Source organism: Bradyrhizobium sp. NBAIM18 (genome assembly GCF_020193825.1).
Classification (GTDB): Bacteria; Pseudomonadota; Alphaproteobacteria; order Rhizobiales; family Xanthobacteraceae; genus Bradyrhizobium; species Bradyrhizobium yuanmingense.
Genome location: NZ_JADYVO010000002.1, coordinates 499529 through 556223 on the forward strand (window position 1 = coordinate 499529; position 56695 = coordinate 556223).

At 64.8% G+C, this 56695-nt stretch carries 53 protein-coding genes (2 of these 53 cut by a window edge); 22 read left to right on the forward strand and 31 right to left on the reverse strand.

Features of this window, described 5'->3' with window-relative positions:
* The 7 genes from I6F17_RS06485 to I6F17_RS06515 form a co-directional block, all read right to left on the reverse strand.
* Positions 1-670 carry the 5' portion of an ABC transporter ATP-binding protein gene (locus I6F17_RS06485; protein ID WP_057028850.1) on the reverse strand. 35 nt of this gene lie to the left of the window's left edge, so 670 of the gene's 705 nt are visible here — the first part of the coding sequence; its start codon is at positions 668-670; its stop codon lies off the left edge, out of view.
* Positions 667-1458, reverse strand: a complete 792-nt coding sequence (locus I6F17_RS06490; RefSeq protein ID WP_109144118.1) for an ABC transporter ATP-binding protein — start codon at positions 1456-1458, stop codon at positions 667-669. Before I6F17_RS06490 ends, I6F17_RS06485 begins: the two co-directional genes overlap by 4 nt.
* Complete coding sequence (locus tag I6F17_RS06495; RefSeq protein WP_225124294.1) at positions 1455-3344, reverse strand: ABC transporter permease; 1890 nt, start codon at positions 3342-3344, stop codon at positions 1455-1457. Before I6F17_RS06495 ends, I6F17_RS06490 begins: the two co-directional genes overlap by 4 nt.
* Before the next feature lie 165 nt (positions 3345-3509).
* Positions 3510-4712, reverse strand: a complete 1203-nt coding sequence (locus I6F17_RS06500) for an ABC transporter substrate-binding protein (RefSeq protein WP_225124295.1) — start codon at positions 4710-4712, stop codon at positions 3510-3512.
* Positions 4713-4748: 36 nt separating this feature from the next.
* Complete coding sequence (locus tag I6F17_RS06505; protein WP_025035619.1) at positions 4749-5333, reverse strand: amino acid synthesis family protein; 585 nt, start codon at positions 5331-5333, stop codon at positions 4749-4751.
* A 15-nt stretch (positions 5334-5348) separates the two neighbouring features.
* Positions 5349-6245: a UPF0280 family protein gene (locus I6F17_RS06510; protein WP_225124296.1), complete on the reverse strand. Its 897-nt coding sequence runs from the start codon at positions 6243-6245 to the stop codon at positions 5349-5351.
* Entirely contained in the window at positions 6242-7699 is a 1458-nt protein-coding gene (locus tag I6F17_RS06515) for a 6-hydroxynicotinate reductase (protein WP_225124306.1), read from the reverse strand. Before I6F17_RS06515 ends, I6F17_RS06510 begins: the two co-directional genes overlap by 4 nt.
* Positions 7700-7964: 265 nt before the next feature.
* Here I6F17_RS06515 and I6F17_RS06520 point away from each other — a divergent pair, with 265 nt between their 5' ends.
* Both I6F17_RS06520 and I6F17_RS06525 read left to right on the forward strand, forming a co-directional pair.
* A complete protein-coding gene (locus I6F17_RS06520; RefSeq protein ID WP_225124297.1) occupies positions 7965-8447 on the forward strand; it encodes a (2Fe-2S)-binding protein in 483 nt (160 codons plus the stop codon).
* On the forward strand, positions 8447-11974 hold the full coding sequence (locus I6F17_RS06525) for a molybdopterin cofactor-binding domain-containing protein (RefSeq protein WP_225124298.1): 3528 nt from the start codon (positions 8447-8449) through the stop codon (positions 11972-11974). Before I6F17_RS06520 ends, I6F17_RS06525 begins: the two co-directional genes overlap by 1 nt.
* A 140-nt stretch (positions 11975-12114) precedes the next feature.
* Here the strand turns inward: I6F17_RS06525 and I6F17_RS06530 are convergent, their stop codons facing one another.
* Positions 12115-13083, reverse strand: coding sequence for a catechol 2,3-dioxygenase (locus I6F17_RS06530; protein ID WP_225124299.1), 969 nt, complete (start codon positions 13081-13083; stop codon positions 12115-12117).
* A gap of 365 nt (positions 13084-13448) precedes the next feature.
* Between I6F17_RS06530 and I6F17_RS06535 the strand changes: the two genes are divergently transcribed.
* From I6F17_RS06535 to I6F17_RS06545, 3 genes are all read left to right on the forward strand, one after another.
* Positions 13449-15188: a DUF87 domain-containing protein gene (locus I6F17_RS06535; protein ID WP_225124300.1), complete on the forward strand. Its 1740-nt coding sequence runs from the start codon at positions 13449-13451 to the stop codon at positions 15186-15188.
* Between the two features lie 105 nt (positions 15189-15293).
* Positions 15294-15875, forward strand: coding sequence for a peroxidase-related enzyme (locus I6F17_RS06540; protein WP_036001422.1), 582 nt, complete (start codon positions 15294-15296; stop codon positions 15873-15875).
* 10 nt (positions 15876-15885) lie between these two features.
* Positions 15886-16389 (forward strand): MgtC/SapB family protein, encoded by a 504-nt coding sequence (locus I6F17_RS06545; RefSeq protein ID WP_036001373.1) that lies wholly within the window; start codon positions 15886-15888, stop codon positions 16387-16389.
* Here I6F17_RS06545 and I6F17_RS06550 read toward each other — a convergent pair.
* The 3 genes from I6F17_RS06550 to I6F17_RS06560 all read right to left on the reverse strand — a co-directional run bounded on the left by I6F17_RS06550 (position 16386) and on the right by I6F17_RS06560 (position 19487).
* Positions 16386-18938, reverse strand: a complete 2553-nt coding sequence (locus I6F17_RS06550) for a cation-translocating P-type ATPase (protein WP_225129703.1) — start codon at positions 18936-18938, stop codon at positions 16386-16388. The genes I6F17_RS06545 and I6F17_RS06550 overlap by 4 nt on opposite strands.
* On the reverse strand, positions 18935-19102 hold the full coding sequence (locus I6F17_RS06555; RefSeq protein WP_167361653.1) for a hypothetical protein: 168 nt from the start codon (positions 19100-19102) through the stop codon (positions 18935-18937). Before I6F17_RS06555 ends, I6F17_RS06550 begins: the two co-directional genes overlap by 4 nt.
* 241 nt (positions 19103-19343) lie before the next feature.
* Positions 19344-19487 carry a hypothetical protein gene (locus I6F17_RS06560; RefSeq protein WP_193375040.1) on the reverse strand — a complete coding sequence of 48 codons (144 nt, stop codon included), beginning with the start codon at positions 19485-19487 and terminating at the stop codon, positions 19344-19346.
* 231 nt (positions 19488-19718) lie between these two features.
* On the opposite strand from I6F17_RS06560, the gene I6F17_RS06565 reads away from it, so the two are divergent.
* A complete protein-coding gene (locus tag I6F17_RS06565) occupies positions 19719-19874 on the forward strand; it encodes a hypothetical protein (RefSeq protein ID WP_165637160.1) in 156 nt (51 codons plus the stop codon).
* 11 nt (positions 19875-19885) lie between these two features.
* On the opposite strand, the gene I6F17_RS06570 is transcribed toward I6F17_RS06565, so the two are convergent.
* Positions 19886-20515: a ParB-like protein gene (locus I6F17_RS06570; protein WP_225129701.1), complete on the reverse strand. Its 630-nt coding sequence runs from the start codon at positions 20513-20515 to the stop codon at positions 19886-19888.
* A 322-nt stretch (positions 20516-20837) separates the two neighbouring features.
* On the opposite strand from I6F17_RS06570, the gene I6F17_RS06575 reads away from it, so the two are divergent.
* The 6 genes from I6F17_RS06575 to I6F17_RS06600 all read left to right on the forward strand — a co-directional run bounded on the left by I6F17_RS06575 (position 20838) and on the right by I6F17_RS06600 (position 25624).
* Positions 20838-21179 carry a hypothetical protein gene (locus I6F17_RS06575; protein ID WP_225129699.1) on the forward strand — a complete coding sequence of 114 codons (342 nt, stop codon included), beginning with the start codon at positions 20838-20840 and terminating at the stop codon, positions 21177-21179.
* Between the two features lie 234 nt (positions 21180-21413).
* Positions 21414-21701, forward strand: coding sequence for an acyl carrier protein (locus I6F17_RS06580; RefSeq protein WP_007592476.1), 288 nt, complete (start codon positions 21414-21416; stop codon positions 21699-21701).
* A gap of 10 nt (positions 21702-21711) precedes the next feature.
* A complete protein-coding gene (locus tag I6F17_RS06585; protein WP_036001387.1) occupies positions 21712-22182 on the forward strand; it encodes a 3-hydroxyacyl-ACP dehydratase FabZ family protein in 471 nt (156 codons plus the stop codon).
* Positions 22179-23384 (forward strand): beta-ketoacyl-ACP synthase, encoded by a 1206-nt coding sequence (locus I6F17_RS06590; RefSeq protein WP_036034420.1) that lies wholly within the window; start codon positions 22179-22181, stop codon positions 23382-23384. Before I6F17_RS06585 ends, I6F17_RS06590 begins: the two co-directional genes overlap by 4 nt.
* Before the next feature lie 21 nt (positions 23385-23405).
* Positions 23406-24683: a beta-ketoacyl-ACP synthase gene (locus I6F17_RS06595; protein WP_225129697.1), complete on the forward strand. Its 1278-nt coding sequence runs from the start codon at positions 23406-23408 to the stop codon at positions 24681-24683.
* An 8-nt stretch (positions 24684-24691) separates the two neighbouring features.
* Complete coding sequence (locus I6F17_RS06600; RefSeq protein ID WP_225129695.1) at positions 24692-25624, forward strand: lipid A biosynthesis lauroyl acyltransferase; 933 nt, start codon at positions 24692-24694, stop codon at positions 25622-25624.
* Between the two features lie 99 nt (positions 25625-25723).
* Here the strand turns inward: I6F17_RS06600 and I6F17_RS06605 are convergent, their stop codons facing one another.
* The 7 genes from I6F17_RS06605 to I6F17_RS06635 form a co-directional block, all read right to left on the reverse strand.
* On the reverse strand, positions 25724-26830 hold the full coding sequence (locus I6F17_RS06605; protein ID WP_225129693.1) for a polyamine ABC transporter substrate-binding protein: 1107 nt from the start codon (positions 26828-26830) through the stop codon (positions 25724-25726).
* A 6-nt stretch (positions 26831-26836) separates the two neighbouring features.
* A complete protein-coding gene (locus I6F17_RS06610; protein ID WP_225129691.1) occupies positions 26837-28018 on the reverse strand; it encodes an aminotransferase in 1182 nt (393 codons plus the stop codon).
* A gap of 7 nt (positions 28019-28025) precedes the next feature.
* Positions 28026-28352 carry a rhodanese-like domain-containing protein gene (locus I6F17_RS06615; RefSeq protein ID WP_225129689.1) on the reverse strand — a complete coding sequence of 109 codons (327 nt, stop codon included), beginning with the start codon at positions 28350-28352 and terminating at the stop codon, positions 28026-28028.
* Between the two features lie 173 nt (positions 28353-28525).
* Positions 28526-30460: a potassium transporter Kup gene (locus tag I6F17_RS06620; RefSeq protein WP_225129687.1), complete on the reverse strand. Its 1935-nt coding sequence runs from the start codon at positions 30458-30460 to the stop codon at positions 28526-28528.
* A 140-nt stretch (positions 30461-30600) separates the two neighbouring features.
* Positions 30601-32499, reverse strand: coding sequence for a potassium transporter Kup (locus I6F17_RS06625; RefSeq protein WP_036034443.1), 1899 nt, complete (start codon positions 32497-32499; stop codon positions 30601-30603).
* Between the two features lie 173 nt (positions 32500-32672).
* A complete protein-coding gene (locus I6F17_RS06630) occupies positions 32673-33503 on the reverse strand; it encodes a flagellar motor protein MotB (protein ID WP_036034445.1) in 831 nt (276 codons plus the stop codon).
* Between the two features lie 23 nt (positions 33504-33526).
* Positions 33527-34300, reverse strand: coding sequence for a MotA/TolQ/ExbB proton channel family protein (locus I6F17_RS06635; protein ID WP_036001447.1), 774 nt, complete (start codon positions 34298-34300; stop codon positions 33527-33529).
* A 301-nt stretch (positions 34301-34601) separates the two neighbouring features.
* Here I6F17_RS06635 and I6F17_RS06640 point away from each other — a divergent pair, with 301 nt between their 5' ends.
* The gene (locus I6F17_RS06640; RefSeq protein WP_036001448.1) at positions 34602-34895 is read left to right on the forward strand and encodes a hypothetical protein; all 294 of its coding nucleotides are present in this window, start codon (positions 34602-34604) and stop codon (positions 34893-34895) included.
* Between the two features lie 116 nt (positions 34896-35011).
* On the opposite strand, the gene I6F17_RS06645 is transcribed toward I6F17_RS06640, so the two are convergent.
* The 4 genes from I6F17_RS06645 to I6F17_RS06660 all read right to left on the reverse strand — a co-directional run bounded on the left by I6F17_RS06645 (position 35012) and on the right by I6F17_RS06660 (position 39591).
* Positions 35012-35731 (reverse strand): RraA family protein, encoded by a 720-nt coding sequence (locus tag I6F17_RS06645; protein ID WP_036001451.1) that lies wholly within the window; start codon positions 35729-35731, stop codon positions 35012-35014.
* Positions 35732-35855: 124 nt separating this feature from the next.
* On the reverse strand, positions 35856-36737 hold the full coding sequence (locus tag I6F17_RS06650; protein ID WP_036001453.1) for a phosphatidylcholine/phosphatidylserine synthase: 882 nt from the start codon (positions 36735-36737) through the stop codon (positions 35856-35858).
* Positions 36738-36823: 86 nt separating this feature from the next.
* Positions 36824-37546, reverse strand: a complete 723-nt coding sequence (locus tag I6F17_RS06655; RefSeq protein WP_225112817.1) for a phosphatidylserine decarboxylase — start codon at positions 37544-37546, stop codon at positions 36824-36826.
* A gap of 86 nt (positions 37547-37632) precedes the next feature.
* The gene (locus I6F17_RS06660; protein WP_225129685.1) at positions 37633-39591 is read right to left on the reverse strand and encodes an ABC transporter ATP-binding protein/permease; all 1959 of its coding nucleotides are present in this window, start codon (positions 39589-39591) and stop codon (positions 37633-37635) included.
* A gap of 201 nt (positions 39592-39792) precedes the next feature.
* Here I6F17_RS06660 and I6F17_RS06665 point away from each other — a divergent pair, with 201 nt between their 5' ends.
* Positions 39793-40398, forward strand: coding sequence for a TIGR00730 family Rossman fold protein (locus I6F17_RS06665; RefSeq protein ID WP_036001463.1), 606 nt, complete (start codon positions 39793-39795; stop codon positions 40396-40398).
* Between the two features lie 109 nt (positions 40399-40507).
* On the opposite strand, the gene I6F17_RS06670 is transcribed toward I6F17_RS06665, so the two are convergent.
* The 4 genes from I6F17_RS06670 to cysS all read right to left on the reverse strand — a co-directional run bounded on the left by I6F17_RS06670 (position 40508) and on the right by cysS (position 44610).
* Entirely contained in the window at positions 40508-40885 is a 378-nt protein-coding gene (locus I6F17_RS06670; protein WP_225129683.1) for a VOC family protein, read from the reverse strand.
* 140 nt (positions 40886-41025) lie between these two features.
* The gene (cimA, locus tag I6F17_RS06675; RefSeq protein WP_225129682.1) at positions 41026-42624 is read right to left on the reverse strand and encodes a citramalate synthase; all 1599 of its coding nucleotides are present in this window, start codon (positions 42622-42624) and stop codon (positions 41026-41028) included.
* Entirely contained in the window at positions 42621-43112 is a 492-nt protein-coding gene (locus I6F17_RS06680; RefSeq protein ID WP_225129680.1) for a GNAT family N-acetyltransferase, read from the reverse strand. The genes cimA and I6F17_RS06680 overlap by 4 nt, the downstream gene beginning before the upstream one ends.
* Positions 43113-43227: 115 nt before the next feature.
* Positions 43228-44610 carry a cysteine--tRNA ligase gene (gene cysS / locus I6F17_RS06685; protein WP_225129678.1) on the reverse strand — a complete coding sequence of 461 codons (1383 nt, stop codon included), beginning with the start codon at positions 44608-44610 and terminating at the stop codon, positions 43228-43230.
* Positions 44611-44898: 288 nt separating this feature from the next.
* Between cysS and I6F17_RS06690 the strand changes: the two genes are divergently transcribed.
* Together I6F17_RS06690 and I6F17_RS06695 are read left to right on the forward strand one after the other, a co-directional pair.
* Positions 44899-45192, forward strand: a complete 294-nt coding sequence (locus I6F17_RS06690; RefSeq protein WP_225129676.1) for a hypothetical protein — start codon at positions 44899-44901, stop codon at positions 45190-45192.
* Between the two features lie 140 nt (positions 45193-45332).
* Positions 45333-46502, forward strand: coding sequence for a DUF2865 domain-containing protein (locus I6F17_RS06695; RefSeq protein WP_225129674.1), 1170 nt, complete (start codon positions 45333-45335; stop codon positions 46500-46502).
* Positions 46503-46554: 52 nt separating this feature from the next.
* Here the strand turns inward: I6F17_RS06695 and I6F17_RS06700 are convergent, their stop codons facing one another.
* Positions 46555-47460, reverse strand: coding sequence for a DUF2189 domain-containing protein (locus tag I6F17_RS06700; protein ID WP_036034464.1), 906 nt, complete (start codon positions 47458-47460; stop codon positions 46555-46557).
* A 525-nt stretch (positions 47461-47985) separates the two neighbouring features.
* Between I6F17_RS06700 and I6F17_RS06705 the strand changes: the two genes are divergently transcribed.
* The 5 genes from I6F17_RS06705 (at position 47986) to I6F17_RS06725 (ending at position 52511) form a co-directional block, all read left to right on the forward strand.
* The gene (locus I6F17_RS06705; protein ID WP_225129672.1) at positions 47986-48819 is read left to right on the forward strand and encodes a cytochrome c oxidase subunit II; all 834 of its coding nucleotides are present in this window, start codon (positions 47986-47988) and stop codon (positions 48817-48819) included.
* A gap of 73 nt (positions 48820-48892) precedes the next feature.
* Complete coding sequence (locus I6F17_RS06710; RefSeq protein WP_036034468.1) at positions 48893-50671, forward strand: cbb3-type cytochrome c oxidase subunit I; 1779 nt, start codon at positions 48893-48895, stop codon at positions 50669-50671.
* Positions 50668-51372: a cytochrome c oxidase subunit 3 gene (locus tag I6F17_RS06715; RefSeq protein WP_225129670.1), complete on the forward strand. Its 705-nt coding sequence runs from the start codon at positions 50668-50670 to the stop codon at positions 51370-51372. The genes I6F17_RS06710 and I6F17_RS06715 overlap by 4 nt, the downstream gene beginning before the upstream one ends.
* A 14-nt stretch (positions 51373-51386) precedes the next feature.
* The gene (locus tag I6F17_RS06720; protein ID WP_225129668.1) at positions 51387-52109 is read left to right on the forward strand and encodes a heme-copper oxidase subunit III family protein; all 723 of its coding nucleotides are present in this window, start codon (positions 51387-51389) and stop codon (positions 52107-52109) included.
* 9 nt (positions 52110-52118) lie between these two features.
* On the forward strand, positions 52119-52511 hold the full coding sequence (locus I6F17_RS06725; protein ID WP_225129666.1) for a cytochrome C oxidase subunit IV family protein: 393 nt from the start codon (positions 52119-52121) through the stop codon (positions 52509-52511).
* A gap of 25 nt (positions 52512-52536) precedes the next feature.
* On the opposite strand, the gene I6F17_RS06730 is transcribed toward I6F17_RS06725, so the two are convergent.
* The 3 genes from I6F17_RS06730 to I6F17_RS06740 all read right to left on the reverse strand — a co-directional run bounded on the left by I6F17_RS06730 (position 52537) and on the right by I6F17_RS06740 (position 56255).
* A complete protein-coding gene (locus I6F17_RS06730) occupies positions 52537-54294 on the reverse strand; it encodes an NAD+ synthase (protein ID WP_036034476.1) in 1758 nt (585 codons plus the stop codon).
* 214 nt (positions 54295-54508) lie between these two features.
* Positions 54509-54862 carry a diacylglycerol kinase gene (locus I6F17_RS06735; protein ID WP_036001513.1) on the reverse strand — a complete coding sequence of 118 codons (354 nt, stop codon included), beginning with the start codon at positions 54860-54862 and terminating at the stop codon, positions 54509-54511.
* A 4-nt stretch (positions 54863-54866) separates the two neighbouring features.
* Positions 54867-56255, reverse strand: coding sequence for a 3-deoxy-7-phosphoheptulonate synthase class II (locus I6F17_RS06740; RefSeq protein ID WP_036001515.1), 1389 nt, complete (start codon positions 56253-56255; stop codon positions 54867-54869).
* 181 nt (positions 56256-56436) lie between these two features.
* Between I6F17_RS06740 and I6F17_RS06745 the strand changes: the two genes are divergently transcribed.
* Positions 56437-56695: the start of an alpha/beta fold hydrolase gene (locus tag I6F17_RS06745; RefSeq protein WP_036034477.1), read on the forward strand. 638 nt of this gene lie beyond the right edge of the window; the window shows 259 of its 897 coding nt (coding positions 1-259); its start codon is at positions 56437-56439; its stop codon lies beyond the right edge, outside the window.

A 56695-nucleotide genomic window follows, 5' to 3' on the forward strand; every position in this document is an offset into this window, starting at 1 on the left:
GCGCGTCGAGCTCGGCCATGGTGCCGCCGAAGCAGATGCGGCCGCGCTCGATGATGTAGGCGCGATCCGAAATCAGCCGCGCGAAATGCAGATTTTGTTCGGAGACGACGATGCTGACGCCTTCCTTCTTCATGGTCAGGATGGCATCGACCATCTGCTCCACGATCTTCGGCGACAGGCCCTCCGACGGCTCGTCCAGCAGCACCAGCGAGGGATTGCCCATCAGCGTGCGCGCGATGGTGAGCATCTGCTGCTCGCCGCCGCTCATTCGTCCGCCCGGGCGGTTCTTCATCTCGCCCAGGTTTGGAAACAGCGCGAACAGCTTTTCGCGCGTCCAGTGCGGCGCGTTCGGACGCTTCGGCTGGCGGCCGACTTCGAGGTTTTCCTCGACGGTCAGGTCCGTGAAGATGCGCCGCTCCTCCGGCACGTAGCCAAGGCCCTCGCGCACGATCTCGTGTGTCGGTTTCGTCGAGACGTCCTTGCCCTCGAACGTGATGCGGCCGGAGCGCTGCGCGACGAGGCCGACGATCGAGCGGAACGTCGTCGACTTGCCGGCGCCGTTGCGTCCCAGCAGTGCCACGACCTCGCCCTCGCCGACCTCGAAGCCGATGTCGAACAGGATATGCGCCGGACCATAATGGCTGTTGAGGTCCTGCACCGTGAGCTTCATGTGGAGGCTCCCTCGCGGTGGCGGGAATCGTAGACCAGGCCCTCGCCGAGATAGACCGCCTGCACCTGGGGATTGCCGCGCACTTCCGCCGGCGAGCCCTCCGCGATCAACGTCCCGCGGTTGAGCACGAGGATGCGGTCGGCATGCTCGAACACCACGTCCATGTCGTGCTCGGTGAAGAGCACGCCGATGGATTTTTCCCGGGCAATGCGCGCGGTCAGCCGCATCAATTCGACGCGCTCGCGCGGTGCCATTCCGGCCGTCGGCTCATCCATCAGCAGCAGTTTGGGCTGGTTGGCGAGCGCAACCGCAAGCTCGAGCCGCTTGAGATCGCCATAGGCAAGCTCGCCGCAGGGCCGGTCCGCATAGCCGCCCATGCCGACCAGCTCGAGCAGGCGGCCGGCCTCGTCGCGATCGAACTTCGGCGCCGAGCCGAACAGATTGAACAGCTGCTTGCCGTGCGAGATCAGCGCGACCTGCACGTTCTCGCGCACGGTCATGGTGGCGAAGGTCGCGGTGATCTGGAATGTGCGGCCGACGCCGAGCCGCCAGACCTCACGCGGCTTCCGGCCGGTGATCTCCTCGCCGAGCAGGCGGACGTGGCCGCTATCAGGCATGTTCTGGCCGTTGAGCATGTCGAAGCAGGTGCTCTTTCCCGCGCCGTTCGGTCCGATCAGCGCCAGGATCTCGCCGGCCCGCAGCGAGAACGAGACGCCGCGCACGGCATGGATGCCGCCATAGGATTTGGTCAGGCCTTCGACCGCGAGAAGTGGAGGTGCGACGCTCATTCGGCAGACTCGATCGGCTTGGCGAGCAAAGGTGATCCCGGCGGCGATGCTTTCTTGCGGCGCTGCGCCAGCATCTCCAGCGTGCCGACGATGCCCTTGGGGAAGACGACGACGATCAGCATGATGAAGCCGCCGAGCACGAGCTTCGACAGATCGGTCTGGCTCACCAGCCAGATGTTCAAAGCCTTGTAGACGATGGCGCCGATCACCGCGCCCGACACCGTCTCGACGCCGCCGAGCAGCACCATGACCAGCGCGTCGACCGAGAGCGAGATGCCGAGATTGTCGGGGAACACGCTGCCCTTCAGGTAGGCGAACAGCGCACCGCCGATGCCGGCGGTCGTGCCGGCGATCACGAAGGCGGTCCACTGGATGCGCTTGGCATCGATGCCGATGGCTTCGCTGCGCAGAACCGAGTCGCGCGTGGCACGAAGCGCGTAGCCGAACGGCGAGAACACCATGGCCCGCAGCGCGACAGTCACCAGCGCCGCGACGCCGAGCGAAAGCCAATAGAAGCGCGACGGACTTGCCGCCCAGCTCGATGGCCAGAGGCCGAGAATGCCGTTGTCGCCGCCGGTCACGTCCACCCACTGGAACGCGATCGACCAGACGATCTGCGCGAAGGCGAGCGTCAGCATTGCAAAATAGACGCCGGAGAGCTGCACCGCGAAGAAGCCGAACACGGCCGCACCCATGCAGCCGAGCAGCGGCCCGAGCAGCAGGCAAACGATCATCGGCAGTCCCGCCATCTTGGCGAGGAAGGCGATGCCATAGGCGCCCAGGCCGAAATAGGCGGCGTGCCCGAACGATGCCAGGCCGCCGACCGACATCAGGAAGTGCAGACTGACGGCGAAGATCACGAAGATCGCGATCTCCGAGCCCACGGTCAGCAGATAGTTGCCGGCGAACAGCGGCAGCATGGCCGCGACGATCAGCGCCGCAAGCGCCATCAGCCGCTCGTTCGAGGTCAGCGGCCGCCAGGGATTGACGGTGAGACCCGGCGTCTTGCGCGCGGCCGCCTCCGGCTTGCCGAACAGGCCCCAGGGACGCACGATCAGCACCACGGCCATCACCAGGAATACAAGGATGATGGAGATCTTCGGGAAGATCAGGATGCCGAAGGCATTCAGCTCGGAGACCAGCACTGCCGCGACGAAGGCGCCGACGATGCTGCCGAGGCCGCCGATCACGACCACGACGAAGACCTCGACGATGATCCGCAGGTCCATGGCGTGGTGCACGGCATCGCGCGGGATCTGAAGCGCGCCGCCGAGCGCTGCGAGGAAGACGCCGACGGCGAACACTGATGTGAACAGCCACTTTTGGTTGACGCCAAGCGCAGCCACCATGTCGCGGTCCTGCGTCGCCGCGCGCACCAAGACGCCCCAGCGCGTGCGCTGGAACAGCAGCCAGAGAATGCCGAGCACGACCGGTCCGAGCACGATCAGGAACAGATCGTAGCTCGGAATGTTCTGGCCGAAAAAGTCGATCGCGCCCCTGAAGCCCGGTGCGCGGCGGCCGACGAGATCGTCGGGCCCCCAGATCAGCACGACGAGATCCTCGACCATCAAGGTCAGGCCGAAGGTCGCGAGCAGCTGGAATAGTTCGGGGGCATGATAAATGCGGCGGAGCAGGACCATCTCGACGATGACGCCGATGACGGCCACTGCGAGCGCCGCCAGCACGATGCCGCCCCAGAATCCGAACGCGCCGGACAGTCGCTCTGTGAGCGTGAAGGCGATGTAGGCGCCGATCATGTAGAAGGCGCCATGCGCGAAATTGACGATCCGGGTCACGCCGAAGATGATCGACAGGCCCGAGGCCACCAGGAACAGCGACGCTGCGCTGGCGAGACCGGTCAGAAACTGTACGACATAAAAGGCCATCGGCGATCCGGGTTAGGTTTGAAGTCACCTCTCCCCGCTCTTGCGGGGAGAGGTCGAATTGCGGAGCAATTCGGGTGAGGGGCTCTCTCCACCAGCGCGGGGGCGTGGAGAGAGCCCCTCACCCCAACCCTCTCCCGCGAAGAGCGGGGCGAGGGAGAAACAAACTCAATCCTTCGGGCGCAGCTTGGCGACTTCGGCGTCGCTCGGCAGATAGTCCGCGCCCTTCTTGTAGGACGAGTCCACCATCACGCCCTTGCCGTCCTTCAGCGCGGTCTTGCCGACGAACGCCCCCAGCGTCGACTGGTGATCGATCTTGCGGAAGGTGATCTCGCCGAACGGCGATGGCATCGACAGCCCCTCCGCCGCGGCAATCAGCTTCTCCGGATCGGTCGAGCCTGCCTTCGTCAGGATCGCGGCGGCCGACTTGATGGTCTGGTAGCCGACGATCGAGCCGAGACGCGGATAGTCGTTGTACTTGGCCTGGTACGCCTTCAGGAACGCATCATGCTCTGGCGTCTTGATCGAGTACCAGGGATAGCCGGTGACGATCCAGCCCTCCGGCGTCTCGTCCTTGAGCGGGTCGAGATATTCGGGCTCGCCGGTGAGGAAGGAGACGACCTCGCGCCCCTTGAACAGGCCGCGGGTGTTGCCTTCGCGCACGAGTTTGACGAGATCCGCGCCGAACGTGACGTTGAGGATCGCTTCCGGGTTGGCGGCGGCAACCGCCTGCACCACCGGGCCGGCGTCGATCTTGCCCTGCGGCGGCCATTGCTCGTCGACCCACTGGATGTCGGGGCGCTTCTCCGACATCAGCTTCTTGAACACCGCGACCGCCGACTGGCCGTATTCGTAGTTCGGCGCGATCGTCGCCCAGCGTTTCGCCGGCAGCTTGCTGGCAGCTTCCACCAGCATCGCCGCCTGCATGTAGTTGGAGGGACGCAGGCGGAAGGTGTATTTGTTGCCCTTGGACCAGGTGATGGCGTCCGTGAGCGGCTCGGCGGCCAGGAAGAACACCTTCTTCTGGTTGGCGAAGTCAGAGACCGCAAGACCGATGTTCGACAAGAACGTGCCGGCGAGCATCGCGACGCCCTCGCTCGAGACGAGCTCGTTGGCCGCGGTCTGCGCATCGGCCGGCTTGCCGCCGTCGTCCTTGGAGATGACGACGAGCTTCTTGCCGTTGATGCCGCCGGCCGCGTTGACTTCCTCGACCGCAAGCTGCCAGCCCTTGCGATAGGGCTCGGTGAACGCCGGCAGCAGCGAATAGCTGTTGATCTCGCCGATCTTGATGTCCTGCGCCAGGGCCGAATGGGCCATGCCGCCTGCCAGAAGCGCGAAGGCCGCGCCGACGATAGTATTTCTTGCTCGCATCCCAACCTCCAATTTGAACTCGCCTACGACTTCTATCTATCTCAGACCGTCTTCGCCCTTGATCTCCGCAACCGTCAGCCCGCCGACGCGCGGCAGCGGACGGCCGCTGTCGGTGACGGCGACCGCGACCATGATCTCGTTGGCGCGCGGCGCATCGTTGATCTGTACCTCCATCCCGTCGAAATGGCTGCGGACGAAGGCTGCGTCCTTGTGCCCCAGCGGAATGTCCAGGGTCGTGCCGGGGCCGCTGCGCTTCTTCGAGGACGGGATCAGCGCCGCGCCCTTGCCCAGAACTTTACGCACCGGCGCGCCCATCTTGGGGTGGAGGATGGCGGCGGCGTGCTCCAGCTCGCCGTTCTCGCCGACGGCCGCGGCCTTGCCGTAGCTGTGCGCCTTGGCGCCATCGATGCCGAGCGCCGCCACCGCGCGCTTCGACAATAGTTCGCCCAGCTCCTCGCCGATCGCGATCAGCGGCGAAAGATCCTCGACATATTTTCCGGCGAAAGGATTTTCGATCACAGCGATCGCGGCGGCGCGCCGGGTCGGCGGCGATACCTGGCGTCCCATCTCCATCTGCGTCTCTTCGACGACGGTGACGATCTTGCGGATGATCGCGCTCATGTTTCGCTTCCCTGTTCAGGCATGGACCGCGTTCTCCAGCACACGCGGGCGCGATCGTTGCTCTTCTATATCCTTTGTTCCGATGACAAGCATATCACCACAAAGCCGCAGCACGGCACCTTCGATCAGTCCGCGATCGAACAATTGCCGTGCACATTCCGCGCCAGATTCAAGCGCGGCTGCGATCTCATCGTGAGACAGCTCGCCGACACCGCGCGTCACAAGGCGAGCGCCGAGATCGCTGTCGGGCTGAAGCTCCTTCGCAGGCTGTCGGATGATTGCGGGATGCCCGGGCAGATCGACGGCATTGGCGATCACGGTCGCGGCCGCATCCGCCTGCGAAGCGGTTGCGGCCAGCACGGTCACGGCATCGGCGATCCCGAGCGAAAAGCTGCGGCCGTGCCGGCCGCTGGTCGCGACGCCCCGCACCGGATCCTCCGCATCGATCCGCATCGTCCGCATCACGCCGTCACGGTCGGGCCGATCCATCAGGCCGGCCGAAAAATGCTCACCCTTGCCGAGATGCAGCGCAATGTCGCCGCCATTGTTGACGTAAGCCCGATCAAGCGTCGCAGCGCGCAGCATCGCAGCCAGAATCTCCTCCGCGACACTACCGGCAACGGCCGCCATCGGCGTGATGAAGCAATCCGCGGCATAGGGCGCGACAGCAGCGTGCATGCGGCGGGCGACAACGCCCTTCAGCGAGGTCTTCTCCTCGACCGCCGTACGCAGCCCTGGCAATTCCGCGCAAAGCTCGTCGAGCAATCCAGTGAACCGCAGCGCCGCAGCCTCATAGGCGACCCGCACCGCATCCGCACGTCCCCTCGCCTCCACGATCAGATCGATCGGTCCATCCTGCAAATGCAGCCGCCGGCCATCAGACAGCAATGCGATTTGCGGGCGCCTGGTCATGTGCGAGGCCCCGGAATCGGGTTCTGCCAGGGCAATTGGCGGACATCGTCGCCGCTCTGCACCTCGGAGAGCGGCTTCACATAATCCATGTGGCCACCGAGCGCGGCATAGTCGGACAGCTTCATGGTGAATTCGATCGGCGCGACCAGGGCCGGTGTCGGCACATAGCCGAACGCGCCTGATGGCATCTGCGTCACGTCGACCATGTAGGTGATGCCGCCGCCGGGCCAGACATAGACCGGCGCGCCGCCGCTGGTAACACGCGTCAGCGCATCTTTCACCGAGCGCGTCAGCCGCACCGGATTGTCGGTGACGCCGGCGCGCAAGGAGCCGCCCGCGCCCGCCATGAACAGCACGGTGCACAGCGCGGGCTCGCAATTCTCCTGGATGCGCTCAACCGAAAACTTCAGGTCATCAGGCATCTCGGTCTCGACCGGCTTCAAGGCCTGGTCGAGCACGTAATAGGACGAATGCTCTCCGGTGGTGGAGACCATCAGCATGGTCAGACCGGGCTTTGCTTCCTTGGGATCGAACGGGCCAAGGATCGACAGGGGATCTGAGATGTTGGTGCCGCCCCAGCCCGTGCCTGGATCGGCCACCTGGAAATAGCGGCCGGGCGTCGAGCGACGGCCCTTCATCTTGATGCCGGTGTCGGCGATGTCGAGCAGCTTGCCGGCCTGATGCTCCGAGAGCACGCCGGTGATGTGGTCGTCGACCACGACGACTTCGTCCACCTTGCCGTGCCATTGCTTGGCGAACATGCCGATCGTCGCCGAGCCGCAGCCGACGCGCATGCGCTCTTCCTTCACGCCGTTGACGATCGGCGGCTGGCCGGCCTGAACCACCACCGTGGCGCCGCCGTCGATGGTGAGCTCCACCGCCTTGCAATTGGCGAGCTCCATCAGCGTATCGCAGGTGACACGGCCCTCCTTCTTGGAGCCGCCGGTGAGATGATGCACGCCGCCGAGCGACAGCATCTGCGAGCCGTATTCGCTGGTCGTGACATGGCCGACCGCCTCGCCCTGCGCGCGCACGGTCGCGGTCTCCGGGCCGAGATAGCGGTCGGTGTCGATCTTCACCTTGATGCCGCAATAGGAGAAGATGCCCTCGGTGACGACGGTCACCATGTCGACGCCGTCGACCTCCGCAGAGACGATGAACGGCGCCGGCTTGTAGTCGGGATAGGTCGTGCCTGCCCCGATCGCCGTCACGAAAGTCGAGGGCTCATGGACGATCTTGCCGTCCCAGTCCTCGGTGCGGCTGAACGGGACGAGCTTGCCGCCATGAGAGACGGTGCGCTCCAGGATGACGTGCGGATCGACGCGGACGAGCTTGCCGTCGTGATTGGCATAGCGATCGCAGGCCCCGGCTGCGCCGGGCTTGATGTAGCACATCACCGGACAAGCATCGCAGCGGATCTTGTCGATGACGGCGCTCGTCGTTTCTGTCACCATGTCGGAGCCGGCGGACACCGCTGTTATCATTCGTATACGAACGATGTTGCGCGCGCTGCCCCGGGGCTGTCAAGCGGCGGTGCAGCGCAAAAGATGCCACTGCCGCATAAAACCTCATTTGCCTATCCGCCCTGTCCACAAAGAAGGCACCCGCGCTGCAGTGCGGCATGCACGGCTTGCACGTTTGTGTACAAACGGTATCGTCGCGGCGTCCGATTTTCGCGATTGCATGATCTTGGATATCGTCTTGGGCTTGGGAACGAGGATGACGCAGACACCGATCCGCCTCACCGTGAACGGCAGGATCCACGAGGTCACGGCAGCGCGCGACACGCCGCTGCTCTACGTGCTGCGCAATGATCTCGCGCTGAACGGCCCGAAATACGGCTGCGGCTTGGGCGAATGCGGCACCTGTACTGTCCTGATCGACGGACTGGCGGCACGCTCCTGCGTGATTCCGGTGAGCGGCTGCGCCGGGCGCGACATCGTGACGCTCGAAGGCCTCGGCACAAGCGACAAGCCCGACGTCGTGCAGCAGGCCTTCATCGACGAGCAGGCCGCACAATGCGGCTATTGTCTCAACGGCATGATCATGACCACCAAGGCGCTGCTCGCGATCAATCCGCGACCGACCGAACAGGAGGCGCTTTCGGCCTTGCGCTACAATCTCTGCCGCTGCGGGACGCATGTCGAGATCCTCCGCGCGGTGATGCGCGCATCGGGTCAGCTCACCGAGGCCGCAGATTGATGGCCTCTTCTGCTTCGAACGGAGCTGAGCGTGCGGGTTCGCTCATCGTCGCGCGCAGCGTGGACGAAGTCACATCGGAGACCTTCGTCCGCATCACCGCGGATGGTTCGGTCACGGCCTATAACGGCCATGTCGATCTCGGCACCGGCATCCGCACTGCGCTGGGCCAGATCGTCGCCGAAGAGCTCGATGTTTCCTTTGCCCGCGTCGTCGTCGTGCTCGGCGACACGGCATTGGTGCCGAACCAGGGCGCGACGATTGCGAGCGAAACCATCCAGATCACGGCCGTGCCACTGCGGAAGGCCGCGGCGCAGGCGCGGCACTTCCTGATCGCGCGCGCGGCGGAACGCCTGGACTTGCCCGAAGCCGAGCTCAGGATCGAGGACGGACTCGTTCGCGGCCACGACAACCGAAGCATCAGCTATGGCGAGCTCATCGGCGACGAGGCAATCCGCCTCGAGCTGGCCGATGACGCCATGCTCAAGCCTGTCGGCGATTACGCGATCGTCGGCCAGTCGGTGCCGCGCGTCGATCTACCCGCCAAAGCCACGGGCGAGCTGACTTTCGTGCACGACATCCGCGTGCCCGGGATGGTGCATGGCCGCGTGGTGCGGCCGCCCTATGCTGGCGTCGATGCCGGACCGTTCGTCGGCACCAGCCTCATTGCGGTCGACGAATCCTCCGTGCGCGACATTCCCGGCCTTATCGCCGTCGTGCGGATCGGCGATTTCGTCGGCGTCGTCGCCGAGCGCGAGGAGAATGCGATCCGTGCGGCAGAGCAGCTCAATGTGAGCTGGAAGCCGACGCCGACGCTTACCGATCTTGGCGATGTCGAGACGGCCCTGCGTGCCAATCCATCGACGCCGCGCACGCTGATCGACAAGGGCGAGGTCGACAAGGCGATATCAGCCGCGGCCAAGCCGATGCAGCGCACTTACGTCTGGCCGTATCAGATGCACGCCTCGATCGGCCCTTCCTGCGCCGTCGCCGACTTCCAGGACGGCAACATCCGCGTCTGGTCGGGCACGCAGAACCCGCACGTGCTGCGCGGCGACCTGGCGCTGCTGATCGAGCGTCCCGAGAGCGAGATCGAGGTGATCCGGCTGGAGGCCGCCGGCTGCTACGGTCGCAACTGCGCCGACGACGTCTCCGCCGATGCGCTCCTGCTGTCGCGCGCCGTCGGCCGTCCTGTCCGCGTGCAGCTGACACGTGAGCAGGAACACGCCTGGGAGCCCAAAGGCACCGCGCAGCTCATCGACGTCAATGGCGGCCTCGACGCCGACGGCAGCATCGCTGCTTACGACCTTGCTACGCGCTATCCCTCGAATGCCGCGCCGACGCTTGCGCTGCTGCTGACGGGCCGCCTCTCGCCCGAGCCCGCGGTGCTCCAAATGGGCGACCGCACCGCGATCCCGCCCTATGATTACGAGCACATGCGCGTCGTTGCCCACGACACGCCGCCGATCGTGCGGGCCTCCTGGTTCCGCGGCGTCTCGGCATTGCCGAACACCTTTGCGCATGAATCTTATATCGACGAAGCCGCAACCGAGGCCGGCGTCGATCCGATCGAATATCGTCTGCGCTACCTGAAGGATCAGCGCGCTGTCGATCTCGTCAATGCTGTGGCCGAGCGCGCGGGCTGGACGCCCCGCCCCGTTCGCGAGGAGAAGGACGGCGAGGTCGTGCACGGCCGCGGCTTTGCCTACGCGCTCTACGTCCACAGCAAGTTTCCGGGCTATGGCGCGGCGTGGTCGGCCTGGGTTGCCGACGTCGCGGTGAACAAGACGACCGGCGACGTCAGCGTGACGCGCGTCGTCGCGGGACAGGATTCCGGGTTGATGATCAACCCGGACGGCGTGCGCCACCAGATCCAGGGCAACGTCATCCAATCCACCAGCCGCGCGCTGATGGAAGAGGTGTCGTTCGAGCGCGGCACGGTGGCCGCGCGCGAATGGGGCGCCTACCCCATCATCCCCTTCCCCGACGTGCCCAAGATCGACGTGCTGATGCTGCCGCGGCAGAATCAGCCGCCGCTCGGCGTCGGCGAGTCCGCCTCGGTGCCGAGCGCGGCGGCGATCGCGAACGCCATCTTCGATGCCACCGGCGTGCGCTTCCGCGAGCCGCCGTTCACGCCTGAGCGAATCCTAAAGGGATTGCACGGCGAAGCACCGGCGACACCGCAGTCCCTGCCTGCGCCGGCAGCCCCGCCTCCATCGCGTATCTGGGAAAATCCGTTCGCCAGCCGCGCCGGCATCTTTGCAACGATCGCAGCCGTCTGCACCGCCGCGATCGGTATCGGCGCGGCGCTCCTTCCCGGCCGCGCCATCGCGCCGATCACCCGGCCGGATGCATCGGTCTATTCCGCAGCGACAATCGCCCGCGGCGCGCAGCTCGCCGCGCTCGGCAATTGCGCGGAGTGCCACACCGCCGTCGGCGGCGCTCCCAACGCCGGCGGACGCGCCTTGGAAACGCCGTTCGGCACGATCTACGCGACCAACATCACGCCCGACGTCGAGACCGGCATCGGCGCCTGGTCCTACCCCGCGTTCGAGCGCGCCATGCGCGATGGCCTGCATCGCGACGGACGCCAGCTCTATCCGGCCTTCCCCTACACGCATTTTGCAAAGACCAGCGACGCCGATCTGCAGGCGCTCTACGCTTATCTGATGGCGCAGCCTGCGGTGCGCGCGACGACGCCGGCGAATGCGCTCGCCTTCCCGTTCAATCTGCGCCCGCTGCTCGCGGGCTGGAACGCGCTGTTCCACCGAACCCACGAATTCAAGCCGGACCCGTCAAAGTCCGAGCTTTGGAATCGCGGCGCTTATCTGATCGAGAGTCTCGGCCATTGCAGCGGCTGTCATTCGCCCCGCAACGCCCTCGGCGCCGAGCAGCGCAACGCCTATCTCGCCGGCGGCTTCGCCGAGGGGTGGGAAGCGCCGGCGCTGACCTCGCTCTCGCACGCGCCGATTCCGTGGAACGAGGAGGAGCTCTACGCCTATTTGCGCACCGGCCATTCGCGTTACCACGGCGTCGCGGCCGGCCCGATGGCGCCTGTTATCCGCGACCTCAAGGCTCTGCCCGACCAGGACATCCGTGCGATGGCGGTCTACCTCAACTCGTTCAATGACACGGCGATCGACCAACAGGCGCAGGATGCGCTCGCCACCAAGCTCGAAAGCACAACGGCAGTGACCGTCGCCTCCTCCGCGGGCGCGCGCCTCTATCAAGGCGCCTGCGCGGTCTGCCACGAGGTCGGCGGCCTGCCGCTGTTCGGCACGCGGCCCTCGCTCGCACTCAACAGCAACCTGCACAGCGCCACGTCGGACAATCTGGTGCAAGTGATCCTGCATGGCATCGCTGAGCCCGTCTCGAGTGATCTCGGCTACATGCCCGCGTTTGGGAATAGCATGAGCGACGCGCAGATCGAGGAGCTCGTCAGCTTCCTGCGCCGGCAGTTCGCACCTAGCAAGCCGGCCTGGACCGGCGTGCGCGAGACGATCGCAAAGGTGCGGGCGTCAACGCACTAGACAATTCATTCCGTCATTCCGGGGCCCGAGCGCAGCGAGGGAGCCCGGTATCCAAAACCACCAGCCGGGGTTATGGATTCCGGGCTCGCCGCTTCGCGTCGCCCCGGAATGACACCGCGTGAAGCGTCAGGGATACAGAACTACGCGTGCTTCTTCACCTCCACCGGCGGCGTGCCGTGGGTGTGGAAGGACTCGATCGTCTTCAATCCCCAGGCCTGGCCCTTCTTGCGCTCCTCCTCGGTCCACACGATCGGCTTCCAGTCGGGCGCGAGAATGAGACGCGCGCCGGCATTGGCGACTTCGACGCGGTTGCCGCCGGGCTCATAGACATAGAGGAAGAAGGTCTGCTGGATCGCGTGCTTGTGCGGCCCGGTCTCGATGTGCACGCCGTTCTCTAGAAAAATGTCGGCGGCGCGCAGAATCTCCTCGCGGCTGTCGAGCGCGTAGGTGACGTGGTGGAAGCGGCCCGGCACGCCCGAGTGATCGAGCGAATAGGCGAAGTCGTAGCTCTTGTTCGACATCGTCAGCCACATCGCGGCCTCACGGCCGTCGTTGAGTACGATCTGCTCGGTGAGGCGGCAGCCGAGGTAATTCTCGAAGAACTCGCGGTTGGCCTTGATGTCGACGGCGAGGCAATTGAGATGATCGAGCCGGCGGACGTTGGCGCCGCGCGCCGGAAAGCGCTGCGCCTGGTTCTTTAGTGCGGGCTTGAGCTCCGGCGGCGCCTGATACCATTCGGTCTCGTAATAGAGCTCGACGATGTGGCCATCGGGGTCGCGGCAGCGGAAGGTCGGCCCCTGCCCCATGTCGCCGTCGATCCAGCCGATGTCGAAGCCGGATCCCTTCAGCGCGGCGACGCGCCGCTCCAGCGCCTGCTGGCTGCGCGCACGGAGCGCCATGTGGCCCATGCCCGAGGTCTTCGACGCCGTGAGCTTGAGCGAATAGCGCTCGTAATCGTCCCAGCCGCGCAAATAGACCGACTCGCCCTTCTGTCCGCTGACGGTCATGCCCATGACATCGACGAAGAACTTCAGGCTCTCGTCGGGCTTCGGCGTCAGCAGCTCCATGTGGCCGAGGTGGGCAAGGTCGAGGATCGGTTCGGGCTGCATGGCTTCCTCCTGGAGCAGCGCCGGGCTGCGCGGCGCCTCATTTGTACTAATGTACAAATCATTAGGTCCAGTCAACAAAGCAACCGATGTCCCTGCTGCGATCAGCGCCTGACCGCCATCCACCGGACCAAGCGGGCAGCCTGCCCGAATGGTAAACTCTTCCTTAAGGACCATCTCACCTGAAAGGTCCGGAAAATGCAGCATTTTCCCGGCGATTTTGCCAATAAGCAGGCATTGGCGGCGAGGCTCCGGACCGAATTACCGCGGATTTAACGGAGCCGGCGCGTCCGGCGTTTAACCGTTTGTGCAGCGACGGCCACGCATAGTCCAGGCAACTCCCCTTGCTCTTGCCAGGTTCATTCATCGTGACATCCTTTGGACGCGTGATTTCGGTTCGCGGGTCGCTCGCCCGGGTTGGGCTTCTGGCGGAAAGCCGGATGCCGATCTCGGAGGTGCGGGCCACCGTCGGCCGGTTCGTCAGCATTCGCTGCGCCAGCTCGGTCATCGTTGCGATGATCACGGAGGTCTCCTGCGAAAATCTGTCGAGCTCCGACAATTACATTGCCATCGCCTCGGTCGACCTGCTCGGCGAGATCCTCAATGCCGCGGACAAGGCCAAGTTTCAGCGCGGCGTCACCAACTATCCGACCATCGGCGATGCCGTCGACCTGATCACGAGCCAGGAGCTGCGCACGATCTACGCGCCGACCGGCTCGGACCAGATCAATGTCGGCTTCCTGCAGCAGGACCGCTCGGTCATCGCCTATGTCGACGTCGAGGAAATGCTGTCCAAGCATTTTGCCGTGCTGGGATCGACCGGCGTCGGTAAATCGACCGGCGTCTCGCTGCTGCTCAACGAGATCCTGAAGGCGCGGCCGAACCTGCGCATCTTCCTGCTCGACGTGCACAACGAATATGGCCGCTGCTTCGGCGACCGCGCGCTGGTGCTCAACCCGCGGAACCTGAAGCTGCCGTTCTGGCTGTTCAACTTCGAGGAAATCGTCGACGTGCTGTTCGGCGGCCGCGCCGGCGTGCCGGAAGAGCTCGACATCCTCGCCGAGGTGATCCCGCTCGCCAAAGGCGTCTACACCCAGTACCAGAACGCCGACCGCATCGGCCTCAAGCGCATCGATCCCAAGCAGATCGGCTATACCGTCGATACGCCGGTGCCCTATCGCCTGGTCGACCTGTTGTCGCTGATCGACGAGCGGATGGGCAAGCTCGAGAACCGCTCCTCGCGCATCATCTATCACAAGCTGATCTCACGCATCGAGGCCGTGCGCAACGACCCGCGCTACGCCTTCATGTTCGACAACGCCAATGTCGGCGGCGACACCATGGCCGAGGTGATCAGCCATCTGTTCCGCCTGCCCGCCAACGGCAAGCCGATGACGGTGATGCAGCTCGCCGGCTTCCCGGCCGAGGTGATCGATTCCGTCGTCTCCGTGCTCTGCCGCATGGCCTTTGACTTCGGGCTGTGGAGCGACGGCGTCTCGCCGCTGCTGTTCGTCTGCGAAGAGGCGCACCGCTACGCCTCCGCCGACCGCAACATCGGCTTCGGCCCGACCCGCAAGGCGGTATCGCGCATCGCCAAGGAAGGCCGCAAATACGGCGTCTATCTCGGCCTCATCACCCAGCGCCCCGCCGAGCTCGACGCCACCATCATCTCCCAGTGCAACACGCTGTTCACGATGCGCCTCGCCAACGACCGCGACCAGGCGCTGCTGCGCGCCGCCGTGTCGGACGCCGCCGCGAACTTGCTCTCCTTCGTGCCGTCGCTCGGCACCCGCGAAGTGCTGGCGTTCGGCGAAGGCGTGGCGCTGCCGACCCGCTTGCGCTTCAAGGAGGTGCCGCCGCACCAATTGCCGCGCGGCGAGGCCACCATCTCGAGCGTGCCCTCCGTCACCTCCGGCCACGACATGCATTTCGTCAGCGCCGTGCTCGAACGCTGGCGCGGCGCCACCTCGCAGCGCGACGTGCCGAACGACCCCGTGTTCTCGGCACCGCCCGCGAAGACGATGTCCAGCCTAGAAGCCCCGATGCTACAGCCCTCGATGGGCCTCGATCCGGACCGCTTCTCGCTGCTGAAGAAGCCGCTGCGGTAAGGCTTCGCTCCATCCACATCCTTCGTCGCGGCCACTTCGGACCGGCAGATTGAGCCCGCCTTCCGCATCGACTATGGTTCCCGCCCCAAGCCGGAATCCATGCCCATGACAAAGACCGCCGCGCAACGCTTTCCCGCCCCCGCCCTCGACACCCTGCCCGACGACATCCGTAAGCGCCTCCTTGCCGTGCAGGAGAAGAGCGGCTTCGTCCCGAACGTGTTCCTGACGCTGGCCTATCGCCCCGACGAGTTCCGCGCCTTCTTCGCCTATCACGACGCGCTGATGGAGAAGGACGGCGGCCTCACCAAGGCCGAGCGCGAGATGATCGTGGTGGCGACGTCGGCGGCCAACCAGTGCCAATATTGCGTGATCGCCCATGGCGCGATCCTGCGCATCCGCGCCAAGAACCCTGTGATCGCCGACCAGGTCGCGATCAACTACCGCAAGGCCGATATCACGCCGCGGCAGAAGGCGATGCTCGATTTCGCCATGAAGGTCTCGGCAGACGCGCAGCGGATTTCCGAGGATGATTTCGTAGCGCTCGCGCCCCACGGCTTCAGCGACGACGACATCTGGGACATCGCCGCGATCTCCGCCTTCTTCGCGCTGTCGAACCGGCTGGCGAATTTCACGGGCATGCGGCCGAACGAGGAGTTCTATCTGATGGGCCGCCTGCCGAAGACGTAGTCGAGGCGCCATGACCGAGCTCGATTGGCCCGAAATCCTGCTACGCCTCGGCACGGCCACGCTTGCCGGCGGCGCGATCGGCCTCAACCGCGACCTGCACGGCAAGCCGATCGGGCTGAAGACGCTCGGCATCGTCGGGCTCTCCACCGCGAGCGTGGTTCTGCTCGCATTGCAGCTCGCCGAACCGGCCAGGGTCGTCGACGCCGCCAGCCGTGTCATCCAGGGCATCCTCACCGGTATCGGCTTTCTCGGCGCCGGCGTCATCGTGCACCAAAGCACCGGGTTTCGGGTTCGGGGCCTCACCAGCGCCGCCTGCACCTTCCTTGCCGCCTGCCTCGGCATCGTCTGCGGCGCCGGACAATGGAAGATCGTCGTCGTCGCCCTGGCGCTGGCCTTCGTGCTGCTGACGATTGGCCGCCGCCTCGAGCGCCGGCTGCATCGCATGCTTGGCGGCAAGGAAGATCCTCAGCGGACGGAGACCTCGCCGAGCTCGGGTCAGCGGGAGAGCGATTAGAATCGCAACCGTCGGCCCCAAAACGGCTTCAGCAGTTCGAGCACCGTGAGCACCAATAGTCCGGCGCCGAGTGTGATCATCAGATCGTCAACATGCAGCGGACCGAAGCGAAACAGGCCGGAGGCCGGCGGCCAGAACAAGGCTGTGGCGAGAACGAGCGCAATCAAGAGGAAGATCCAGAGCAATGCCGCGTTCGGACGGAAGAAGGCAGACAAGAACGATGCGCTGAAGGATCGATTGACCAGCACCAGCGCGAGGACGCAGACGACGAGCGCGATGAATGCGAGGGTGCGAGCCTCCTCGGGCGGAAGGCCGGAACGAAGCGCTGCGACGAAGATCACGGCGATCAAGGCGAAGGCCATCGTGCCTTGCAGAACGCTCCAGGCGATCAGGGGCCACGAGAACAGCTCCGCATCGGCACGCCGCGGCGGACGCTTCATGACGTCGCGCTCCTCCCGCTCGGCCTCGAACACCAGCGAGCAGACGGGATCGATGATCAGCTCCAGAAAGGCGATGTGTACCGGGCCGAGCACCAGCGGCAGCCCGAACACCAGGGGAAGCAGCGCAAGACCCGCGATCGGCACGTGGACGGCAAAGATAAAGGCCATGGCCTTGCGCAGATTGTCGTAGATCCGGCGACCGAGGCGGATGGATGCGACGATGGAGCTGAAGTCGTCATCGAGCAGGACGATCGAGGATGCCTCGCGAGCGACGTCGGTGCCGCGGCCACCCATCGCGATTCCGATATGGGCGGCCTTCAGCGACGGCGCGTCGTTGACGCCGTCGCCCGTCATCGCGACGATCTCGCCGCTGCGCTTCAGCGCCTGGACGATCCGTAGCTTCTGCTCCGGCAGAACCCGCGCGAAGACGTTCACCTTCCTGACGCGTGCCTCGAGCTCGCGGTCGTCAGCGAGCTTGACCTGCTCCCCGGTCGCGACCTCATCGACGTCGAGCCCGGCTTGCGCGGCGATCGCCATGGCGGTCGCCGGATAGTCGCCCGTGATCATGACGACGCGGATGCCGGCCGAACGGCATTCGCGAACCGCCTCCGGAACATGAGGCCGCAACGGATCGGCAAGCCCGACCAGGCCGACGAAGCGAAATACAAAAGCCTCCTGGGATGCCGGCAGGGAAGCCTCATCGCAAACGGCAACCGCCATCCCCAGCACCCGGAGCCCGTCCTTCGCCATTGCCCCGACGGCAGCTTGCACGGCCTCCCGATCGGCCTCGTTCAGCCTGCACAGGCGCGCAATTGCTTCCGGCGCGCCCTTGGCGCATGCGACGAGGTCCGCCCCTCCGGCTGTCCGCCAAACCTGGGTCATGGCCAGCAGCTCGGGGCGCAGACCATAGGTGCGCACCAGCGTCCGCTCGCCATCCATCGCGTCGCCGTCCCGCAGGACACCACGCGCGAACGAATGCAGCGCCTTCTCCATCGGATCGAACGGCTCCGGAGAGCTTGCCAGTGCCCCGCAGCGCGCCAGCTCTGCGAATTCGCGCCCGACCTGATCGGGTCCGGACGCCTCCGCGCGCAGGCGCGCGCCGTCCAGCAGGCGCAGCTCGGCGACCGACATCTGATTCTGCGTCAGCGTTCCGGTCTTGTCGGTGCACAGGATTGTTGCTGAGCCGAGGACCTCGATGGCGGCGGCGCGCCGCGTCAGGACGCGGGCCTGCGAAATCCGCCACGCACCCATTGCCATGAACACCGTGAGCACGACGCCGAATTCTTCCGGAAGCATCGACATACCGATGGCGACGCCTGCCAGCAGCGCCTGCAGCCAGTCGCCGCGCGAGACGCCGTAGAGCACAATCGCGGCCAGGCTGATGATGGTGCCGCCGAGGAAGCAGAGCCGCACCAGCCTTGCGGTCTGTTGCTGAAGCCGCGGCGGCTCGGCCTGCAAGCCGCGAAGCGACAGCCCGATTTTCCCGATCTCGCTGCGCGGCCCGGTGGCCTCGACCAGCGCCAGCCCCTCGCCGCGCACGACGAGCGAACCGGAATACACGAATGGCTGATCCTCGCCGCCGGGCCGGTGAGCGGCCGCCGTGACCTTGTCGGCGGTCTTCTTGCGGACGGGCACCGACTCGCCGGTCAGCAGGGACTCGTCGATCTGCAAGTCCCGCGCTTCGACGAGCGCGGCGTCGGCGGGAACGCGATCGCCTTCACCGAGGACGAGAAGGTCGCCCTGCACGACCTCGCGGCCGGCAATTCGCCGGCGCGCACCGTCACGCACCACCAGCGCTCGCGGGCTGGTCAGGTCGCGCAAGGCTTCCAGCACGCGCTCGGTCCGGGTTTCCTGCACCACCGTGATCACGATGGACATCGCCCCGAACGCCAGCAGGATCACCGCCTCCTTGAGATCGCCGAGCACGAGGTAGATCAGCCCGCCGCAGAGCAGCAGCAGGAGCATCGGCTCGCGCAGCACTTCCACCACGATGCGCAGCGGGCTGCGTCGTTCCGGCCGAGGAAGTTCGTTGGGGCCGTCTGCCGCGAGCCTCGCCCGCGCCTCGGTCTCACTCAGACCGGCCGCACCTCCGCGTTGCACCTCGCTCACGGTTTCCGCCGCAGGCTCCAGAAGCTGCCGGCACCGACGATTGCGGTGGCGAGCAGGACGGCGACGAAGGTCTGTATGATGGTGAAGTTCAGCGCGTCGCGCGCGACGAACAGCGCCGTGATCGCGCCGGCGAGGACAAAGAGGATGCGAAAGATGACGCTCATGGCCGTGCCTCCAAGATCTGCATGACAAGATCTGCATGACTTGGAGCCCGGGGCCCTCCCATCGGGGCACAACGCTGTCTCTGCAACCATGCAGGCAGACCTTAGCCGGTCAGGGCGAGGCAAGTTTGCGACAGGTCAAGCCTGACCCGGCCATCATCTGTCGACGACCGCGACGTGATGTCCACCCAGCAGCCAACAGTCAACAGCCGCTGCATCGCTCGCGGCTGCGAGGCGTATGCAGCTAGCGCTTTGCCAGCAGCTCGAGCGCCGGAGCAAAGCGCTCCGCGAACGTCAACGTCTTGGCGTGGTGGACTGCGGCAAAGGATGCAGAGATTCCCGCCGAAGCGACCGCGAGCAAGGCAACTACGAAAGCCAGACGGCGCATGTTCGCCTCCTGTATGAGCTCGACTACCCCATAGAGATGGGGCCGCTCTGTTTCAGGACGGTTTCGTGGGCGGGGAAATTGATTTCGCTCAAGCGGCTGTGATGAGATCCCGCTTATCTGGGTACATTGAGTAACCAACTAACTGGGGTCGACGTGTTTTGGAGCGGCGGCCGTGCTTGGAATTACGCGCAGCAGCATTCGCCGGAATGGGAGTCATCGAGGACTACGCAAATGAAGATCGTGATCCAGAAGCTCAATGGCCTGTGGCACCTCATCGTCGGATCGAGCCAGATCCGAACGCCGTTCCTGGACACCCAGGACCGCGCGCTGGTGGTCACTTACGCCCGCCGCGCCTATCCCGGCGCCAGGATCTTCCAGCGCGACTGACGTGAATACCCTCAGTCGTCGTCCGCCGGGCCGCACCAGCCGGGCAGATAGATCGCATTCTTGCTTCTGGCCGCGACCATCGCCTTCTCGAGCGCCTTGTCGAAATCGGCCTCCACCGCCTTGCGCGAGACCTGCCGGCGCAGGAAGTCGGCCCACAGGAATTCGGAGAACGGCGTGGTGTCCTTGGCGAAGCCGCCCATGCGGCGCAATTCGCCGGCAAGACTGCGGAACGGATCGTCCTTGAGGTCGGCCACCGATTTCGGCAGGTCGCGGAACGAGCGCCGCTCGCCCTTGGCGTCGTAAGGATAGACCCAGCGCTTGTTGTCCATGACGCCCCAGAACGCCTCGCGCTCCACCATCCCGAGATCGCCGACGACGGTCACCAGCACCTCCTTGACGCCTTCATCGTGCAGTGCGCGGCCGAGGTGATGATGATCGATCACGTAGTAGCGCGCGTCGGGACCGTAAACGACGGGGATCATGTGCTTGCCGAGCAGATCCGCCTGCTTCTTCTTGCTGTGCTCGCGCCAGCGCCTGCGCTTCTCCTTGACCTCGCGCATGCCGACCGTCATCTGCGTCGGCCGGAGCGACAGGATCGGAACCGGATGCACTCTCGGCTCGCGCGCGTTGGTCGTGGTCATGGTCGAAGGCCCTGGCATGCAACGAACGGTTCGGGTTCCCGCGACTATGCCACGGGTCCCGCGGTGGCAAAATCCGTTCGGAAGACGGGCAGATCACAAGTCGATGCCGGCCGGTAAAAAAGACGTCCTCAATGGCTGTCGCTATGCGCGCGTTGCAGCGCAACGCTCGGGACGGACACGACGGCCCGTTGCTGGATCGCGGCACACCGGTCCATGCGCAAATAGTACGAACGCACAAATGCATCCTGGAATTGCAAAGATTTACTGCAACGCGTGCCTCACCTATGCTATCTAGATCGCTGCTTCGGAGTGATCCCCGACCATGAACAACCAGCGGCCCATAAGCTCTGATGAGGAGCACCGGGTGCTCCAGTTCAGGCCGCGCACCCCGCCTGCCCCAAGGGTCCAGCGCGGTAATGGCTCCGTGCAACCGCTTCGCCTCACGCCCGAACGGCTGGACCTGTCGCGCTACGAGCAGCCGCGTGCCGAGTCCGACAATTACCGGCAGCGCATGCTTGCCAACATCGCAGCACTCGCCTTCACCATCGCGCTGACGGCGATCGGGATCTGGCTCGCGGTCAGCATCGCCGACCTGCGCCGGACCCAGGATTGCGTGCTGATGGGTCGCCGCGACTGCGTCAAGATCACGACGCCGCATATTTAGGGACCGGCCCGGCACGGACCTCGCGGCGGACGGACCCAGCCGGCATCCCCAGCCACGTCCGATGCTGTCCCCTGAGGCCTGCCCGGCTCCATTGAACTCAAGGCGGCGCTCCGATATACGGGCTTTCGACCCGGCCAGAGGGGGGTTTGAGGGCGTCATCAGGGGCGCGATGCCCAGCCACCGTGCCACTCTGGACAATCTGACAAATACCTACAATATATCAAAGGCTTAGTGATGTCATCCACATTCGATCAGGTCGCCACGATCATCGCTGAAACCTGCGACATCCCGCGCGACACGATCACGCCAGATAGCCATGCCATCGATGACCTCGGCATCGACAGCCTCGATTTTCTCGACATCGCCTTCGCGATCGACAAGCAGTTCGGCATCAAGCTGCCGCTGGAGAAGTGGACTCAGGAGGTCAACGACGGCAAGGCGACCACCGAGCAGTACTTCGTGCTCAAGAACCTGTGCGCCCGCATCGACGAATTGGTTGCGGCCAAGGGCGCGAGCGCCTAAGGGCGCAGTCATGCAACTCGAATACTTCCACATGATCGATCGCATCGTCGACCTCAAGGTCGACGAGAAGACGATCGTCGTCGAAGCGCAGGTCCCGCAGGAAAGCACCATCTTCGAGGGGCACTTCCCGGGTTATCCCTTGATGCCCGGCGTGCTCCTGATCGAATCGATGGCGCAGGCCTCGGGCTGGCTTCAACTCGGCGTGTTCCGATTCGAACGCATGCCGATCCTGGCCGCCGTGAAGGAGGCCAAGGTCCGCGGCTCGGTCTTCCCCGGCGACCTCATGAGCATCGAGGCGAGCCTCACCCATGAAGGCTCCGGCTATGCCATGACCGAGGCCAAGATCCGGGTCGGCGGCAAGCTGCGCGCCAATTCGGCGCTGACCTTCACGCTGATTCCCTTCCCCAATGCGGATATGCGCGGATACATGGCGAAGGTCGCCGAGCGCGTCGGCTTTCCGCAACAGGCCGTATCGTCATGACTGACACTCCCGCTTTGAAGCCGGGCCAGACCGAGGTCTGGATCACCGGCATTGGACTCGCCACCTCGCTCGGCGAGGGCCTCGACGCCAACTGGGCCGCGCTTTCCGAGAAGCGCATCAATGTCGACGAGAAGGGCTTTGCGCCCTACATCGTGCATCCCTTGATGCCGGTATCCTTCGACAGCCAGATCCCGAAGAAGGGCGACCAGCGCCAGATGGAAGCCTGGCAGCGCATCGGCACCTATGCCGCCGGTCTTGCGCTCGATTCCGCCGGCATCAAAGGCAACAAGGACATCCTGTCGAAGATCGACATGGTCGTCGCCGCCGGCGGCGGAGAGCGCGACATCAACGTCGACAGCGGCATTCTCACCGCCGAGGCCAAGGGCGCTAACGCGCCGGGCTTCCTCAACGAACGGCTGATGAGCGATCTCAGGCCGACGCTGTTCCTGGCTCAGCTCTCCAATCTGCTCGCCGGCAACATCGCCATCGTGCACGGTCTGGGAGGTACCTCGCGCACCTTCATGGGCGAAGAGGTCGCCGGCGCCGACGCCGCCCGCATCGCGCTCGCGCGCATCGCCTCGGGCGAGAGCGACATCGCGCTGGTCGGCGGCTCGTACAACGGCGAGCGCAAGGACTTGCTCGTCCTCTACGAGTTCGGCGACTTCAACCTGAAGGACAAGTTCGCGCCCGTGTGGGCGCGCAAGGACCATCCCGGCTTCGCGCTCGGCTCGGCCGGCGCCTTCCTGGTGCTGGAATCGAAGGCGCATGCGGAAGCGCGCGGCGCCAAGCCATTCGCAAAGCTGTCGAGCGTCGTCGCCGACCTCGCCAAACGCAAGCAGCCCGGCGACATGACCGCGACGCTCGAGAAGCTGTGGGACAAGCTGCCCAGGCGCGAGGGCAAGGGCGCGATCATCACCGGGGCGACTGGGGCGGAGCCTGCGACCTCGGACGAGCGCGACTTCCTGAAGAACCATGCCGACTTTCCGGTGCGCTCGACCGGCACGGTGTTCGGCCACGCCATGGAAACGCAATTTCCGCTCGGCATTGCCCTCGCTGCATTGTCGATCTCGCGCGGAGCGCTGTTCCCGCCGAATGATTCCACGGGGACCGAGATTGAAATGCAGGGCGCGCCCACCCAGATCGTGGTGGTGGGAGCCGGACACTGGCGCGGCGAAGGCATGGCGCTGGTCGAGGCGGTTTAATCAGCTCAAGCGGGGATCGACATGACTGCACCACGCGACAAACTCGGGCGTCCCGTCGTCGTCGTCACCGGCATGGGCATCATGACCTCGCTCGGCGCCGGCAAATCCGACAATTGGGCAAAGCTCGTCGCGGGCGAATCCGGTATCCGCACGATCACGCGTTTTCCGATCGACGGCCTCAAGACCACGATGGCCGGCACGGTCGATTTCGTCAGCGCCGATCCGTTCTCTTCCACTGCCCTGTCCGAGCGGATGGCCGAGCTGGTGACGCAGGAAGCGCTGGAGCAGGCCGGCATCGGCGCAAAGGCCGATTTCCCGGGTCCGCTTTTCCTCGCGGTGGCGCCGGTCGAGGTCGAATGGCCGCAGCGTCGCGAGCTCGGTCGCGTCGTCGGCCAGCAGGACATCACCTATGACGATCTGCTCCGCATTTCCGGCGGCGGCAAGTTTAGCGCCTATCATCATCGCTTCATGTTCGGCTCGGTTGCCGCCTATCTCGCCGAGACCTTCGGCACCAAGGGCTCGCCGATCTCGCTGTCGACGGCGTGCGCGTCCGGAGCCACCTCGATCCAGCTCGGCGTCGAGGCGATCCGCCGCGGCGAGACGGACGCAGCGCTCTGCGTCGCGACCGACGGCACCGTGAACCCGGAAGCGCTGGTGCGCTTCTCGCTCCTCTCGGCACTGTCGACCCAGAACGATCCGCCGCAGGCGGCCTCCCGTCCCTTCTCCAAGAACCGCGACGGTTTTGTCATGGCGGAAGGCGCCGGCGCGCTGGTGTTGGAGAGCTATGAAGCCGCCACCGCGCGCGGCGCAAAAATTCTCGGCGTGATCGCCGGCTGCGGCGAGCTCACCGATTCCTTCCACCGCACCCGCTCCTCGCCCGACGGCAAGCCGATCATCGGCTGCATGAACAAGACGCTGGCCGATGCCGGCATGACGCCGGACCAGATCGACCACATCAACGCGCACGGTACCGCGACGCCCGAGAACGACAAGATGGAGTTCAACACGACGTCGGCCGTGTTCGGCGAACTCGCGCAGAAGATTCCGGTCACCTCCAACAAGTCGATGGTCGGCCATACCATCTCGGCCGCCGGCGCGGTGGAGGCGATCTTCTCGCTGCTCACGCTCGAGCATCAGCGCATTCCGCCGACGATCAACTACGACAATCCGGATCCCACGATCCTTTTCGACGTCGTCGGCAACAAGGCGCGGGATGCGCGCGTGACCGCGGTGATGTCGAACTCGTTCGGCTTCGGCGGCCAGAACGCTTCGCTGATCCTGACCCGCGAACCGGCCTGACCGGACGCATGGCGCTGCTTCCTGCGAGCACGAAGGCCCGCGCGCGGGAGACTGCCAAATCGCTCGGCGGCAGCCTGATCGGCGCCGCGACCGTCGCGATGCTGCGCACCACGCGCTATTTCGATCCGGCCAAGACCTCGGACTTCTTCGCGCGTGCCGTCAAGCTGATCGGGCCGCGCCTGCGCGAGCACCGCATCGGCCGCGCCAACCTCACCGCCGCCTTCCCCGAGAAGTCGCCGGAGGAGATTGAACGGATCCTGATGGGCGTCTGGGACAATCTCGGCCGCGTCGGCGCCGAGTTCGCCCATATCGACCAGGTCTGGGATTACGCCCGAGATGTCCCGGAGAAGAGTCGGATCGAGATTTCCCCGCGCAGCATCGAGCTGTTCGACCAGATCCGCGACGACGGCAAGCCGGCGCTGATCTTCGCCGCACATCTTGCGAACTGGGAATTGCCGGCGCTCGCCGCGGTCGCGCATGGCCTGGACACCGCGATTCTCTATCGCCGCCCGAACATCGCCTCGGCCGATCGCATCATCCAGGAGATGCGCCAGGTCAACATGGGCACGCTGATCCCGGCCGGCCGCGACGCGCCGCTGCGGCTCGCGCAGGCGCTGAAGGACGGCAAGCACGTCGCCATGCTGATCGACCAGTACCTCACCGCCGGCGTCGAGGTCACGTTCTTCGGCCGCAAGACCCGCGCCAATCCGATGCTGGCGCGCCTCTTGCGCCAGGTCGAATGCCCGATCCACGGCGTGCGCATCATCCGCCTGCCCGACGGCCGCTTCCGCGGCGAGCTGACTGAAGAGATCCCGCCGGTGCGCGATGCCGACGGCAGGATCGACATCCAGGGCACGACACAGGCGATCACGAGCGTCGTGGAAAGCTGGGTCCGCGAGCATCCCGAGCAGTGGCTATGGCTGCACAGAAGGTGGCGGTAAATACTCCGTCATTGCGAGCGCAGCGAAGCAATCCAGAATCGTTCCACGGAAGCAGTCTGGATTGCTTCGTCGCTTCGCTCCTCGCAATGACAGGCGCTACTACCGCCCCGTCTTCACCTTGGTCCAGAGCCGGTTGATGATCCGCTGCGTCGCCGGCTCGCGCGCCGTGATGACGAACAGTTTTGCCAGCGTCGCCTCGTCCGGATAGATGTTCTTGTCATCAAGGATTTTCGGATCGACCAGCTTCTGGCTCGCGAGATTGCCGCTCGCGTAGGACAGGAAGTCCGAGTTCTTGGCGGCAACGTCCGGGCGATAGAGATAGTTGATCAGCTCGTAGGCTTCCCTAACATTCTTGGCATCCGCGGGGATCGCGAGATTGTCGAAGAACATCTGCGCGCCCTCCTTCGGAATGGTGTAGCCGATCTCGACGCCGCTTTTGGCTTCCGCGGCGCGGGCGCGGGCCTGCATGATGTCACCGGACCAGCCGACCACGAAGCAGATCTCACCGGTGGCGAGCGCGCTTAGATATTCGGACGAGTGGAACTTGCGCACGGAGGGGCGGACTTTCGCCACGGCATCGGCGGCCTTTTCCAGGTCCGCTTGCTTGGTCGAGTTCGGATCTAGCCCGAGCCAGCTCAGCGCCGCCGGGAAGATGTCGTCGGCGGAATCGAGCATGTGGACGCCGCAGTCCTTGAACTTGGCGAGGTTCTCCGGCTTGAAGACGATGTCCCAGCTGTCGATCTTCGCATCAGCCCCAAGGATCTGCTTCACCTTGGCGATGTTGTAGCCGATGCCCGTCGTGCCCCACATGTAGTTGGCGGCGTAGACATTGCCGGGGTCGTAGGTGGCGAGGCGCTGCGTCACCACCGGCCAGGCATTGGCGAGGTTCGGGAGCTTCGACTTGTCGAGCTTCTGGAAGATATTGGCCTTGATCTGGCGCTGCAGGAAATAAGCGGTGGGCACCACGACGTCATAACCGGACTTGCCGGCCATCAGGCGCGTCTCCAGCGTCTCGTTGGCGTCGAAAGTGTCGTAGACGACCTTGATGCCGGTCTCCTTAGTGAAGGCCTCAAGGACATCAGGCGCCATGTAGTTGGACCAGTTATAGAAGTTGACGACCCGCTCCTCGGCGCCTGCGGGAGCGGAGAGCAACGTCAGTGCCGCAGCGATCGCGAAACCAAGCCTGGGGCAGCCGACGTTCGTCATCTCGATCTACCTCTTGCGTCCACGCACCGCATCCGACAGCCGCTCCAGCGCGGTGTCGAGCGTCTGGTCCTTCTTGGCAAAGCAGAAGCGCACCACCGAGGTCACGGGGTCCTGCTCGTAGAACGCCGAGACCGGGATCGCGGCGACCTTGTAGTCTTTCACGATGCGCCAGCAGAACTCAGTGTCACTCTCGTTGAGCCCGAGCGGCGACAGGTCGACGGTGAGGAAGTAGGTGCCTTGCGACTTCAGCACGGGGAAGCCGAGGCTCTCCAGTCCCTTGGTCAGCCGGTCCCTGCTCCGCGTCAGGTCCTTGCGCATGGATAGGAAGTAGTCGTCGGACTTGCCGAGCCCATAGGCGACCGCGGCCTGCAGGTTCGGCGCGGTGGTGAAGGTCAGGAACTGGTGCACCTTGGCCGCGACGCGGAGCAGCGGTGGCGCCGCGCAGACGAAGCCAATCTTCCAGCCCGTCAGCGAGAAGATCTTGCCGGCCGAGCCGACCTTGATGGTGCGCTCGCGCATGCCGGGAATGGTGATCAGCGGGATATGCTTGTGCTCGTCGAAGGTGACGTGCTCCCAGACCTCGTCGCAGATCGCGATGACGTCGAACTCCTGGCAGTAGCGCGCCAAGAGCTCGAGGTCCTCGCGCGGATAGACCACCGCGCTGGGATTCAGGGGATTGTTGAACAGCACCGCCTTGGTCTTTGAATTGAAGACGCTTTTCAGCATGTCCTCATTCAGCCGCCAGTACGGCGGCTCCAGCCGGACCAGGCGCGGAATGCCGCCGGCCTGGCGGATGATCGGCAGATAGGAATCGTACACCGGCTGGAAGCAGACCACCTCGTCGCCGGGCTGGACCACCGCGAGGATGGCCGAGGTCAGCGCCTCGGTCCCGCCGGAGGTCACCATCACCTCGCTCATCGGATCGAGCTTGAGGCCGTGCCAATGGCCGTAATGGGTCGCGATGGCCTGGCGCAGCTCCGGCAGGCCCATCATCGACGGGTACTGGTTGTAGCCGTTCAGCGAAGCCTCGGCCGCGGCGCGGCGGATGTCCTCGGGGCCGGGATCGTCGGGAAAGCCCTGGCCGAGATTGATGGCGTTGTTGTCGCGCGCGGCCTGCGACATCGCCTCGAAGATGGTGACGGGAAGGTCGGCGAAGACCTTGTTCAGCGAAGAGCTCTTGGTCGTCATTGCGCGGTTAGCCACCGACCTTGCTGGGAAGCCCGGCCGCCTTCCAACCCAGCATGCCGCCGGCCAGATGCTTGTCGTAAGACAGGCCCGCCGCCTGTGCCGCCAGCGAGGCCGTCACCGAGCGCTTGCCCGAACGGCAGGCGAACACGACCTCCTTGCCGGCCGGATCGGGGATCGCCTTGGGATCGAAGGTCGAGAGCGGAACCACGACGCCGTAAGGGTAAGCCTCGGCCTCGACCTCGTTCGGCTCACGGACGTCGACGAGCAGATAGCGCCCTTCCGCGACACCCTTGGCGACCTCGTCCGGGGTCAGATCCTGCACTTGATTTACCACATCATCCTCCAACGTCGCGGGCCGCGTACCGGGGCGATCCCGGCCGGCGGCAACCTCGCCTCTCGGGAGACGAAAATCAAGCGCCACAAAGGCTTGAGCCGCGCGGCGCAAGTTAAAGCTAAATCGCAGCGACTTGAAGTCCGCTTTGAATCCCAAGCCCTAGATCGTCTGCCCTAGATCGTCACCTGCGTGCCGACCTCGACCACACGGCCGGACGGGATCTGGAAATAGTCGGTGGCGTCGTTGGCGGAGCGGCTGAGCGAGATGAACAGCCGGTCCTGCCAGCGCGGCATGCCGGAATGGGCGGCGGGCTTGAGCGCCCTGCGCGACAGGAAGAACGAGGTCGACATGATGTCGAACTGCCAGCCCAGCTTGCGGGCGATCGCGAGCGCCTTCGGCACGTTGGGCGATTCCATGAAGCCGAACTTCAGCGTCACCTTGGAGAAGGTCGGTGAAATCTGCTCCAGCTTCACCCGTTCGGCCGGATCGATCCGCGGGGTTTGCGCGGTCTCGATGGTGAGAATGACGTTCTTCTCGTGCAGCACCTTGTAGTGTTTCAGACTATGCAACAGCGCGGTCGGCGCGCTGAGCGGGTCCGAGGTCAGGAACACCGCAGTGCCAGGCACCCGCTGCGGCGGCCGCTTCTCCAGCATCGCCACGAGATCGGCGAGCGGAAACTCGAGCTTGCGCGACTTTTCAAACAGCAGCCGGCTGCCGCGCCGCCACGTGTACATCAGGATGATCATGAGCGCGCCGAGCGCCAGCGGCACCCATCCGCCCTCGAACACCTTCAACAGGTTCGCGCTCAGGAAGGTCAGATCGAGGAACAGGAACGGCGCAATCAGCGCGCCGGCAGCAAGCGCTGACCAGCGCCAGCCCTTCCAGACCACGACGAAGCCCATCATCGCCGTGACCACCATGGTACCGGTGACGGAGATGCCGTAGGCGGATGCAAGCGCGCTCGACGAGCGGAACAGCAGCACCAGCAGCACCACCGCGACCAGCAGCAGCTGGTTGATGCGCGGAATGAAGATCTGGCCGGAATGGGCTTCCGACGTATGGCGAATTTCAAAGCGCGGCAGCAGCCCGAGCTGGATCGCCTGGCGCGTCAGCGAATAGGCGCCAGTGATGACGGCCTGGCTCGCGATGACGGTCGCCATGGTGGCGAGCACGACCATGCAGCCTCGGACGAAGCCTTGCGGGAACAGCTGAAAGAACGGGCTCACGATTGCGCCGGGGTCGCCGAGCACCAGCGCGCCCTGCCCCAGATAGTTCAGCGCCAGCGAGGGCAGCACGATGGTAAGCCAGGCGGTCTGGATCGGCCGCTTGCCGAAATGGCCGAGATCGGCATAGAGCGCCTCGGCGCCGGTCACCGCCAGGAACACCGCGCCCAGCGTCACGAAGCCGACGATGCCATGGTGCAGCATGAAGTTCACGGCGTAGAGCGGGTTGAGCGCAAGCAGCACCTGCGGCTGCTGGGCGATCTGAGGGATCGCCGCCACCGCCAGAACCGTGAACCAGACGCACATGATCGGGCCGAAGAAGGCGGCAACGCGCGCCGTGCCGCGGGACTGCACGGCGAACAGGCCGACCAGGATCACAACCGTCAGCGGAACGATGTAGGGCTCGAACCTTAGCGTGACGTCCTTCATGCCCTCGATCGCCGACAGCACGGAGAGCGCCGGCGTGATCACGGCATCGCCGTAGAACAAAGCTCCGGAAATGATGCCGAGCAGGACGATGGTGGCCCCGCCGCGGCCGGTGCCAACCGCCCGCTGGGCCAGCGCCATCAGTGCAAGCGTGCCGCCCTCGCCGTTGTTGTCGGCGCGGAGCAGGATCACGACGTATTTGAGCGTCACCACCACGATGAGCGCCCACAGGATCAGGGAGAGCACGCCGAGCACAGCGGCCGGCGTCGGCAACCCGTCCGCGCCCGAGGCCGCCATCACCGCCTCGCGGAACGCGTAGAGCGGGCTGGTGCCGATGTCGCCGTAAACGACGCCGATGCTGCCGAGCGTCAGCGCGCCGAAACCGGCGGTGGTATGGGCATCGCCATGCCCATTTGCCGCCACCGTTTCCGGGGCGGGAACTGCTATGTCGCTTGTCATGGGAGAGCCCGATGGCCTCTAAAATGCTTCACTGCACAACGGCGGAAGAGCGCGCGGCTTATAGTCCTGCGCCATCGGCATGGCCTAGCCCGATTCTGGGCCGTAACCATGCAAATATGCATGGCTACGCCAGTTGCATCCTAGATGGTGACCTGGGTTCCGACTTCAACCACGCGGCCGGTGGGGATCTGGAAGTAGTCGGTGGCATCGTTGGCCGACCGGCTCAGCGCGATGAACACATGATCCTGCCAGAGCGGCATGCCCGACTGTGCCGAGGCCTTCAGTGACCTGCGCGACACGAAGAACGACGTCGACATGATGTCGAACTGCCAACCCTGCTTGCGCGCGATGGCGAGCGCCTTCGGCACGTTCGGCTGCTCCATGAAACCGAAGCGCAAGCGGACCTTGGAGAATTTTTCGCTGATCTTCTCCATCCTGAACCGCTCCGACAGATCGACCCGGGGCGTCTGCGCGGTCTCGATGGTCAGAATCACGTTGTGCTCATGCAGCACCTTGTTGTGCTTGAGATTGTGCAGGAGCGCGGTCGGCACGAACGCGGGATCGCTGGTCAGGAACACCGCGGTGCCCTTGACGATGTGCGGTGGCCGCTTCTCCAAACTGCGGATCAGATCGTCCAATGGCACCTCGATCCGGCGGGTCTTCTGGATCAGGATTGCGGAGCCCTTGCGCCAGGTCCAGATCGTCCCGGCCATGACGATGCCGAACAGCAGCGGCACCCAGGCGCCTTCGAGCAACTTGAGCAAATTGGCGCTGAAGAAGCTCAAATCGACGATGACGAAGGGGACGATCACGGCTGCGGCCGTCGCGGCGCGCCAGTTCCACAACTTCCAGATCACGACGAAGCCCATGATGCCGTCGGCGACCATGGTGGTGGAGACGGCAATACCGTAGGCGGAAGCCAGATTGCTGGGGGTGTGGAACAGCAGCACCAGCAGCATCACGCCGATCAGCAGCAGGCGGTTGACGCGCGGCAGATAGATCTGGCCGGCATGGGATTCGGAGGTGTACCGCACCTCAAAACGCGGCAGCAGCCCGAGTTGCACGGCCTGGTGGACCAGCGAATAGGCGCCGGTGATCACCGCCTGGCTCGCGATCACGGTTGCGGCCGTCGCGAGTCCGACCAGCGGCAGGACCAGGCTCTCGGGCACCATGCGATAAAACGAATGCTCGATTGCGCTGGGATCGGACAGCACCAGCGCACCCTGCCCGAAATAGTTGACCAGAAGCGCCGGCAGCACGAAAAACATCCAGGCCGACTGGATCGGCTTGCGGCCGAAATGGCCGAGATCGGCATAAAGCGCCTCTCCGCCAGTCACCGCCAGGAACACCGCGCCGAGCGTCACGAGGCCGATCACACCGTGCGACAGCACGAACTGCACCGCATAGTACGGATTGATCGCCGCCAGCACCGTGGGATCGTCGGCGATGTGGACAGCCCCCATCACGGCGATGACGGTGAACCAGACCACCATCACCGGCCCGAAGGCCGAGGCGACCAATGCGGTTCCCTTGCTCTGCACGGCGAACAGCAGCACCAGAATGAGCACGGTGAGCGGCACGACATAGTGCTCGAGCGCGGGGGTTGCGAGCTTGAGGCCCTGCACCGCCGATAGCACCGAGATCGCCGGCGTGATCATGGAATCGCCGATGAACATCGAAGCGCCGATCACGCCGAGCGCGAGCAGGACCCAGCTTCGCCGCCCGAGCGCGCGCTGGCCGAGCGCCATCAGCGAGAGCGTGCCGCCCTCCCCGTTATTGTCGGCGCGCAGCAGCAAGAGGACATATTTGGCGGTGACGACGATCAGGAGCGCCCACAGGATCAGCGAGAGCACGCCGAGCACGATGACGCGCGAGACGGGCTCGCCATGGGCGGCGGCCTTGACCGCCTCGTGGAATGCATAGAGCGGCGAAGTGCCGATATCGCCAAAGACGACGCCGACACTCCCGAGCGTAAGGGCCCAAAAACTTGCGGTGGGCCGCCCGTCCTGGGTCTCGGCCTGTGTGATGCTCGCCGTCATGAAGGTGGAGAACGCTTCGTTCCTGAAATTGATCCGGCGCCTTTTGACGCTTCCGGTGCACCTGTCAATCGGCGCACCATCATAGCAGGCGCCGAGCCGGATGCTGTGACGCCACAGCCACGCTCATCGCCCGCGCGACGACATGCCTCAGGTAAGATGGTAGCGCAAGGGGGTTACGGCCTCAGATTCGGCGGCAGCGGCGGATCTTCGCGCATCAAGGTGATGGTCACCCGCCGGTTGGCTGCCAGCGAGGGATCGTCCGGAAACAGCGGCTGGGTATCGGCCTTGCCGGAGACGGCGAAGATGTGCGACGGCGGCAGGCCCTGGCGCTCGAGGATCTGGCGCACGGCGTTGGCGCGATCGGCCGACAGATCGAAGGCGCCATAGTCGCTGCGGGTCGGCACGAACCCCGCCGCGGTGTGGCCGGCGATGGAGACGCGGAGCGGCGTCGCCTTGAGCGGGATCGCGAGCTTCTCGACCAGGCGGCGGGTGCGGTCATAGGGCACCTTGGAGCCGTCGGCGAACATCGAGCGGCCGTCCTGGTCGACGATCTCGAGGTTCAGGCCCTGCTTGGTCTCCTCGAACATGATGTGCTTGGACATCTCGGTCAGCTCCGGCATGTCCTGCAACGCCTGGCGCAGCGAGGCTGCCGCCAGCGCGAAATTGCGGTCGATCTTGATCTTCGCGCCGGAGGTCTTTTCGCGGTCTTCCTGATCTGGCGTCGGCGTGTTGGAGGCATCTTCCGGCTGGATGTGGTCGACGTTCTTGAGCCGCGGGCGCGTCGGCAGGCCGTCGGATTCGACGATGCCGGAGTAGCGCGCCTCGGTCTGCACGCCGAACGCCTCGCGCATCGAGCCCGCGACGATCTTCAGCTTGTTGGCGTCTTGCGTGGAGAACGCGACCAGCATCACGAAAAACGCCAGCAGCAGCGCCATCAGGTCGGCGAAGGTCACGAACCAGCCGTGGCCGCCACCGTGAGCATTGCCGCGCTTCTTCTTGGCCATCTCTCAAAATCCAGGCGGCGGCCTCAAGCCGGCACCGGCTCGCCTTCGGTGTGACGATGTTTCTCCGGCAGATAGGCCAGCAGCATTTCGCGCACCAGGGTCGGGCTCTTGGAATCGCGGATCATCAGGATGCCGTCGATGATCAAGGTGCGGTTGGTCTCTTCGTCCAGCAGCTTGCCGTGCAGCTTGTCAGCGATCGGCAAGCAGATCAGGTTGGCGACAACGGCGCCGTACAGGGTCGCCAGCAGCGCGGTGGCCATGAACGGGCCGAGCTTGGAGGGATCCGACATGTTGGAGAACATCTGCACCATGCCAAGCAGCGTGCCGATCATGCCGAACGCCGGGGCGCAGTCGCCGACGGCGCGGTAGATCTTGCTGCCTTCGTCGAGGTGCATCAGGAAGTTGTCCCGGTCGCGCTCCAGATTGTCGCGAATGAAATCGAGGTCGTAGCCGTCGGCAACATAGCGAATGCCCTTGGCGAGGAAGGGCTCGTCGGTCTCGACCTTTTCTAGTCCGACCGGGCCCTGCTTGCGGGCGATTTCCGCGATGCGGGCGAGCTCGTCGACAAGGTCGTGAGCCGAAAGGCGGCTCAGGGTGAAGGCAAACTTCGCGCCCAGCGGCACGCCGTGGATCATCGCGGACAAAGGAAAGCGGATCATCGTCGCTGCGAACGAGCCGCCGAAGATGACGATGACGGCGTGGATGTCGTAGAACATCCCGAACGTACCGCCCATCAGGATCAGCGACGACACAACAATGGCGCCTGCGACGAGGCCGACAAGTGTTGCGATATCCATGATCGACTCCAACGCCTACGCAACAACGGCCGTCCTGGCCGCTGGCGCGGCTCAACCCCGAACCGCATCGCAGACCCTAGAGCGCCGCCCTTAAAGGCGCGTAAAGGTTAAGTCTCGACGATGTGCCGCCTGCCGCCGCAATTTGTCCCGGTTGCCGTCCAGCGATAGGAATTTCAACCCTTCGCTAACCATAAGCAGGCGCCCACCACGTCACGTCGGCTGCGGCCCTCCGCCACATCGTGGACGGGGATCACTTGGTGTCTGCTAGCGTTGCGACAGGGCCAATCGCGGAGCCAGCGCGATGTTGATGCTATTCGGTCTACTCACGGCGCTGCCCGCGGCGCTGGCGTTCCACCTGCTCGAGCCGGAACTCGTGCTTCCGGCGTTCAGCGTGCTGCTCTTTATCGAGGCCGCCTTCGCCGTGCTCGCAGCGCGGTTGATGCGCAGCGCCAACAGCGCAGACGATATCACCCTCTGGGACCTTGCCGGCGGCTTCACCCTGATCGGATGCGCCGCCGCCGTGCTCGGAGAACCGGATCAAGTCGCCCTGCTTCTGACAGAGCAAGGCGGCATTCGGCCGTCGTCCGGGCCGTAGATTGCCCTAAAGCGCGATGCGATTAGGATGAATCGTCATCGCGCTTTAGGTTATTGTTTGAGCATGATCTTTTCGGAAAACCGCTACACGCTTTCCGGATCATGCTCCAGCAGCCGTCAATGGATCTCCGCAGAGCGCTTCAACGCGGCCTTGAGCTTCTCGAGCGAGAAGTCGGGGCTGCGGGCGATCTCCAGGATCGGCGTCTCGCGGCGGCCGCACAGTTCGGCGGCCTCCGGCAGCTTTGCGGCAAGGTCGAGCGGGATCACGATGGCGCCATGCCGGTCGGCGTGGATGAGGTCGTCCGACTTCACGGTCATGCCGGCGACGCGCACCTCGCCGCCAAAGCTTTCCGCGTGCACCCAGGCATGTGACGGGCCGATCGAGCCGGCCAGCGCCTGGAACCCTGGCGCCCATTGCGGGATGTCGCGGATCGAGCCGTCGGTGATGACGCCGAGGCAGCCGAGCGCCTTGTGCACGTTGCTCTGTACCTCGCCCCAGAACGCGCCATAGCCGACGTCGGGTCCGTCGATGTCCTGGATCACCGAGATGCGCGGGCCATGGCCGGTGCCGACATATTCGTAATATGCGATTCGGCGCTTGGACTGCTCCTCGGCCGGAAGCGATGACTTCAGAACCGAGCGGATCGTCACCGTGCGGGCATAGCCGACGATCGGCGGCAGGTCGGGAAACGGACAGACCAGCTGCTTGGTGGTGTAGCCGATCAGCCGCCGCTCGGGCGCCACGATCTCCATGGCGTTGCAGATCGTCGGCGTATCGTAACGGCCCAGCGCTTCGAGGACGGAAGCGGGCAGCGGCCCGGTCGCGGAATTGGTCACGGCGTTCTCTCCCAGGTTGGCGGCGCTTGATTGCGCGATGCCGCCGGCACAAGGGCGATATAGCTGAGATCGGGTCTCGACCCAACTCAGGCAGGCTTCATGGCAGATATCCGCGAGGAGCGCTTTAGTGCAGTCGTCCGGGCCGATCGTCGTCTTGCGGCGGCTCCGACAAATTCGCCAGCGTCGGCGCCGAGGGCGGTGACGGGACCTCGCCTCCCGCCGGCGCGGTGGCTTCCATCGCGCGCGCCTGGTCGCGATAGGATTTGTAGCCGAGCGGCAGCGCGAGAAGGTACAGCACCGTGCCGATCGACAGCACGTGCCAGGGATAGGCGATCAGGAGCGCGATGAAGACGATCACGGCGACGAAGGCCGGCAGCACCAGCTCGGGCGGCACGCGCATCCGCTTGGTCTTGCCGGAGAACACGGGCAGGCGCGACACCATCAGAAACGCGATCAGAAGCGTGTAGGCCGCGGTCACCGCCGCAGGTGTGCGCCCGACGTCGAGGAACGCGACATAGATCGGCAGCAGCACGGTGATCGCGCCGGCGGGCGCCGGCACGCCGGTGAAGAAATTGGCGGCGAAGGCCGGCTTGTTCGGATCGTCCATGGTGGCATTGAAGCGCGCAAGCCGCAGGCCGCCGGAGATCGCGAACACCATGGCGGCGATCCAGCCGGCATTGCCGAGCTCATGCAGCTGCCAGAAATACAGCATCAGGCCGGGCGCCACGCCGAAATTGACGAAGTCGGCGAGACTGTCGAGCTCGGCGCCGAACTTCGACTGCCCCTTGATCATGCGCGCGATGCGGCCATCGATGCCGTCGAGCGCGGCGGCGAACACGATGGCATAGACCGCGAGCGTCATCCGTCCTTCGATCGACAGGCGGATCGAGGTCAGGCCGGCGCAGATCGCCAGCAGCGTGATGACGTTGGGCACCAGCATCCGCACCGGGATCGGTCGGAACCGCCGGCGGCGGACGTCGGGATCCTTGAAATCGTAAGGCGTCATGGCTCGTCCTTATCTCGAGGCGAGATATAGCAAGCCGCGCCGCCCTCCGCCATTGCGGCGGAACGCCTGCGAGCACCGACTATTGGTTAATTGGCGCGGAACGCGCGGCCCGGGTCGTCGCCGGCAAGGTCGGCCAGGATCGTCTCTCCGGCGATCGCGGTCTGCCCTTCCGAGACCAGCGCCTTGGTACCCACGGGCAGGTAGACATCGAGGCGCGAGCCGAAGCGGATCAGGCCGAAACGCTCGCCGGCGCCGATCGCCTGCCCCTCCTTGACGAAGCAGACGATGCGCTTGGCGACCAGGCCGGCGATCTGGACCACGCCGATCCGCGCCGTCGGCGTCGTGATCACCAGCGAGTTGCGCTCGTTGTCCTCGCTCGCCTTGTCGAGCTCGGCGTTGATGAAGAGGCCGGGCCGGTAGGCGATACGATCCACCCTGCCCGCCACGGGCGCGCGGTTCACGTGGCAATTGAACACGCTCATGAAGATCGAGACGCGCGGCAGCGGCCGGTCGCCGAGCCCGAGCTCGGCCGGCGGCAGCGCCATGGTGATCATGGAGACACGCCCGTCGGCCGGCGACACCACGAGACCCTCGCGCGCCGGCGTCACACGGACGGGATCGCGGAAGAACAGCGCGCACCAAACGGTCAGGATCGTGCCGATCCACCCCAGCGGCGACCACAGCCAGAACAGGAGCAGGCTCGCCAGCGCAAAGGCGCCGATGAAGGGATAGCCCTCCTTGTGGATCGGCGGGATCTGACGCTGGATCGAATCGAGAATGGACATTGCTTTTTGCCGGTCGGGGTTGATGCCACGGGGTCGTCGCGCGGGCTTGTTTAGGCCAGACTTTGTTTAGGCCAGACTTGTTTAGGCCAGACTTGGGACCGGAGACAAGGTCACTCCGCCGCCGCGGGCGTCGTCAGGCTATCATCGACCGGCGGCGGCTCCCGGTTAGGCGCGGCATTGGTGTCGGCCATCTTGGCCAGCTTCTCGCGGGCCTCCTCGGCCTCGCGCTGCCTGTTCCACATGCTGGCATAGAGCCCGCCCTGCGCGAGCAGGCTCGCGTGAGTGCCGCGCTCGGCGATGCGGCCCTGGTCCAGCACGATGATCTCGTCGGCGCCGACGATGGTGGAAAGTCGATGCGCGATCACCAGGGAGGTGCGGTTCTTCGCCACGCGGTCGAGCGCCCCCTGGATCTCGTGCTCGGTATGGGTGTCGAGCGCCGAGGTCGCCTCGTCGAGCACCAGGATCGGCGGCGCCTTGAGCACCGTGCGCGCGATCGCCACACGTTGCTTCTCGCCGCCCGACAGCTTCAGGCCGCGCTCGCCGACCTGGGTCTCGTAGCCCTTCGGCGCCATGCGGATGAAGTGGTCGATCTGCGCCAGCCGCGCCGCCTCCTCGACCTCGGCATCGGTCGCATCCCAGCGGCCGTAGCGGATGTTGTAGCGGATGGTGTCGTTGAACAGCACGGTGTCCTGCGGCACCATGCCGATCGATGCGCGCAGGCTGGCCTGCGTGACCTCGCGGATGTCCTGGCCGTCGATCAGGATCCTGCCGCCGGAGACATCATAGAGGCGAAACAGGAGCCGCGAGATGGTCGATTTGCCGGCGCCGGAGGGGCCGACGATGGCAACCGTCTTTCCGGCCGGCACTTCGAAGCTGATGCCCTTGAGGATGGGGCGCGCCGGCTCATAGGCAAAGCGCACGTCCTCGAAGCGCACCGTGCCGGCGGAGATGGCCAGCGGCTTCGCGCCAGGCGCGTCCTTGATCTCGGCCTCGCGGCTGAGCACGCCGAACATCTTCTCGATGTCGATGATCGCCTGCTTGATCTCGCGATAGACCATGCCCATGAAGTTCAGGGGCTGGTAGAGCTGGATCATCATGGCGTTGACCAGCACGAAATCGCCGACCGTGTTGGTGCCGTTGCGCACGCCGATCGCGCACATCAGCATGGTCGCGGTCAGGCCCAGCGTGAAGATCACCGCCTGGCCTGTGTTGAGCACCGCGAGCGAGGTGTAGGTGCGGACGCTCGCCTCCTCGTAGCGCTCGACCGACCTGTCGTAGCGCTGCGCCTCGCGTGCCTCGGCACTGAAATACTTCACCGTCTCGTAGTTGAGCAGCGAGTCGATCGCCTTGGTGTTCGCCTCGGTGTCGGAATCGTTCATCTTGCGGCGGATGCCGATCCGCCACTCGGTCGCGACGTAGGTGTAGTACATGTAGAGCGTGACCGTGATTAGGGTCGCGACGACGTAACGCCAGTCGAATTGCCAGAGCAGCACCGCCAGCAGCAGCGAGACCTCGACGATGGTCGGGATCAGCTGCAGGATCACCATGCGCACGATGACCTCGATGCCCTCGCGGCCGCGCTCGAGCACGCGCGTGAGGCCACCGGTCTTGCGCTCGAGGTGAAAGCGCAGCGACAGCTCGTGCATGTGGATGAAGGTGAGCGTCGCGAGCTTGCGCACCGCATGCATGGCGACGCGGGCGAAGATGCCGTCGCGCCATTGCGTCAGCACCGCCATCAGGATGCGCATCACGCCGTAGCTCGCGGTCAGCAGCAAGGGCGAGGCGATCACCCAGAGATGCCAATTGTCGGCCGCTACCGGCGCGGTGTTGGCGCCGGTCAGCGCATCCGTCGCCCATTTGAAGCTGAACGGCACGGTGAGCGTGATCAGCTTGGCGGCGAGCAACAGCACCAGCGACCAGACCACCCTCATCTTCAGGTCGAAACGGTCGCCCGGCCAGATGTAAGGCCACAGATGTGCCAGCGTGCCCATCAGCGTGGCCCCGGCCTGCGGTCCTGCCACGGAAGGATCAGGAACGTCGGCGCCGTCGAACGATTGAGGTTGGTCCATCAACAAACCCGAAAGCCCGCCGGATGCGGGCGAAACTGCGATTAACGATTTTCGCCCGTCATATAGAGCCTTCCCGATGCCCGCGCACCCCGCCAGATGGCGAATCTTCGATTGTTTGTCGCGATTTACCGGTAAATTCCCGGAAGTATCGAATCACCGTTTGGGCTTGACGCCACTTCGCTGCAATGCATCATGGCACCAATGAGCACGATCAAAACCGTCTGTGTCTATTGCGGCTCCGGCCCTGGAACAAATCCCAACTTCATTGAAGCGGCGAAGGCGCTCGGCAGAGCCTTGGCGGAAAACAAGATCCGTCTCGTTTATGGCGGCGGCTCGCTCGGCCTGATGGGCGCGGTTGCGACCTCCGTGCTGGATCACGGCGGCATGGTCACCGGCATCATCCCCGACTTCCTGCGGATGCGCGAGAATGCGCTGACGCGCGTGCAGGAGATGGTCGTCACGCCCGACATGCACGAGCGCAAGCGGCTGATGTTCGAGCGCTCCGACGCCTTCGTGGCCCTGCCCGGCGGGCTCGGCACGCTGGAGGAGCTGGTGGAGCAGCTGACCTGGCAGCAACTCGGCCGGCACGCCAAGCCGGTGCTGCTCGCCAATGTCGACGGCTTTTGGGAGCCGCTGTTCTCCCTGGTGGCCCACATGCGGCAGACCCAGTTCATCCGCGCCGGCCTCACCGTCGATATCCTGAAGGCGGACAAGGTCGAGGAGATCATCCCACGGCTGCGCGCCGCGGCGGCGCAGATCCCTGACGACCAGCGCGATCTCGCGCCCGACGTGGCCCGGCGGCTCTAAAGCATGATCCGGAAAAGTGTGAAGCGGTTTTCCGAAAAGATCATGCTCAAACAACAACCCAAAGCGCGATGACGATCATCCTAATCGCATCGCGCTTTAGGCCGCCTTCCTATTCCTGCGGAAACGTCACCGCCTCGATCCGGTTGCCGTCGGGATCGGTGACGAAGGCGGCGTAGTAACGCACGCGATCGTGCGGGCGAATGCCCGGTGCGCCGTCGGAGGCGCCGCCAGCGGACAGCGCAGCTGCGTGAAACGCATCGATCTCGGCCGTGGTTTTCGCCCGCAGGCAGATATGCACGCCGCTCTCCGGCGCGACACGCGGCATGCCCTCGCGCAGATTGATCCAAAACTCCGGATAGGCCTTGCCGAACCCGATCGTCCGCGGCCGCGTGACGAGGCGCGCGAGGCCGAGGGCGGCGAGCGCGGCTACGTAGAATTTTGCGGCGCGGTCGAGATCGCTGACGCCGACGGAGATGTGGTCGATCATGGCCGTGCCCTTTCGTCACCCCCGCTGTCATCGCCCGGCTTGACCGGGCGATCCAGTACTCCGAGGCCTCGCGGCGTTACAGAGAGGCCGGAGCGTACTGGATACCCCGCTTTCGCGGGGTATGACAGTCGTTGTGGGGTTTACGCCGGCGCGTCCGACTTCACGAGCTTGTAGATCACCGAATCCATCAGCGCCTGGAACGAGGCGTCGATGATGTTCGGGGAGACGCCGACGGTGGTCCAACGATCGCCGTTCTCGTCCTCGCTCTCGATCAGCACGCGCGTGACCGCGCCGGTGCCGCCGTTGAGGATACGGACGCGATAGTCGATCAGCGTCAGGCCCTCGATGAACTTCTGGTACTTGCCGAGGTCCTTGCGCAGGGCGACGTCGAGCGCGTTGACGGGACCGTTGCCTTCGGCGGCCGAGATCAGATGCTCGCCGGCGACGTCGACCTTGACCACTGCGAGCGCCACCGTGACGCGTTCGCCGAGCGCGTTGTAGCGCTGCTCGACGTTGACGTCGAACTGCTCGACCTCGAAATAATGCGGCACCTTGCCGAGCGTGCGGCGCGCCAGAAGCTCGAACGAGGCGTTGGCGGATTCATAAGCATAGCCGGCCGCCTCGCGCTCCTTCAACTCCTCGACAAGTCGCGTCAGCTTCGGATCGCTCTTCTCGTAAGGGATGCCGGCGCGGTCGAGCTCGGCGATGACGTTGGAGCGTCCGGCCTGGTCGGACACCAGCACCTTGCGGTGATTACCGACAAGCTCCGGCAACACATGCTCGTAGGTCTGCGGATCCTTCAGCACGGCGGAGGCATGGATGCCGGTCTTGGTGACGAAGGCGCTCTCGCCGACATAAGGAGCATGCCGGTTCGGCACGCGGTTGAGCATGTCGTCAAGCGTGCGCGACACCTTGACGAGCGTCGCCAGCTTCTCCGTGGTGACGCCGATCTCGAAGGCGTCGGCAAACCCCGTCTTCAGCTTCAGCGTCGGGATCAGCGAGCAGAGATTGGCATTGCCGCAGCGCTCGCCGAGGCCGTTCAGCGTTCCCTGGATCTGCCGCGCGCCGGCACGGACGGCGGCGAGCGAATTGGCCACCGCCTGCTCGGTGTCGTTATGGGCGTGGATGCCGACGTGATCGCCCGGGATGTGCCTGGTCACGTCTCTGACGATGGCCTCGACCTCATCGGGCATGGTGCCGCCGTTGGTGTCGCACAGCACCACCCAGCGCGCACCGGCATCGAAGGCGGCCTTGGCGCAGGCGAGCGCGAAGGCGGCGTCTTCCTTGTAGCCGTCGAAGAAATGCTCGCAATCGAGCATCACCTCGCGGCCGGCCGCCTTCGCCGCCGCTACGCTGTCGCGGATCGAGGCGAGATTTTCTTCCTTCGTGGTCTCCAGCGCGACGCGGACCTGATAGGCCGACGCCTTCGCCACGAAGCAGATCGCATCCGCCTTCGCTTCCAAAAGGCCCGCGACCCCAGGATCGTTGGACACCGACCGGCCCGCCCGCCGCGTCATGCCGAAGGCGGTGAAGCGTGCATGGTTGAGCTTGGGCTTGGAGCCAAAGAACTCGGTGTCGAGCGGGTTGGCGCCGGGATAGCCGCCCTCGACATAGTCGATGCCGAGATCATCGAGCATCGCCGCGATGACCTGCTTGTCCGCCAGCGTGAAGTCGACGCCGTTGGTCTGCGCCCCATCGCGCAGCGTGGTGTCGAACAGATAGAGACGCTGCTTGCTCATTGCCCCGCTCCGAGCGTCTTCTTCATGGTGGTGTTGGCGAGCCACTCGTCGTTGATGGTGACGCTGTTGCGCTGCTGGGCGGTGTAGCCGCGCTTGGCGAAGAAGCCCTCCGCGGTATCGCTGGCGTCGACCGAGAGGCTCTTGGCGCCGCGGCCGCCGGCGAGCTTCTCCAGCGCGTCGACCAGCATGGTCGCGATGCCCTGCCCGCTGACAGCCGGATGCACATAGAGCATGCGGATGTGATCGTTGCCGCGCAGCGAGGCGAAGCCGACAGGCGAGCCTTCCAGCGTCGCGATCAGCGTCAGGTCGGACGCAAGCCGCTTGCCGAACTCCTCGTCCTCGGCCGCCGCCATCCAGGCTTCCTGCTGCGCCTCGCTATAATCGTCGCCGGTCAATTCCTCGATGCTGGCGGCGAAGATCGCGGCGAGGATCGGCACATCCGCCGGCAGGAAGGGCCTCAGTGCGGGCTTTGGCAAAGTCTGTCCCATCGCCCTCACCACATCCCATAAAGCTTGAGCACGATCGCCACCGCGCCGGCGAGCAGCGCGATTTTCAGCGCGATGTAATAGAGCCAGTGCCGCGGGAAAGGTGTGTCGGGCCGTTTCATCGGGCGATCTCCCAGGTCGTGCCTTCCTTGGAGTCCTTGATCGCAACGCCCATCGCAGCGAGCAGATCGCGGATGCGATCGGACTCCCCAAAGTCCTTGCGGCTACGCGCAGCTGTTCGCTCCGCGAGCAGGCGCTCGACCTCCTTGGCGTCGACCCCGCTCGCCTGCTGCTTGCGCCCTTCCCACTGCGCCGCGCTCTCGGAGAGGAATCCGAGCAGCCGCAACGAGCCCGCAAGACCCGCGATATCGTTGCCGCGCAGGCCGTGCAGCGCCGCGATCGCCTGCGGCGTGTTGAGGTCGTCGAGCAGCGGTTCGACCACCGACGGAGCCGGCTCGCCGGGCGCGACATCGGCCGCGACGCGATACCAGTCGTCGAGCGTCTTGGCGCTCTCCTCAAGCGACTTCATGGTCCAGTCGATCGGCGAGCGGTACTGCGTCTTGAGCATGTTGAGGCGCAGCACCTCACCCGGCCAATCCCTGAGCAGCTCGTGGATCGTGATGAAGTTGCCGAGGCTCTTCGACATCTTCTCGCTCTCGACCTGCAAGAAGCCGTTGTGCATCCAATAATTCGCCATGCGCTCGCGATGGAAGGCGCAGCAGGTCTGCGCAACCTCGTTCTCGTGGTGCGGAAACACGAGATCGATGCCGCCGCCATGGATGTCGAAATGCTCGCCGAGATGCGTCCAGGCCATCGCCGAGCACTCGATGTGCCAGCCCGGACGTCCCTCCGCCCTGATGCCTGATGGCGACGGCCAGGAGGGCTCGCCCGGCTTCGACGGCTTCCACAGCACGAAGTCGGTCGCATCGCGCTTGTAGGGCGCAACATCGACCCGCGCGCCGGCGATCATCTCGTCGAGCGAGCGCTTCGACAGCGCGCCATAGCGCGGCAGCGCGGAATTGGCCGAGTTCATCGCCTGCGGCGAGAACAGCACGTGGTCCTCGGCGACATAGGCAAAGCCGCCGGCGACCAGCTTCTCGATGATCTCGCGCATCTCGCCGATATGCTCCGTGGCGCGCGGCTCGACGCTCGGCCGAAGCGCGCCGAGCGCATCGACGTCGGCATGGAACTGCTTGCCGGTCTGCTCGGTGACCTTGCGAATGGCCTCGTTCAGCGGCAGGCCGGGAAAGTCGCGCGCGGCGCGGTCGTTGATCTTGTCGTCGACGTCGGTGATGTTGCGGACATATTTGACGTGCGCCTCGCCGTAGATGTGGCGCAGCAGCCGAAACAGCACGTCGAACACGATCACCGGCCGCGCATTGCCGATATGGGCGAAGTCATAGACCGTCGGTCCGCAGACATACATGCGGACGTTGTTCGGATCGAGCGGCACGAAGGTGCGCTTTTCCCGGCTCAGCGTATCGTAAAGACGCAATTCCATGACAACCCATCCCTCTCGGCCGGGCGTCCAAGGCTCTCAATGTGTTTGAGAAAAGACGGCTCCAGCCAGCGAATCGCTAGCTCGTAATCTCGCGGCAAATGGCGCAAATGGCGAGGAGACCGTTCATGCGGCCACATATGGGCCACCACGGGCCCCGGCGTCAAGGGCCGCGAAAATGCCGTTTTTGCCTCCGCAAAGGGCGCGGCCTGCCCGGAGGGTTCATGATCCCCTAACCATTTGAGGCCATTCTGGAACTGCAGTTCCCTGATTTTTTGCTCCGGTATTTTCATGCGATCCCTGCTCGCGCTCATTTTTGGCGCCTCGCTCCTTGCAGCACCTTCCGCGCGCGCCGAGACCCGCGTCTTCATCATCGCCGACCAGTGCCTGGCCAAAGGCGATACCAAGGGCGACACGTGCGGCGCCTCCGCCGCGCGCACCTATTGCCAGTCACGAGATTTTGCGAAGGCATCAAGCTATCGCCGGGTCGATCCCGACGAAATTACCGGCTCCGTCCCCAAATCCGGCACAAACTGCTCCCATGGCCATTGCGACGAATATGTCGCAATCACCTGCCAGCGCTGAATTCCCTCGGAGCTGGCGGACCTTAGGACCAGTTCGGCCCCTGAAACGACGTGACGATGCCGCGGGAAGCGGCTATTGGGAGGGCGCGCTTCGGCCCCCACCTCACTTGGATGATCACGCTGGGCCGTGACCTCGCTAGAATGGCGGATATGCCTCAATTCTTCTCTCTCCTCCGTGCCCGCTCCCTCCTTGCCTGCACCGTGCTCCTCGGCACACTCCTGCTCGCCGATGGCGCTTTGGCGCAGGCCGGCCCGCCGCCCCAGCCCGGCCAGAACGGGCTCGGACCGAACCCGATGTGCGTGCGGCTGGAAGCCCAACTCGCCGCGCTCGATCGCGGCGGAGGTGATGCCGCGCGCGAAGAGCAGATCCGCCGCTACCAGGATTCCCAGGCCAAGCAGCAGGCCGAGCTCGACCGTGTCACCATGCAGGCCAAGCGCATGGGCTGCGATTCCTCCGGCTTCTTCTCGCTGTTCAACGGCCAGTCGGCGCAGTGCGGCCCGGTCAACACCCAGATCCAGCAGATGCGCGCCAATCTGGACCAGATTACCGGCAGCCTCGAGCGGCTGCGCGGCGGCCCCGGCGCCGACCCGGAGCGCGACAACCAGCGCCGCTCGGTGCTGATGGCGCTGGCGCAGAACAATTGCGGCCCGCAATATGCCAATGCCGTGCAATCGCAAGGTGGCGGCAATTTCCTGACCAATCTGTTCGGCGGCAACAATCCGAACAATCCGCAGGCCATGCCGCCCTCCGATCTCGGCCCGCAATCCGGCACCTTCCGCACCGTCTGCGTGCGCACCTGCGACGGCGCCTATTTTCCGGTCTCCTTTGCCACCGTGCCGGCGCGCTTTCCCGACGACGAGAGAACCTGCAAGGCGCTGTGCCCGGCGGCGGAAGCCGTGCTCTACACCCATCGCAACCCCGGCGAAGACATGAACGCGGCGGTCTCGATCGGCGGCCAGCCCTACACGGCGCTGCCGACCGCATTCAAATTCCGCAGCGAGTTCAACCCGTCCTGCTCCTGCAAGGCGGCGGGACAGACCTGGGCGGATGCGCTGAAATCGGCCGATGACAAGGCCGCGGCCGAGCAGCAGGGCGACATCATCGTCACCGAGGAAAGCGCCAGGAAGATGCAGCAGCAACGGCTCAACAAGGGCGCGCCACAGCCTGCCGCTGCCAAGAAAGGCGCGGCTCCTGCGCCAGCAACTGCTGCCGCACCGGTCGCCACGCCACCCGCGGACGCGAGCCCCGCGTCAGAGAACAAGCCGATCCGCTCGGTCGGCCCGACCTTCCTGCCGCAGCAGCAGAAGTAGGCCGTCGCTCTGTCATGCTCCGCGCAGGCGTCCCAGCGCGGCCGTTCCGCTGTTACGGCTCGCCCTCGCGGCTCCACGGGAAGAGATTGGCCGGAAAGTCTGCTGCGTAGCGCCTGCCCTTCCGGGGCGGCCGCGGTGCGTCCGGTGGGTTCGGATTGGGCTCGACCACCCGCCGATAGAGGTGCCAGGTGGCATGACCGAGCACCGGCAGAACGACGGCGAGGCCGACGAAGAGCGGCAGCGAGCCGATCACGAGCAGCGCCGCCACGATGAGGCCCCATCCCGCCATCGCAACCGGATTCGCCGCCACCGCTCGGAGCGACGTGCGGATCGCGTCGATCGCCGTCGCATGACGGTCTAGCATCAGCGGAAATGACACGACGCTAACGCACAATGCCACAACCGCAAACAGGAAGCCGACACCGCAACCGATGATGATGAGCGACCAGCCTTCGGGTGTCGTCAGCACGCGCGTTGCGAAGTCGGGTATGCTTGCGGCCGCAGCGTGACCGAAGATCGCGACATAGATTGCGTTCGCGACACCGATCCAGGCCCCGAACAGGACCAGCAGGAGCACGCCGAGTTCGACCATGGCGCCGAACGACGGTGCGCGCAGCACCTTGATCGCATCCCATGCTTCGACCTCCTCGCCGCGCTCGCGACGACGGCTGAGTTCGTAGAGACCGATCGCGGCAAAAGGACCGATCAAGGCAAAGCCGGCAGCCAGCGGAAACAGTAGCGGCAGCACCGAATAGCCGAGCACGATCCTGAACAGGACGAGACCGAGAACGGGATAAATCAGGCACACGACGATCGCGTGACTCGGCATCGCCTGGAAATCCGCCCAGCCCAGGCGCAGGGCCTCGGTCAGGTCGGACAAGCTGATCTTGCGAATGGGATAGGCGGCCGCTTCGCCGAATGCGTGCCGCCTGATGTCGTGGGAGTACAGAGTGGCCATGTATGGACCCTCCCGTGCTGAAAATCGCGGTTTTCGACAACACGCGCTCTTCAGCCACGCGTGTCCGCCTGACGAGCAGGAAACGCGAAGGGTCGGGTACGGCAACCCAGGTTCAGCAACCGAGCCTGGCCGGACGGAACCCGTCGCGACCTGCCCGGCAAGCTTAGCGCGCGCGGAGCACGGCTGCACTCACGGTTGGGTGAATTGCGCACCAGCACGGATTTGTGCGTTGCATCACCCAGACCCAACATGGGCACCGGATGCTTGTCGGTTTGCCAGCACCGGCAATCACACCAATTCGGGCACCTCTATTGCTCTATTGACGCCGGATTAGGCTGGGATCATTTTAGACGCAGACGCCCTTGGAGTTGAAGGTCGCGAGCGTTCTCTTGATTTCGCGATCGGTGGACTGGGCGAAGCAAGAGGCCGGCGATGGCATATGCCAAGAAAGGCCAGCCATCGCGACAGACATGAGCTCCGCCCTGGATTCGTATCCGTAGCCTTCGATGGCAAGGATGGATCAGGATGGCTGTCGCACTGATACTGCTTCTGGTCGCGATCGGCTCGGTGCTGTTTCACATCTACAGCCCGTGGTGGTGGACGCCGATCGCCACGAACTGGGCCTATATCGACCACACCATCAACATCACGTTCTGGATCACGGGCTTCGTTTTCGTCGCCGTGATCGCCTTCATGGCTTACTGCGTCTTGCGCTTTCACCACAGAGAGGGAAGAAGGGCTGACTACAATCCGGAAAACAAAAGGCTCGAATGGTGGCTGAGCGTCGGGACCGGCGTCGGCGTCGCGGCCATGCTGGCGCCTGGCCTCGTGGTCTGGCACCAGTTCGTGACGGTGCCTGCGGATGCCACCGAGGTCGAGGTCATGGGCCAGCAATGGCAGTGGAGCTTCCGCCTTCCGGGCAAGGATGGGCAGTTGGGCACATCGGATGTCCGCAACATCGCTTCCGACAATCCGATGGGGCTCAATCGTGACGACCGGCACGCGCAGGACGATGTCGTGATCGAGAGCGGCGACCTGCACCTTCAAGTCGGAAAGCCGGTCAAGGTTCTCCTCCGCTCGGTTGATGTCCTGCACGATTTCTACGTGCCCGAATTCCGGGCCAAGATGGACATGGTTCCAGGCATGGTGACCTATTTCTGGATCACGCCGATCCGAACCGGAACCTTCGATGTCCTCTGTGCGGAGCTTTGTGGCACTGCTCACTATCAGATGCGGGCCAAGGTCATCGTCGACGAAGAGCGTGAATATCACGCTTGGCTGGAGCAACAAAAAACGTTCGCAGAATTGTCGCCGGCAAAAGCCGTCGTGAAGACGACGTACCAATCCGGCAGCAAGTAGCAAGCTGCCGCCGAAGATCGATCGGGCGCAAGAGGCCAGCGCCTCCCCCGATGGAAACGACCGAGGAGGTTCTATGGTCGATGTTCCATATGAAGGGATCCCCGGCATCCCGCCTGCCGAAGTACCTGACGTCGAGCTCTATCATCCGCGGAGCTGGTGGACACGATATGTGTTCTCGCAGGACGCCAAGGTGATCGCCATTCAGTATTCGCTGACGGCCACGGCCATCGGGCTGGTGGCCCTGGTGCTGTCGTGGCTGATGCGGCTGCAACTGGGATTCCCCGGCACCTTCTCTTTCATCGATGCCAACCAGTACCTGCAGTTCATCACCATGCACGGCATGATCATGGTGATCTATCTGCTCACCGCATTGTTCCTGGGCGGCTTCGGCAACTACCTGATCCCGCTGATGGTCGGCGCCAGGGACATGGTCTTCCCCTATGTGAACATGCTGAGCTACTGGATTTATCTGCTCGCAGTCCTGGTGCTTGCCTCGACATTCTTCGTGCCCGGCGGCCCCACCGGCGCCGGTTGGACGCTGTACCCGCCGCAAGCAATCCTTTCAGGAACGCCCGGGCAGGATTGGGGCATCCTTCTCATGCTCGCGTCCCTGATCCTGTTCATCATCGGCTTCACCATGGGCGGGCTGAATTATGTGGTCACAGTGTTGCAGGGGCGCACGCGCGGCATGACCTTGATGCGCCTGCCCCTGACGGTGTGGGGCATTTTCACGGCGACCGTCATGGCGCTCCTCGCGTTCCCTGCATTGTTCGTTGCCTCGGTCATGCTGCTGCTCGACCGTCTCTTGGGAACCAGCTTCTTCATGCCCGCCCTCCTCGAGATGGGCACGCTTTCGAAACATGGCGGCGGCAGCCCGTTGCTCTTCCAGCACCTGTTCTGGTTCTTCGGTCATCCCGAAGTCTACATCGTCGCCCTGCCCGCCTTCGGCATCGTCTCCGATCTGATCAGCACGCATGCGCGCAAGAACATCTTTGGTTATCGCATGATGGTCTGGGCGATCGTAGCCATCGGCGCGCTCAGCTTCATCGTATGGGCGCACCACATGTATGTGAGCGGCATGTTCCCGCAATTCGGGTACTTCTTCGCCACCACGACGCTCATCATCGCAATCCCCACCGCGATCAAGGTCTACAACTGGGTGCTGACCCTGTGGCGCGGCGACATTCATCTCACGGTGCCGATGCTGTTCGCCCTCGGCTTCATCGTCACCTTCGTGAACGGCGGGCTCACCGGCCTCTTCCTCGGCAACGTCGTCGTGGACGTGCCCCTCTCGGATACCATGTTCGTGGTCGCCCATTTCCACATGGTGATGGGCGTGGCGCCGATCATGGTCGTGCTCGGCGCGATCTATCATTGGTACCCAAAGGTCACCGGGCGGATGCTGAACGAGGCCATGGGAAAGTTTCACTTCTGGGTCACCTTCCTCGGCGCCTACCTGATCTTCTTCCCCATGCACTATCTTGGACTGCTCGGGGTCCCGCGCCGGTATTTCGAACTCCTGGATACGACGTTCATCCCGTCCTCGGCCCATTCACTCAACGCCTTCATCTCAGTGGTGGCCTTGATCGTCGGCTTTAGCCAGATGGTGTTCCTGTTCAACCTTGTCTGGAGCCTGTTCAAAGGTGAGGCCTCAGGCGGCAATCCGTGGCGGGCGACGACGCTGGAGTGGCAGACGCCGGAGACGCCCCCGGCGCACGGCAACTGGGGCAAGGAGCTCCCTGTCGTGTACCGCTGGGCCTATGATTACAGTGTGCCCGGTGCCGCGGAGGACTTCATTCCGCAGAACCAGCCGCCGCGTGCGACTCAGCTCGTTCAGGGAGCTGCTTCGTGAGCGCCATCATCCTGTTCCTGACTGTGCTTGCGGTGATCGCCGGATGGTGGCTGTCGCAACAGCGCCTGACGGCCAAGCCCTGGCTGGAGGAAGGCCCGGCCGGTGACTTCCCCGGCGGCGATGCCATGACCTGGCCGGCAGCGAAGATCGGACTTGGCGTGTTTCTCGCGGTCGCGAGCGCCTTGTTCGTCCTCTTCATCAGCGCCTACTCGATGCGCATGAGCGTGGTGGACTGGCGGCCGCTGCCGGTGCCGCGGCTGCTGTGGGTCAACACGGGCGTCCTGGTCCTGAGCAGTGTCGCGCTGCAATGGTCGAACGTGGCCGCGCGCCGACACGATACCGAAGGCGTCATGATCGGTCTGCTCGCGGGCGGAGCATCTGCCGTGATCTTCCTCGCCGGGCAGCTCCTGGCCTGGCAACGGCTCGGGGCTGCGGGATATTTCGTGGCGTCCAATCCAGCGAACTCCTTCTTCTACCTGTTGACCGCAGTGCACGGGCTGCATCTGACGGGCGGTCTGGTGGCCTTGGGCCGAACCTCGGCCAAGATGTGGCGCGGCGCCGAGATCGCCGACATGCGCTTGAGCGTGGAGCTGTGCGCCATCTACTGGCACTTCCTGCTGTTGGTCTGGGTTGTCCTGCTCGGTCTTCTCACCGGCTGGACCGACGATTTCATCGACATCTGCCGCCAATTGCTGAGCTAGGGAGGCGAGACCAGATGGCTGAGACCGTGCTGACAAATCCGGGCCAATCGCCTGCGCGGCTTGAAGGCTGGCGCGGCATCGCCGCCGACTGGGCGTCCGATCAGCGCGCCTTCAAGAACGTGTCCTGGGGCAAGGCCATGATGTGGATCTTTCTCCTCAGCGACACCTTCATCTTCAGTTGCTTCCTGCTCTCGTACATGACGGCGCGCATGTCGACGACCGTGCCGTGGCCCAATCCCAGCGAAGTCTTCGCCCTCAATATCGGGGGCAACCACATGCCCATGATCCTGATCGCCATCATGACCTTCGTGCTGATCAGCAGCAGCGGTACGATGGCGATGGCCGTCAATTTCGGCTACCGCCGCGATCGCGTGAGAACCGCAATCCTGATGCTGGTCACTGCAGCCTTCGGCGCGACCTTCGTCGGAATGCAGGCCTTCGAATGGACCAAGCTGATCATGGAGGGCGTCCGGCCCTGGGGCAATCCATGGGGCGCCCCGCAGTTTGGTGCGAGCTTCTTCATGATCACTGGCTTCCACGGCACCCATGTGACGTTCGGTGTGATCTTCCTGATCGCCATCGCGCGAAAGGTCTTTCGTGGCGACTTCGACGTCGAGAGGCGCGGCTTCTTCACGAGCCGAAGGGGGAATTACGAGATCGTCGAGATCACGGGCCTGTACTGGCACTTCGTCGATCTCGTGTGGGTGTTCATCTTTGCATTCTTCTATCTTTGGTGAGGTCGGCGCATGGCAAACACGGCGGTAGACATGGAAGAACGGCTCCACGCTCCGGCACACGGCGCAGTCGCAACGGAAGCCGTTCACGCCGAGGGGCAACAGCACCCGATCAAGCTCTACCTCGTGGTCTGGGGCTGGTTGTTCGTCCTCAGCACGTTCTCCTACCTCGTCGACTACTTCGGCCTGCATGGCTATCTGAGGTGGTCGCTGATCCTGCTGTTCATGATGTTGAAGGCCGGCCTGATCGTCGCCGTCTTCATGCACATGGCCTGGGAGCGGCTGGCCTTGACCTATGCCATCCTGCTGCCGCCGGTCGTGGTATTCGTATTTGTGGCGATCATGGCGCTCGAATCCGAATACACGCACTTCCTAAGGGTGCTGTTTTTCGCAACCCCGTCATAACGCCTGCCGTCGCTCAGGCTAGGCTTCACCCCTCGAATGCGTCGATTGACGCCGTGCTTCCACGTGACACTAGCGCCTCATCCGTCGCCGGCAACGGCTGGCCCTTGTCGCGAAAACGGTTGGTGATGGGATAACGGCGGTCGCGGCCGAAATTCTTCGGTGTCACCTTCACCCCAGGCGCGGCCTGGCGGCGCTTGTATTCGGCGACGTTGAGCAGATGATCGATCCGGATCACCGTCTCGCGGTCGAAGCCGGCGGCGATGATCTGGTCGAGCGGCTCCTCGCGCTCGACCAGGCGCTCCAGAATAGCATCGAGCACGTCGTAAGACGGCAACGAGTCCTGATCGGTCTGGTTCTCGCGCAGCTCCGCGGTCGGCGGGCGCGTGATGATGTCCGGCGGGATCACCTCGCCCGCGGGGCCGAGCGCGCCCTCCGGCTTCCAGGAATTGCGCAAGCGCGCCAGCCGGAACACCTGCGTCTTGTAGATGTCCTTGATCGGGTTGAAGCCGCCGTTCATGTCGCCATAAAGCGTGGCGTAGCCGACCGACATCTCCGACTTGTTGCCGGTCGTCACCACCATCAGCCCGGTCTTGTTGGAGATCGCCATCAGCAGCGTGCCGCGGGTGCGGGCCTGGAGGTTCTCCTCGGTGATATCGGGCGGCAGGTTCTTGAAGATGCCGGACAGGATCGTCTCGAACCCGGTCACGGCTTCGGCGATCGGCAGCACCTCGTAGCGGATGCCGAGATGGCCGGCGAGTTCGCCGGCATCCGCGATCGAATGCGGCGCGGTGTAGCGGTAAGGCAGCATCACGCCATGCACCTGGTCGACGCCGAGCGCGTCGACAGCGATCGCCGCGCAGAGCGCCGAATCGATGCCGCCAGAGATGCCGAGCAGCACGCCTGGAAAGCCGTTCTTGGCGACGTAATCGCGTAAGCCCAGCACGCAGGCGGCGTAGTCGGCCTTGTCGCGCTCGGGCAGCTCGGCGATCGGCCCGCTGCAGCGCCAGTCGTCGCCGTTTCTGCTGAAGCGCAGCGTGACGATGCCTTCTTCGAAGGCCGGCAGCTGCGCCGCGAGCGAGAGATCGCCATTGAGCGCGAAGGATGCGCCGTCGAACACGAGCTCGTCCTGGCCGCCGACCTGGTTGAGATAGACCAGCGGCAGCCCGCTCTCTGTGACGCGCGCCACCGCGACCGACAGGCGCACGTCGTTCTTATCGCGGGCGTAAGGCGAGCCGTTCGGCACCAAGATGATCTCGGCGCCGGTCTCGGCCAGCGTCTCGACCACGTTCTCGTAATCCTCGGACTCTTCCAGCCAGATGTCCTCGCAGATCGGCACGCCGATGCGCACGCCGCGCACAGTGACGGGACCGGCGGCAGGGCCGCGCGAAAACAGCCGCTTCTCGTCGAACACGCCGTAATTCGGCAGGTTGCACTTGAAACGCAGGCTCGCGATGCGCCCGCCGTCGAGCAGCGCACAGGCATTGTAGAGCATGCCCTCCTCGACCCAGGGCGTGCCGACCAGCATCGCAGGCCCGCCATCGGCGGTCTCGCGCGCGAGGCTTTCGATCGCGGCGCGGCAGGCGGCCTGGAAGGCGGGCTTCTGCACCAGGTCTTCCGGCGGATAGCCGGCGATGAACAATTCTGGAAACAACACGAGATCGGCGCCGTCGGACTTGGCCTGCGCCCGCGCCGCGCGCGCCTTGGCCGCATTGCCCTCCACGTCGCCCATGGTCGGATTGAGCTGGGCGAGCGTGACCACGAATGTGTCGAGACGTTCGGTCATCGCGCGCTCGCTTTCACCTCTCCCGAAGGGAGAGGTCGAATTGCATCGGAGATGCAATTAGGATGAGGGGTTACGGTGTCTCGTGGGAGCTGAGCTCCCTCACCCGATTTAAGCTCGACGATGCTCCGCATCGCGAGACACAAATCGACCTCTCCCCGTTGGGGAGAGGTGAAGGGACCTCGGACACCCACGCGCAATGGATTGTCTCCGCGCTCTAGAGGAACCCCAATCGCTCGATGATGGCAATGATCCAGAACGCGCCGGTCATCAAGAGCGCAACGCCAACCGCGGCCGAGCCCATGTCCTTGACTCGGCCGATCTGCTTGTCGTGATCCAAGGTCAGCCGGTCGGCGAGCTTCTCGATCGCGGTATTGAGCAACTCGACCGTCAGCACGAAAGCGACAGAGCACACCAATTCGACCGCGCGCATCGCCGTGGCGCCGATGAACCAGGCGAGCGGCACCGACAGCAGCAGCGCAAAAATCTCCTCGCGGACCGCCTGCTCCGACCGGAACGCAAAGGCCAGCCCGTTGCGGGAATTGATCGTGGCCTTCCAGATCCGCAGCAAGGTCTTACAGCCCCGCTGCGGCCGGAATCGGCTGAGCCTTGCCGGCGCGCTCCTGCTTGAGCAACTCCGCGACCAGGAACGCCATATCGATGGATTGCTCGGCGTTGAGGCGGGGATCGCAGACCGTGTGGTAGCGGTCGTTGAGATCCTCGTCCGTGATCGCGCGGGCGCCGCCGAGACATTCGGTGACGTCCTGGCCGGTCATCTCCAGATGCACGCCGCCGGCATGGGTGCCCTCGGCGGCGTGGACCGCGAAGAACGACTTGACCTCGGACAGGATGCGGTCGAACGGGCGAGTCTTGTAGCCGGACGTCGAGGTGATGGTGTTGCCGTGCATGGGATCGCACGACCAGACCACCACCCGGCCCTCGCGCTTCACGGCGCGGACCATGTTCGGCAGATGCTCGCCGATCTTGTCGGAGCCGAAGCGGCCGATCAGCGTCAGCCGGCCCGGCTCGTTGTCGGGATTGAGCACGTCGATCAGCTTCAACAGCTCGTCTACCTTGAGCGAGGGGCCGCACTTCAGCCCGATCGGATTCTTGATGCCGCGGAAATATTCGACATGGCCGTGATCGAGCTGGCGGGTGCGGTCGCCGATCCAGATCATGTGGCCCGAGGTCGCGTACCAGTCGCCGGTGGTGGAATCGACGCGGGTCATGGCCTGCTCGTAGCCGAGCAGCAGCGCCTCATGGCTGGTGTAGAAATCGGTGGCACGCAGCTCCGGATGGCTCTCGAGGTCGAGGCCGCAGGCGCGCATGAAGTTGAGCGCGTCCGAGATGCGGTCGGCCAGCTCCTTGTAGCGGCGTGACTGCGGGCTATCCTTGAGGAAGCCGAGCATCCATTGATGCACGCTGCCGAGATTGGCGAAGCCGCCGGTGGCGAACGCGCGGAGCAGGTTCAGCGTCGCGGCGGACTGGCGATAGGCCATCAGCTGGCGCTGTGGATCGGGAATGCGCGCTTCGCTGGTGAAGGCGATGTCGTTGACGATGTCGCCGCGATAGCTCGGCAGCTCGACGCCATTCACCTTCTCGGTCGCCGACGAGCGCGGTTTGGCGAATTGGCCGGCGATGCGGCCGACCTTCACCACCGGCACCGCGCCGGCATAGGTCAGCACCACCGCCATCTGCAGCAGCACGCGGAAGAAGTCGCGGATATTGTTGGCGCCGTGCTCGGCGAAGCTCTCGGCGCAGTCGCCGCCCTGCAGCAGGAAGGCCTCGCCGGCCGCAACGCGGCCCAAGGCCTTCTTCAGATTGCGCGCCTCGCCTGCGAACACCAGCGGCGGAAAGGTCGCAAGCTGCGCCTCGACGTCGGCCAGAGCCTTGGCGTCGGGATATTCGGGCACCTGTAGCACCGGCTTGCTGCGCCAGGACTCGGGCGTCCACCGCTCGGACATCGCAATCTCTCCGTGAAGCAAAAACCACAACCTGATCTAGGGGTTGCGAGGGCCGCCTTATACACAGGCCGGCCACGCCCCGCCAGTTGTAAATCCATTTCGCAGCGCAAACCCTTGCGGCCAAAGCCGAATTCGCATTTGCTTGGGCAGGCTTGAGGAATCCGACAGGACACCGACCGCCATGGGCGCGGCACTGGATGACGTTTTCATCGACGAGATCAGCTTCCCGGCAGCCGACGGCTATGCCCTGACCGGCACCCTGTTCCTGCCGCGCGGCGCCAAGCGCCATGCCGTCCTGATCAATTCGGCGACCGCCGTGCCGCGAAAGATCTATCGGGGCTTTGCCTCCTACCTCGCCCATCGCGGCTGCGCGGTGCTGACCTACGATTATCGCGGCATCGGCGATTCCCGCCTGCCGGCGATGGTCGGCTACAACCAGC

What these genes read in the sequence shown, in the direction of transcription:
- I6F17_RS06490 (WP_109144118.1), bottom strand. Translation starts at nt 1,458, where the DNA reads ATGAGCGTCGCACCTCCACTTCTCGCGGTCGAAGGCCTGACCAAATCC.
- I6F17_RS06495 (WP_225124294.1), bottom strand. Translation starts at nt 3,344, where the DNA reads ATGGCCTTTTATGTCGTACAGTTTCTGACCGGTCTCGCCAGCGCAGCG.
- I6F17_RS06500 (WP_225124295.1), bottom strand. Translation starts at nt 4,712, where the DNA reads ATGCGAGCAAGAAATACTATCGTCGGCGCGGCCTTCGCGCTTCTGGCA.
- I6F17_RS06505 (WP_025035619.1), bottom strand. Translation starts at nt 5,333, where the DNA reads ATGAGCGCGATCATCCGCAAGATCGTCACCGTCGTCGAAGAGACGCAG.
- I6F17_RS06510 (WP_225124296.1), bottom strand. Translation starts at nt 6,245, where the DNA reads ATGACCAGGCGCCCGCAAATCGCATTGCTGTCTGATGGCCGGCGGCTG.
- I6F17_RS06515 (WP_225124306.1), bottom strand. Translation starts at nt 7,699, where the DNA reads ATGGTGACAGAAACGACGAGCGCCGTCATCGACAAGATCCGCTGCGAT.
- I6F17_RS06520 (WP_225124297.1), top strand. Translation starts at nt 7,965, where the DNA reads ATGACGCAGACACCGATCCGCCTCACCGTGAACGGCAGGATCCACGAG.
- I6F17_RS06525 (WP_225124298.1), top strand. Translation starts at nt 8,447, where the DNA reads ATGGCCTCTTCTGCTTCGAACGGAGCTGAGCGTGCGGGTTCGCTCATC.
- I6F17_RS06530 (WP_225124299.1), bottom strand. Translation starts at nt 13,083, where the DNA reads ATGCAGCCCGAACCGATCCTCGACCTTGCCCACCTCGGCCACATGGAG.
- I6F17_RS06540 (WP_036001422.1), top strand. Translation starts at nt 15,294, where the DNA reads ATGACAAAGACCGCCGCGCAACGCTTTCCCGCCCCCGCCCTCGACACC.
- I6F17_RS06545 (WP_036001373.1), top strand. Translation starts at nt 15,886, where the DNA reads ATGACCGAGCTCGATTGGCCCGAAATCCTGCTACGCCTCGGCACGGCC.
- I6F17_RS06555 (WP_167361653.1), bottom strand. Translation starts at nt 19,102, where the DNA reads ATGAGCGTCATCTTTCGCATCCTCTTTGTCCTCGCCGGCGCGATCACG.
- I6F17_RS06560 (WP_193375040.1), bottom strand. Translation starts at nt 19,487, where the DNA reads ATGCGCCGTCTGGCTTTCGTAGTTGCCTTGCTCGCGGTCGCTTCGGCG.
- I6F17_RS06565 (WP_165637160.1), top strand. Translation starts at nt 19,719, where the DNA reads ATGAAGATCGTGATCCAGAAGCTCAATGGCCTGTGGCACCTCATCGTC.
- I6F17_RS06570 (WP_225129701.1), bottom strand. Translation starts at nt 20,515, where the DNA reads ATGACCACGACCAACGCGCGCGAGCCGAGAGTGCATCCGGTTCCGATC.
- I6F17_RS06575 (WP_225129699.1), top strand. Translation starts at nt 20,838, where the DNA reads ATGAACAACCAGCGGCCCATAAGCTCTGATGAGGAGCACCGGGTGCTC.
- I6F17_RS06580 (WP_007592476.1), top strand. Translation starts at nt 21,414, where the DNA reads ATGTCATCCACATTCGATCAGGTCGCCACGATCATCGCTGAAACCTGC.
- I6F17_RS06585 (WP_036001387.1), top strand. Translation starts at nt 21,712, where the DNA reads ATGCAACTCGAATACTTCCACATGATCGATCGCATCGTCGACCTCAAG.
- I6F17_RS06590 (WP_036034420.1), top strand. Translation starts at nt 22,179, where the DNA reads ATGACTGACACTCCCGCTTTGAAGCCGGGCCAGACCGAGGTCTGGATC.
- I6F17_RS06595 (WP_225129697.1), top strand. Translation starts at nt 23,406, where the DNA reads ATGACTGCACCACGCGACAAACTCGGGCGTCCCGTCGTCGTCGTCACC.
- I6F17_RS06600 (WP_225129695.1), top strand. Translation starts at nt 24,692, where the DNA reads ATGGCGCTGCTTCCTGCGAGCACGAAGGCCCGCGCGCGGGAGACTGCC.
- I6F17_RS06605 (WP_225129693.1), bottom strand. Translation starts at nt 26,830, where the DNA reads ATGACGAACGTCGGCTGCCCCAGGCTTGGTTTCGCGATCGCTGCGGCA.
- I6F17_RS06610 (WP_225129691.1), bottom strand. Translation starts at nt 28,018, where the DNA reads ATGACGACCAAGAGCTCTTCGCTGAACAAGGTCTTCGCCGACCTTCCC.
- I6F17_RS06620 (WP_225129687.1), bottom strand. Translation starts at nt 30,460, where the DNA reads ATGACAAGCGACATAGCAGTTCCCGCCCCGGAAACGGTGGCGGCAAAT.
- I6F17_RS06625 (WP_036034443.1), bottom strand. Translation starts at nt 32,499, where the DNA reads ATGACGGCGAGCATCACACAGGCCGAGACCCAGGACGGGCGGCCCACC.
- I6F17_RS06630 (WP_036034445.1), bottom strand. Translation starts at nt 33,503, where the DNA reads ATGGCCAAGAAGAAGCGCGGCAATGCTCACGGTGGCGGCCACGGCTGG.
- I6F17_RS06635 (WP_036001447.1), bottom strand. Translation starts at nt 34,300, where the DNA reads ATGGATATCGCAACACTTGTCGGCCTCGTCGCAGGCGCCATTGTTGTG.
- I6F17_RS06640 (WP_036001448.1), top strand. Translation starts at nt 34,602, where the DNA reads ATGTTGATGCTATTCGGTCTACTCACGGCGCTGCCCGCGGCGCTGGCG.
- I6F17_RS06650 (WP_036001453.1), bottom strand. Translation starts at nt 36,737, where the DNA reads ATGACGCCTTACGATTTCAAGGATCCCGACGTCCGCCGCCGGCGGTTC.
- I6F17_RS06660 (WP_225129685.1), bottom strand. Translation starts at nt 39,591, where the DNA reads ATGGACCAACCTCAATCGTTCGACGGCGCCGACGTTCCTGATCCTTCC.
- I6F17_RS06665 (WP_036001463.1), top strand. Translation starts at nt 39,793, where the DNA reads ATGAGCACGATCAAAACCGTCTGTGTCTATTGCGGCTCCGGCCCTGGA.
- I6F17_RS06670 (WP_225129683.1), bottom strand. Translation starts at nt 40,885, where the DNA reads ATGATCGACCACATCTCCGTCGGCGTCAGCGATCTCGACCGCGCCGCA.
- cimA (WP_225129682.1), bottom strand. Translation starts at nt 42,624, where the DNA reads ATGAGCAAGCAGCGTCTCTATCTGTTCGACACCACGCTGCGCGATGGG.
- I6F17_RS06680 (WP_225129680.1), bottom strand. Translation starts at nt 43,112, where the DNA reads ATGGGACAGACTTTGCCAAAGCCCGCACTGAGGCCCTTCCTGCCGGCG.
- cysS (WP_225129678.1), bottom strand. Translation starts at nt 44,610, where the DNA reads ATGGAATTGCGTCTTTACGATACGCTGAGCCGGGAAAAGCGCACCTTC.
- I6F17_RS06690 (WP_225129676.1), top strand. Translation starts at nt 44,899, where the DNA reads ATGCGATCCCTGCTCGCGCTCATTTTTGGCGCCTCGCTCCTTGCAGCA.
- I6F17_RS06695 (WP_225129674.1), top strand. Translation starts at nt 45,333, where the DNA reads ATGGCGGATATGCCTCAATTCTTCTCTCTCCTCCGTGCCCGCTCCCTC.
- I6F17_RS06700 (WP_036034464.1), bottom strand. Translation starts at nt 47,460, where the DNA reads ATGGCCACTCTGTACTCCCACGACATCAGGCGGCACGCATTCGGCGAA.
- I6F17_RS06705 (WP_225129672.1), top strand. Translation starts at nt 47,986, where the DNA reads ATGGCTGTCGCACTGATACTGCTTCTGGTCGCGATCGGCTCGGTGCTG.
- I6F17_RS06710 (WP_036034468.1), top strand. Translation starts at nt 48,893, where the DNA reads ATGGTCGATGTTCCATATGAAGGGATCCCCGGCATCCCGCCTGCCGAA.
- I6F17_RS06720 (WP_225129668.1), top strand. Translation starts at nt 51,387, where the DNA reads ATGGCTGAGACCGTGCTGACAAATCCGGGCCAATCGCCTGCGCGGCTT.
- I6F17_RS06725 (WP_225129666.1), top strand. Translation starts at nt 52,119, where the DNA reads ATGGCAAACACGGCGGTAGACATGGAAGAACGGCTCCACGCTCCGGCA.
- I6F17_RS06730 (WP_036034476.1), bottom strand. Translation starts at nt 54,294, where the DNA reads ATGACCGAACGTCTCGACACATTCGTGGTCACGCTCGCCCAGCTCAAT.
- I6F17_RS06740 (WP_036001515.1), bottom strand. Translation starts at nt 56,255, where the DNA reads ATGTCCGAGCGGTGGACGCCCGAGTCCTGGCGCAGCAAGCCGGTGCTA.